General features: G+C 69.4%; 54 protein-coding genes and 1 pseudogene (1 of these 55 only partly in view). 25 read left to right on the plus strand and 30 right to left on the minus strand.

Going from position 1 to position 55515, the window contains the following annotated elements:
• Positions 1-240: DNA-directed RNA polymerase subunit beta (locus ITP53_RS13330; RefSeq protein ID WP_195895680.1), on the plus strand; the 240-nt coding region annotated here is incomplete at its 5' end.
• A 103-nt stretch (positions 241-343) separates the two neighbouring features.
• Here the strand turns inward: ITP53_RS13330 and ITP53_RS57340 are convergent.
• Together ITP53_RS57340 and ITP53_RS13340 are read right to left on the minus strand one after the other, a co-directional pair.
• Positions 344-1900, minus strand: a complete 1557-nt coding sequence (locus ITP53_RS57340) for a PQQ-dependent sugar dehydrogenase (protein ID WP_195895681.1) — start codon at positions 1898-1900, stop codon at positions 344-346.
• A gap of 427 nt (positions 1901-2327) precedes the next feature.
• Entirely contained in the window at positions 2328-2516 is a 189-nt protein-coding gene (locus ITP53_RS13340) for a hypothetical protein (RefSeq protein WP_195895682.1), read from the minus strand.
• Between the two features lie 29 nt (positions 2517-2545).
• Between ITP53_RS13340 and ITP53_RS13345 the strand changes: the two genes are divergently transcribed.
• Genes ITP53_RS13345 through ITP53_RS13355 form a run of 3 tightly spaced genes read left to right on the plus strand, consistent with a single transcriptional unit; the run spans position 2546 to position 5271 of the window.
• Entirely contained in the window at positions 2546-3769 is a 1224-nt protein-coding gene (locus ITP53_RS13345; protein ID WP_195895683.1) for a sensor histidine kinase, read from the plus strand.
• Positions 3766-4461 carry a response regulator gene (locus ITP53_RS13350; protein WP_195895684.1) on the plus strand — a complete coding sequence of 232 codons (696 nt, stop codon included), beginning with the start codon at positions 3766-3768 and terminating at the stop codon, positions 4459-4461. The genes ITP53_RS13345 and ITP53_RS13350 overlap by 4 nt, the downstream gene beginning before the upstream one ends.
• Before the next feature lie 42 nt (positions 4462-4503).
• Positions 4504-5271 carry an FkbM family methyltransferase gene (locus tag ITP53_RS13355; RefSeq protein ID WP_195895685.1) on the plus strand — a complete coding sequence of 256 codons (768 nt, stop codon included), beginning with the start codon at positions 4504-4506 and terminating at the stop codon, positions 5269-5271.
• A 254-nt stretch (positions 5272-5525) separates the two neighbouring features.
• Here ITP53_RS13355 and ITP53_RS13360 read toward each other — a convergent pair whose 3' ends face one another.
• The gene (locus ITP53_RS13360) at positions 5526-7052 is read right to left on the minus strand and encodes a purple acid phosphatase family protein (protein ID WP_195895686.1); all 1527 of its coding nucleotides are present in this window, start codon (positions 7050-7052) and stop codon (positions 5526-5528) included.
• A gap of 141 nt (positions 7053-7193) precedes the next feature.
• Here ITP53_RS13360 and ITP53_RS57345 point away from each other — a divergent pair.
• A pseudogene (locus tag ITP53_RS57345) lies at positions 7194-7451 on the plus strand (MmyB family transcriptional regulator); the annotation flags it as partial.
• An 89-nt stretch (positions 7452-7540) separates the two neighbouring features.
• On the opposite strand, the gene ITP53_RS13370 reads toward ITP53_RS57345, so the two are convergent.
• From ITP53_RS13370 to ITP53_RS13390, 5 genes are read right to left on the minus strand one after another with little or no spacing between them, the layout of a single operon-like run.
• Entirely contained in the window at positions 7541-8707 is a 1167-nt protein-coding gene (locus tag ITP53_RS13370) for a lipid-transfer protein (RefSeq protein WP_195895687.1), read from the minus strand.
• On the minus strand, positions 8707-9129 hold the full coding sequence (locus ITP53_RS13375) for a MaoC/PaaZ C-terminal domain-containing protein (protein WP_195895688.1): 423 nt from the start codon (positions 9127-9129) through the stop codon (positions 8707-8709). The genes ITP53_RS13370 and ITP53_RS13375 overlap by 1 nt, the downstream gene beginning before the upstream one ends.
• Positions 9126-10016 carry a bifunctional MaoC family dehydratase N-terminal/OB-fold nucleic acid binding domain-containing protein gene (locus tag ITP53_RS13380; RefSeq protein ID WP_195895689.1) on the minus strand — a complete coding sequence of 297 codons (891 nt, stop codon included), beginning with the start codon at positions 10014-10016 and terminating at the stop codon, positions 9126-9128. The genes ITP53_RS13375 and ITP53_RS13380 overlap by 4 nt, the downstream gene beginning before the upstream one ends.
• Positions 10013-11167 (minus strand): acyl-CoA dehydrogenase family protein, encoded by a 1155-nt coding sequence (locus tag ITP53_RS13385; protein WP_195895690.1) that lies wholly within the window; start codon positions 11165-11167, stop codon positions 10013-10015. Before ITP53_RS13385 ends, ITP53_RS13380 begins: the two co-directional genes overlap by 4 nt.
• Positions 11167-12177, minus strand: a complete 1011-nt coding sequence (locus ITP53_RS13390) for an acyl-CoA dehydrogenase family protein (protein ID WP_195895691.1) — start codon at positions 12175-12177, stop codon at positions 11167-11169. The genes ITP53_RS13385 and ITP53_RS13390 overlap by 1 nt, the downstream gene beginning before the upstream one ends.
• 213 nt (positions 12178-12390) lie before the next feature.
• Between ITP53_RS13390 and ITP53_RS13395 the strand changes: the two genes are divergently transcribed.
• From ITP53_RS13395 to ITP53_RS13430, 8 genes are all read left to right on the plus strand, one after another.
• On the plus strand, positions 12391-13041 hold the full coding sequence (locus tag ITP53_RS13395; protein WP_195895692.1) for a TetR family transcriptional regulator: 651 nt from the start codon (positions 12391-12393) through the stop codon (positions 13039-13041).
• Positions 13042-13395: 354 nt separating this feature from the next.
• Positions 13396-14391: a sigma-70 family RNA polymerase sigma factor gene (locus tag ITP53_RS13400; RefSeq protein WP_195895693.1), complete on the plus strand. Its 996-nt coding sequence runs from the start codon at positions 13396-13398 to the stop codon at positions 14389-14391.
• A gap of 42 nt (positions 14392-14433) precedes the next feature.
• Positions 14434-15549: a steroid 3-ketoacyl-CoA thiolase gene (locus ITP53_RS13405; RefSeq protein ID WP_195895694.1), complete on the plus strand. Its 1116-nt coding sequence runs from the start codon at positions 14434-14436 to the stop codon at positions 15547-15549.
• 13 nt (positions 15550-15562) lie between these two features.
• The gene (locus ITP53_RS13410; RefSeq protein ID WP_195895695.1) at positions 15563-16597 is read left to right on the plus strand and encodes an MBL fold metallo-hydrolase; all 1035 of its coding nucleotides are present in this window, start codon (positions 15563-15565) and stop codon (positions 16595-16597) included.
• Positions 16598-16622: 25 nt separating this feature from the next.
• Positions 16623-17303: a FadR/GntR family transcriptional regulator gene (locus ITP53_RS13415; protein WP_195895696.1), complete on the plus strand. Its 681-nt coding sequence runs from the start codon at positions 16623-16625 to the stop codon at positions 17301-17303.
• Between the two features lie 79 nt (positions 17304-17382).
• Positions 17383-18411, plus strand: a complete 1029-nt coding sequence (locus ITP53_RS13420) for a LacI family DNA-binding transcriptional regulator (RefSeq protein WP_195895697.1) — start codon at positions 17383-17385, stop codon at positions 18409-18411.
• A gap of 10 nt (positions 18412-18421) precedes the next feature.
• Positions 18422-19369: a DNA polymerase ligase N-terminal domain-containing protein gene (locus ITP53_RS13425; protein ID WP_195895698.1), complete on the plus strand. Its 948-nt coding sequence runs from the start codon at positions 18422-18424 to the stop codon at positions 19367-19369.
• Between the two features lie 205 nt (positions 19370-19574).
• Complete coding sequence (locus ITP53_RS13430) at positions 19575-20780, plus strand: ATP-binding protein (RefSeq protein WP_328814398.1); 1206 nt, start codon at positions 19575-19577, stop codon at positions 20778-20780.
• Positions 20781-20790: 10 nt separating this feature from the next.
• On the opposite strand, the gene ITP53_RS13435 is transcribed toward ITP53_RS13430, so the two are convergent.
• The 7 genes from ITP53_RS13435 to ITP53_RS13465 form a co-directional block, all read right to left on the minus strand.
• Positions 20791-21723 carry an aldo/keto reductase gene (locus tag ITP53_RS13435; RefSeq protein WP_195895699.1) on the minus strand — a complete coding sequence of 311 codons (933 nt, stop codon included), beginning with the start codon at positions 21721-21723 and terminating at the stop codon, positions 20791-20793.
• A 157-nt stretch (positions 21724-21880) separates the two neighbouring features.
• Entirely contained in the window at positions 21881-22861 is a 981-nt protein-coding gene (locus tag ITP53_RS13440; protein WP_195895700.1) for an ABC transporter permease, read from the minus strand.
• Positions 22862-22866: 5 nt separating this feature from the next.
• Positions 22867-24318 carry a sugar ABC transporter ATP-binding protein gene (locus ITP53_RS13445; RefSeq protein WP_328814399.1) on the minus strand — a complete coding sequence of 484 codons (1452 nt, stop codon included), beginning with the start codon at positions 24316-24318 and terminating at the stop codon, positions 22867-22869.
• A gap of 29 nt (positions 24319-24347) precedes the next feature.
• Positions 24348-25367: a sugar ABC transporter substrate-binding protein gene (locus tag ITP53_RS13450; protein ID WP_195895702.1), complete on the minus strand. Its 1020-nt coding sequence runs from the start codon at positions 25365-25367 to the stop codon at positions 24348-24350.
• Between the two features lie 67 nt (positions 25368-25434).
• On the minus strand, positions 25435-26169 hold the full coding sequence (locus ITP53_RS13455) for an SDR family NAD(P)-dependent oxidoreductase (RefSeq protein WP_236050781.1): 735 nt from the start codon (positions 26167-26169) through the stop codon (positions 25435-25437).
• A 43-nt stretch (positions 26170-26212) separates the two neighbouring features.
• Positions 26213-27517, minus strand: coding sequence for an L-fuconate dehydratase (locus tag ITP53_RS13460; RefSeq protein WP_195895704.1), 1305 nt, complete (start codon positions 27515-27517; stop codon positions 26213-26215).
• A 20-nt stretch (positions 27518-27537) separates the two neighbouring features.
• Complete coding sequence (locus ITP53_RS13465) at positions 27538-28383, minus strand: fumarylacetoacetate hydrolase family protein (protein ID WP_195895705.1); 846 nt, start codon at positions 28381-28383, stop codon at positions 27538-27540.
• A 378-nt stretch (positions 28384-28761) separates the two neighbouring features.
• Here ITP53_RS13465 and ITP53_RS13470 point away from each other — a divergent pair, with 378 nt between their 5' ends.
• Positions 28762-29946: a cytochrome P450 gene (locus ITP53_RS13470; RefSeq protein ID WP_195895706.1), complete on the plus strand. Its 1185-nt coding sequence runs from the start codon at positions 28762-28764 to the stop codon at positions 29944-29946.
• Positions 29947-29972: 26 nt separating this feature from the next.
• Here the strand turns inward: ITP53_RS13470 and ITP53_RS13475 are convergent, their stop codons facing one another.
• A complete protein-coding gene (locus tag ITP53_RS13475; RefSeq protein ID WP_195895707.1) occupies positions 29973-30950 on the minus strand; it encodes a DUF559 domain-containing protein in 978 nt (325 codons plus the stop codon).
• Entirely contained in the window at positions 30947-31465 is a 519-nt protein-coding gene (locus ITP53_RS13480; protein ID WP_407941236.1) for a DUF2000 family protein, read from the minus strand. The genes ITP53_RS13475 and ITP53_RS13480 overlap by 4 nt, the downstream gene beginning before the upstream one ends.
• Positions 31466-31583: 118 nt before the next feature.
• Between ITP53_RS13480 and ITP53_RS13485 the strand changes: the two genes are divergently transcribed.
• Complete coding sequence (locus tag ITP53_RS13485; protein WP_195895708.1) at positions 31584-32444, plus strand: AraC family transcriptional regulator; 861 nt, start codon at positions 31584-31586, stop codon at positions 32442-32444.
• Between the two features lie 147 nt (positions 32445-32591).
• Here ITP53_RS13485 and ITP53_RS13490 read toward each other — a convergent pair whose 3' ends face one another.
• Entirely contained in the window at positions 32592-33611 is a 1020-nt protein-coding gene (locus ITP53_RS13490; RefSeq protein ID WP_195895709.1) for a GDP-mannose 4,6-dehydratase, read from the minus strand.
• Positions 33612-33885: 274 nt separating this feature from the next.
• Between ITP53_RS13490 and ITP53_RS13495 the strand changes: the two genes are divergently transcribed.
• The 4 genes from ITP53_RS13495 (at position 33886) to ITP53_RS13510 (ending at position 38061) form a co-directional block, all read left to right on the plus strand.
• Positions 33886-35139: a glycosyltransferase family 4 protein gene (locus tag ITP53_RS13495; RefSeq protein ID WP_195895710.1), complete on the plus strand. Its 1254-nt coding sequence runs from the start codon at positions 33886-33888 to the stop codon at positions 35137-35139.
• Positions 35133-35843: a class I SAM-dependent methyltransferase gene (locus tag ITP53_RS13500; RefSeq protein ID WP_195895711.1), complete on the plus strand. Its 711-nt coding sequence runs from the start codon at positions 35133-35135 to the stop codon at positions 35841-35843. Before ITP53_RS13495 ends, ITP53_RS13500 begins: the two co-directional genes overlap by 7 nt.
• The gene (locus ITP53_RS13505) at positions 35840-36922 is read left to right on the plus strand and encodes a glycoside hydrolase family 15 protein (protein WP_195895712.1); all 1083 of its coding nucleotides are present in this window, start codon (positions 35840-35842) and stop codon (positions 36920-36922) included. Before ITP53_RS13500 ends, ITP53_RS13505 begins: the two co-directional genes overlap by 4 nt.
• A 68-nt stretch (positions 36923-36990) precedes the next feature.
• Positions 36991-38061, plus strand: coding sequence for a DUF1702 family protein (locus ITP53_RS13510; protein ID WP_236050782.1), 1071 nt, complete (start codon positions 36991-36993; stop codon positions 38059-38061).
• Between the two features lie 242 nt (positions 38062-38303).
• On the opposite strand, the gene ITP53_RS13515 is transcribed toward ITP53_RS13510, so the two are convergent.
• Positions 38304-38939 (minus strand): class I SAM-dependent methyltransferase, encoded by a 636-nt coding sequence (locus ITP53_RS13515; RefSeq protein ID WP_407941237.1) that lies wholly within the window; start codon positions 38937-38939, stop codon positions 38304-38306.
• A 79-nt stretch (positions 38940-39018) separates the two neighbouring features.
• On the opposite strand from ITP53_RS13515, the gene ITP53_RS13520 reads away from it, so the two are divergent.
• From ITP53_RS13520 to ITP53_RS13530, 3 genes are read left to right on the plus strand one after another with little or no spacing between them, the layout of a single operon-like run.
• Entirely contained in the window at positions 39019-39471 is a 453-nt protein-coding gene (locus tag ITP53_RS13520; protein WP_195895714.1) for a pyridoxamine 5'-phosphate oxidase family protein, read from the plus strand.
• Entirely contained in the window at positions 39468-39659 is a 192-nt protein-coding gene (locus tag ITP53_RS13525) for a ferredoxin (RefSeq protein ID WP_195895715.1), read from the plus strand. Before ITP53_RS13520 ends, ITP53_RS13525 begins: the two co-directional genes overlap by 4 nt.
• 26 nt (positions 39660-39685) lie before the next feature.
• Positions 39686-40774, plus strand: a complete 1089-nt coding sequence (locus ITP53_RS13530; protein WP_195895716.1) for a Zn-dependent alcohol dehydrogenase — start codon at positions 39686-39688, stop codon at positions 40772-40774.
• 27 nt (positions 40775-40801) lie between these two features.
• Here the strand turns inward: ITP53_RS13530 and ITP53_RS13535 are convergent, their stop codons facing one another.
• From ITP53_RS13535 to ITP53_RS13575, 9 genes are all read right to left on the minus strand, one after another.
• Positions 40802-42100 (minus strand): Fic family protein, encoded by a 1299-nt coding sequence (locus ITP53_RS13535; protein WP_195895717.1) that lies wholly within the window; start codon positions 42098-42100, stop codon positions 40802-40804.
• Between the two features lie 102 nt (positions 42101-42202).
• On the minus strand, positions 42203-43204 hold the full coding sequence (locus tag ITP53_RS13540) for a sugar phosphate isomerase/epimerase family protein (RefSeq protein ID WP_195895718.1): 1002 nt from the start codon (positions 43202-43204) through the stop codon (positions 42203-42205).
• Positions 43205-43207: 3 nt separating this feature from the next.
• Positions 43208-44359 carry a Gfo/Idh/MocA family protein gene (locus tag ITP53_RS13545; RefSeq protein WP_195895719.1) on the minus strand — a complete coding sequence of 384 codons (1152 nt, stop codon included), beginning with the start codon at positions 44357-44359 and terminating at the stop codon, positions 43208-43210.
• 11 nt (positions 44360-44370) lie between these two features.
• Complete coding sequence (locus ITP53_RS13550; RefSeq protein ID WP_195895720.1) at positions 44371-45420, minus strand: ABC transporter substrate-binding protein; 1050 nt, start codon at positions 45418-45420, stop codon at positions 44371-44373.
• Positions 45417-46433, minus strand: coding sequence for an ABC transporter permease (locus ITP53_RS13555; RefSeq protein ID WP_195895721.1), 1017 nt, complete (start codon positions 46431-46433; stop codon positions 45417-45419). The genes ITP53_RS13550 and ITP53_RS13555 overlap by 4 nt, the downstream gene beginning before the upstream one ends.
• Positions 46433-47917, minus strand: coding sequence for a sugar ABC transporter ATP-binding protein (locus ITP53_RS13560; protein WP_207755927.1), 1485 nt, complete (start codon positions 47915-47917; stop codon positions 46433-46435). Before ITP53_RS13560 ends, ITP53_RS13555 begins: the two co-directional genes overlap by 1 nt.
• 13 nt (positions 47918-47930) lie before the next feature.
• Entirely contained in the window at positions 47931-49091 is a 1161-nt protein-coding gene (locus ITP53_RS13565) for an ROK family transcriptional regulator (protein ID WP_195895722.1), read from the minus strand.
• A gap of 206 nt (positions 49092-49297) precedes the next feature.
• Positions 49298-50170 (minus strand): SDR family NAD(P)-dependent oxidoreductase, encoded by an 873-nt coding sequence (locus tag ITP53_RS13570; protein ID WP_195895723.1) that lies wholly within the window; start codon positions 50168-50170, stop codon positions 49298-49300.
• A gap of 71 nt (positions 50171-50241) precedes the next feature.
• Positions 50242-51303 carry an MBL fold metallo-hydrolase gene (locus tag ITP53_RS13575; protein WP_195895724.1) on the minus strand — a complete coding sequence of 354 codons (1062 nt, stop codon included), beginning with the start codon at positions 51301-51303 and terminating at the stop codon, positions 50242-50244.
• A gap of 55 nt (positions 51304-51358) precedes the next feature.
• Between ITP53_RS13575 and ITP53_RS13580 the strand changes: the two genes are divergently transcribed.
• Positions 51359-52204, plus strand: a complete 846-nt coding sequence (locus ITP53_RS13580) for a glutathione S-transferase family protein (RefSeq protein WP_195895725.1) — start codon at positions 51359-51361, stop codon at positions 52202-52204.
• Here ITP53_RS13580 and ITP53_RS13585 read toward each other — a convergent pair.
• Positions 52152-53438 carry an MFS transporter gene (locus tag ITP53_RS13585; RefSeq protein ID WP_195895726.1) on the minus strand — a complete coding sequence of 429 codons (1287 nt, stop codon included), beginning with the start codon at positions 53436-53438 and terminating at the stop codon, positions 52152-52154. The two genes, ITP53_RS13580 and ITP53_RS13585, sit on opposite strands and share 53 nt — an antisense overlap.
• A complete protein-coding gene (locus ITP53_RS13590; RefSeq protein WP_195895727.1) occupies positions 53435-54010 on the minus strand; it encodes a winged helix-turn-helix domain-containing protein in 576 nt (191 codons plus the stop codon). The genes ITP53_RS13585 and ITP53_RS13590 overlap by 4 nt, the downstream gene beginning before the upstream one ends.
• A gap of 82 nt (positions 54011-54092) precedes the next feature.
• Here ITP53_RS13590 and ITP53_RS13595 point away from each other — a divergent pair, with 82 nt between their 5' ends.
• Positions 54093-54737, plus strand: coding sequence for a B3/B4 domain-containing protein (locus tag ITP53_RS13595; protein WP_195895728.1), 645 nt, complete (start codon positions 54093-54095; stop codon positions 54735-54737).
• 204 nt (positions 54738-54941) lie between these two features.
• On the plus strand, positions 54942-55515 hold the beginning of the coding sequence (locus ITP53_RS13600) for a multifunctional oxoglutarate decarboxylase/oxoglutarate dehydrogenase thiamine pyrophosphate-binding subunit/dihydrolipoyllysine-residue succinyltransferase subunit (protein WP_195895729.1). Its footprint extends 3101 nt past the window's final position; only the first 574 of its 3675 coding nucleotides appear in the window; it begins with the start codon at positions 54942-54944; its stop codon lies off the right edge, out of view.

The raw sequence follows: 55515 nt of genomic DNA on the forward strand, positions 1-55515 counted from the left end.
GGACGTGTGAAGGTCTACGAGGCCATCGTCAAGGGCGAGAACATCCCCGAGCCGGGAATTCCCGAATCCTTCAAGGTGCTCATCAAGGAGATGCAGTCGCTGTGCCTCAACGTCGAGGTGCTGTCCACCGACGGCATGTCGATCGAGATGCGCGACACCGACGAGGACGTCTTCCGCGCCGCGGAGGAGCTCGGTATCGACCTGTCCCGGCGTGAGCCGAGCAGCGTCGACGAGGTCTGAGCGCCTTACGGCCTCTGATCCACGCCGCCGTCCCGGCCGGTACACGACCGGCGGGACGGCGGCGTGGCGACGTACGTGCCCGCGTTGCTCGGCAGAGGGCCGGTCACCCGCCGACGGCGCAGGTGTCTCCGTTGAGTGAGAACCGGCTCGGCAGGGACGCGTCACCCGTGTGGCTGGCCAGATAGCCCATGGTGACGCTGCGGCCGGGGGCGATGGAGCCGTTGTGCGTGGCGTTGACCGCGTTGACGATGTCCCCGCTCTGGGTGAGGTCGGTGTTCCAGTCCGAGATGATGGTCTGGCCCCTGGACAGGGGGAAGCTCAGTGTCCAGCCGTTGATCGGTGCGGTGCCGGTGTTGGTGATGGTGAGGTCGACGGTCATGCCGACGCCCCAGGTCTGGGTAGTGTGCTTGATCCGGCAGGTCGGCTCGGCCCGCTCGAACGACACGCGGTGCAGACCGCCGGGAAGGTCGTTGACGACGTAGAGCTCGCCCTCCACGGTGCTGCCGAACGCGGTGACCTGTGTGGGCATTTCGCCGATCTCGGCCTGGGAGTAGCCGCCGTCGCCGTCCTCGCGCAGCGCCCACACGGTGTTGGAGCAGTAGTCGGTGGCGATGTAGGTGCCCCCGACCAGGTCGGCGAACTCCTCACCGCGGTACACCTGTCCGCCGATGACCGCGCAGCCGCCGGTGTGCGGTGAGTAGGTGAAGATCGGCTTGGTGTACTGGGCGTCGGACCGGCACTGGGTCTGGTCGAACACCTCCAGCCCCTCGTAGCAGGACCAGCCGAGATTCGCGCCCGCCTGCCGTCCGGCCTTGATGTGGTTGATCTCCTCCCACCTGCCCTGGCCGACGTCGCCGATCCACATCGAGCCGTCCGCGTGGTCGATGGAGAAACGCCAGGGGTTACGCCCGCCGAACATCCATATTTCTTCCCGCGCCCCCTCCACCCCGACGAACGGATTGTCCTCGGGAACGCAGTAAGCCAGGTCCCCGCAGCTCCGGTTCACGTCGACGCGCAGGATCTTGCCCAGCAGGGTGTCCACGCGCTGCCCTGAGTCGAAGGGGTCCCCGGAGCCGCCGCCGTCGCCGATGCTCCAGTACAGGTAGCCGTCGGTGCCGAAGGCGAGCTGGCCGCCGTTGTGGTTGCTGTTCTCGGAGTGCTCCTGGGAGAGCAGCGGCTCGAGGCTCGCGTCGTCCAGTCTGTATCGGGCCAGGGTCACCGCGCCGTCCGGCAGTGCGGTGTACGCCAGGTACAGGTCCTGGCTCTCGGCGAAGTCGGGCGCGAGGGCCATGCCGAGCAGGCCCCGCTCGTTGCCGGATTCGTCCACCGAGGCCACGATGTCGATGATCGGGGTCTGTTCGAGACCGGTGTCCGGGTGGTAGACGCGCACGGTGCCGCGCTTCTCGGTGATGAACAGCCTGTTCGTCCCGTCATCGGGTGCGGCGATGGCGGTGGGGCGTCGTAACCCGAAGGCGACCTGGGTGGCGGTCGCGTTGATCTCTTCCAGCGGCACCGTGGCGGGCACGCCGGTGTCCGCGACGAACGAAGGCGCGGATGAGGATGTCGCCGCGGCGGCCGGTGGGGTTAGTACGCTCACGGGGGCGAGCAGTGGCAGGGACAAGGCGAGCAGCACGGAGGCTGCCCGGCGTTTTCCTGGCATGTCGGACTCCAGAGGCGAGGTCTTCGGCGGGGTCCTGAGGACGCGGGTGCCCCGGGACCGGAGCGCGTCCGGGCTCGCAACACGCCCGGCCCGGTCGCATCCCGCCCCGAAGCAAGCGGACTTACGACGCCGACCGGACAGGTTCCGTGCTCTGACGTGCCCGACCGGACGGTATCCGCTCGCCGCCCGTCACAACCAGGCCCGCACGTCCTGGGAGGCGACACCAGGCCACTGTGGCCACTCTCTTCCCCTCTGACCAGGGGCGATACGAGAGCCCTCCGGCGAGGCCGCCACTGGACTCATGAAACGTACATCGCCACGGACCCGGCCGGCTCAGCAGCTCTGGGACCCAGGTCAGCCGAGTGCAGCGGTCGCGGCCCTCAGCTCGTCCAGCTCCTGATGTGCGAGGTCGGGGAAATCGACCGCTTCATCGGCTCTGGCGCGGAAGGGCCGATCCGATCGAAGTGGTCGGGTACGTCTTGAGCGAGATGGCATTGGCCGCTTCCCGAACCGGCTTCATGATCTTCTCCATGACCATGGCCTTGCCCGGCATGTAGGGGGTCATGCGCATCATCGCCAGTTGCAGCCACGCCCGCAGTCGGGTGGCGAGGACCATCTGCTTGACCGACTCGTAGGGTGGGCGTCATGGGCGTTGTTCGGGATTTGTACGACGTGCGGATGCCTACCTCCCCCGGCACGGACCGTCCCATGTTCCGGCGCCGCCCCCTCGCCGTCCTGGCCGGGATCCTGCTCGTCGGCAACACGACGCTCTTCGCGGCGGCCGGAAACTTCGGGGTGCTCGCCGTGCCGGCGGCCGTGCTGGCGTCCGGCCCGGTGCTCCTGGCGTGGTACCGGCCCGTGGCCGCGTGGGTGGTCATAGCGGTGGCCGGGCCCCTCATCACCTACGTCGGGGTGGCGCTGGCCAGCCCGATGACGCCCCTGCCGTGGTATTTCAACGTGCTGTTCACCCAGTTACCGGTCATGTACGTGCTGGCCCTGTCGGCCGCCCGCCGCGTGACGGCGATCGCCTGCGTCGTGACCATCGCGGCGGGGACGGCCGCGGTCGCGCTGTTCCGCGCCGCGGACCCCATGGCCGTGGTCACCGGCGTGGGAAGTTGGAGCCTGGTGCTCCTGGCCGCCATGCTGGTCGGCGACGCCCGCCGGGCGCGGCGGCTCGACACGCTGCGCGCGGCTGAGGAGGTCGGGCGGACACGGATCCTCGAGGAGCGGACCCGCATCGCCAGGGAGCTGCACGACGTGGTGGCCCATCACATGTCGGTGATCGCCGTGCAGGCGGCCAGCGCCCCTTACCGGGTCGAGGGCGGGGTGAGCGGGCCGGCCGCCCGGGAGTTCGCCGCCATCAACGCCGCCGCTCGCGCGTCCCTGCGGGACATGCGCCTCCTGCTCGGCGCCCTGCGCGGCACGGACGGCCCGGCCCGGACCGCGCCGCAGCCCGGCCTGACCGACCTGGACGAGCTCGTGGAGTCCGTACGCCGGGCTGGCGTGCCCGTCCGGCTCGCGGTCGCCGGGGAGCCGTCGGTGTCGCCGGTGGAGTCGGTCACCGTCTACCGGATCGCGCAGGAGGCGCTGAGCAACGTCGTACGCCATGCGCCGGCCGCCGAGACGACCGTCGTGGTCCGGGCCGACGCCGACGGGGTGGCGGTGGAGGTGGACAACGAGCCCCCGCCCCGGACGACCCCAGCGGTGGAGGCGCGGGGCCCTGGTGGTCGTACGGGGCTGGGGCTGGGGCTGGGGCTGATCGGCATGCGCGAACGGGTGGCGGCGCTCGGTGGCGAGGTCACGGCGGGCGCGACGGAAGAGGGTGGCTTCACCGTGCGCGCAAGGCTGCCGAAGGGAGACGATGCATGATCACGGTGCTGGTGGCCGACGACCAGGCGATGATCAGGGCCGGATTCGCGGCGCTGCTCTCCGCACAGCCCGACCTCCAGGTGCTCGGGGAGGCCCGCGACGGCCTGGAGGCGGTGGCGGCGGCCCGGGAGCTGCGGCCCGACGTCGTGCTCATGGACGTACGCATGCCCAACCTCGACGGCCTGGAGGCCACCCGCCGCATCATGGGCACCGGCCGGCAAACCAAGGTGCTGATCCTGACCACCTTCGACGTCGACGACTACGTCTACGCGGCCCTGCGCGGCGGGGCCAGCGGGTTCCTGCTGAAGGACGCGCCGCCGGAGGACCTCATCACCGCCGTCCGCGTCGTCGCCGGCGGCGAGGCGCTGCTGGCGCCCTCGGTCACCCGCAGGCTCATCGAGGAGTTCACCTCCCGCCGGCCCTTGGACGAGGCCGAGTCGCTGCGGCTGAACACGCTGACCGGCCGCGAGCGGGACGTCCTGCGGCTGGTGGCGGCCGGGCTGGCCAACGCCGAGATCGCCGGGGAGCTGACGATCGCCGAGGAGACCGTGAAGTCGCACGTGGGGCGCATCTTCACCAAGCTGAGGCTGCGCGACCGGGCGCAGGCGGTGGTGTTCGCCTACGAGAGCGGCCTGGTGGTGCCGGGCGCTCCCTCTCCGGGGGCACGGCGGAGCCCGCGACTGCGCTCCTGAGGGGGATCCGCCGCCCCGCGTTCCCTTCCTACCGTCGGCCGCATGATCAGATTGACAGCCGCGGCCGCGCTGCTGCGGGCCGGAGCGACGGTCTCCCTCAGCGAACCCGAATTACTCGGCCTGTCCACCTGCGTCCGGCCCGGAGCGGTCTGCTTCGATATCGGTGCCGCGTACGGGATGTACACCTATCCGCTGGCCCAGCTCGTCGGCCCGACCGGGCAGGTGCACAGCTTCGAACCGCTGCCGTTGCCGTACCGGCTGCTGGAGACCGGGGTGCGGGCCTCGGGGGCGCGCAACGTGCGGGTCACCAACGCCGCGCTGGGGGCGTCGCTCGGGTGGCGCACACTGCGGCTGCCGTACCGGTTCGGGCTGCCGATCCACGGCTGGGCGCACCTGGAGGAAGGACTGAAGCACCCGGGGCAGTTCGCCGCCGCCAAGACGCTGGAGGTGCCGGTGTACAGCGTGGACCGCGTGTGCGAGCTGCGGGAGATCGCGCGGGTGGACTTCATGAAGGTGGACGTGGAGGGCTTCGAGGCGGAGGTGCTGGAGGGGGCCAGGTGGACGATCGAGCAGCACCGGCCCGCGCTCCTGATGGAGATCGAGCAGCGCCACGTCGACAAGTACGGCAGGACCTCCGCCGAGGTCGCCGGGTCGCTGATCGAGCGTGGCTACCGGATGCACGTCTGGCACGGGCGCCGCTGGCGGCGTACGGACCGGGTGGCCGCCCCGCGGCGCAACTACCTGTTCATCGCCAACGCTCTCGGGAAGCCGGATGGTGGGCGGCACGTCAGGACCTGGGACGGCGCCTGACCGCCGATCCGTTGATGGGTTCCCCAACCCTCACGATGGGAGCCCGACACCATGCGACGTCTCAGCCCTCTGGGCGCTCTGTGCCTGCTGGCGGCGGCGGTCGCCGTCACGCCGGCCGCCGCCGCTGCGCGGCCGTGGACTGCCGGTCAATCGACGACCCCGTCTACCACCGCGTCGGCCTTCCGGCACGGCGAACCGCCCACCCCGCGGCCTTAGGGCCCTTACGCCGGCCGTTCAGCGGAGGATGCGGATTCTCAGGCTGATGAGTGCCCATGCGAGTCGTGGCCGTGGGAATCACGCGGCTTGTTCGAGGGTCGCAGGCCTGAGAGATCCCGCTCGACGACGATGTTGCGGTCGGAGACGCGGCTGCCGAACGCGAACTGCGGCCAGTAGCCCTGGATCTCCATCCGGCTGCGCTCGCTCCACCGCCGGGCCAGGTCGCTGCGCGTCTTGTAGAAGTTCAGCGCGTACCCGCCGGCGTGGATGCGCAGCAGGGAGAAGCCGCCGGGGTACTCCTTGCCCGCGGCGATCTCCTGGTGGACGACGTCCGGCGCGATCGGGCTGACCGTGCGCTTGTTGCGGTGGGTGTGGCCCGCGTGGTGCAGGAACAGCCCGGGGGCGTTCGCGTAGTCCTGGAGGATCGTCTGGGCCTGGGCGGCGTCGATGGTGTTGCTCGCACTGATGGGGAACGCCGAGTCCTGGACGACGAGCGGATGGTGGCCGAACACCATGGTGGGCCGCTCCCGGTCCTCGGCCAGCTCGGCGCGGAACCAGGCGAGTTGGTCGGCGGACAGGGCGCCCGGGTCGCCGCCGTTGCCTGGCTTGTCGTACGTGTCGATGCCGATGACGCGCAGACCCTGCAGCTCACGGGTGAAGTACGTGGGCTCGGTGCCGTCGAAGAAGTGGTCGTGGAAGCAGTCGTTGCCCTGCCACTGCCCGGCCCGGCAGCTCGCGTAGGGGTCGCCGATGTGCGCCCGGTCGTGGTTGCCGCGGGTGACGAAGACGTCGTCGCGGTACTCGCCGAACCTGCCGAGCAGTTGGCGGGCTTTGCTGAGGTCGACGGGAACCGCCTCGGCCGAGATGTCCCCAGCGGCCAGCAGGTAGTCGGCACCGAGCGTACCGGCGTCGCGCACCAGCGCTTCGAGCATGACCTCCGGGTACGGGGGCAGCCCCGGCTCCTGCGTGATCCCGATGTACTGCGGCTGCCCGCCGACGAGACCGGCCTGGGTCTCTCCCATGTGGAGGTCGTTGCACAGGGCGACGGAGAACAGGTAGCGGCCGGGCGGCGGCTCCGGCGTGGTGAAGCTGAACGGCCCGGTGGAGCCCAGCCCGTAGTCGGAGGTGCCGACCGCGTTGCCGCTGATGAGGGTGAACTGCGTCGGCGGGACGGGCTTGCCGTTCGAGAACGCCTGATAGTAGTAGGTACGGCCAGGGTGCAGGTGGGTGAGTTCCACGTAGTGGTACGGCGTGTCGTCCGACAGGCCGTGGGCAACCCGGTTCAGGTGGTCGGGACGGGTTCCCCAGCGCACCTCGCCTTCGGCCGGAGCGGGCTCCATGCGGCCGAGGCCGTCGTCGCTGCCGGTGTAGCCGGTGTACCAGGTGATGATGGCGCGGTCTTCGGTGAGGGTGACCAGTTCAAGGTTCGCGGGCGACACGTCGTCGCGTCGGGTCGCGGCTTCCGCCACACCGTTGCGGAAGGGAAGGGCCGACACCAAGGGAGCCGCCGCGACCACTGCTGACCAGCGCAGCATGTCGCGCCGGGTGAAATCACATCCAGGCATGCGATGAAACGTATGTGGCCGGTGTTAACGGTCACCGGCGCCAAGAGGGCATGAAGAGATACAAAGGGGAACCGGGTCGTGGAAGGGCGAGGACTACCATCTGAGTTCGCCGGCGTCCTCCTGGAAGGTGCCGGTGGGGCCGTGCGTGCCGCCGAGCAGGCGCTCCATCGGGACTGGGACTGGGAGCTGGTCGCGGCCGGCCTGGTCGCCGGGTTCCGGGCCTCGGTCGGCACCGACACCGACGACCCGCGCTTCATCGAGCTCGTCGGTGAGCTCTCCCTGGCCAGCGACACCTTCCGCAGGCTGTGGGCCCGCCACGACGTGGTGAGACGTCAGGGCACCTCCATGACTCTGAACCACCCCCAGGTCGGCGAACTCGCGCTGTACCGGGAGAAACTCGCGATCAACGGTACCGCCGGGCAGGTCCTCGTCCTCTACCACCCCGAACCCGTATCGTCGCCGCGGGCCGGTCCGGTGACCGGCCCCGGTCAGTCTCTGGAGAGGATCAGGCCGCTGGTGGGTACGCCGGTTCCGGCTGTTACCAGGACGTTCGTGATGCCGGTTAGTTGGTTGGCGGCGGTGCCTCGGATTTGGCGTACCGCTTCGGCGATGCCGTTCATGCCGTGGATGTAGGCCTCCCCGAGTTGGCCGCCGTGCGGGTTGACGGGGAGGTGGCCGTCCAGTTCGATGCCTCCGTCCTTGAGGAAGTCCGGCGCCTCGCCTCGGCCGCAGAAGCCCAGTTCTTCCAGTTGGGCCAGGACGAACGGGGTGAAGTGGTCGTACAGGATGGCGGTTTGGATGTCTTTGGGGGTTAAGCCCGACATTTGCCAGAGTTGGCGGCCGACGACGGATATTTCGGGGAGGCCGGTCATGTCGTCCCGGTAATAGCTCGTCATCATCATCTGGCTCGACGAGGAGCCCTGGGCGGCGGCGGTGATCAGTGCGGGTGAGCGGCGGAGGTCGCGGGCTCGTTCGGCTGAGGTGACGAGCAGGGCCACCGCGCCGTCGCTCTCCTGGCAGCAGTCGAGCAGGTGCAGGGGCTCCACGATCCACCTGGACGCCTGGTGGTCCTCCAGCGTGATCGGGCGGCCGTGGAACCACGCCGCCGGGTTCGTGGCCGCGTGCCTGCGCATGGCCACCGCCACCCGCCCGAAATCCTCCGAGCGGGCGTTGTACACGTGCATGTACCGCCGCGCGAACATCGCCACCCACGCCGCCGGAGTCATCAGCCCGAACGGCACGTGCCAGCTCATCTCCAGCCCCCGCGAACCTGGCTCCCCGGTCAGCCCGGCGTTCGGCTGGCCGAAGCGGCGGCCGGAACGTTCGTTGAACGCCCGGTAGCAGACGACCGCCGAGGCCGCCCCCGTCGCCACGGCCATGGCGGCGTGCGCCACGGTGCCGCAGGCCGCGCCGCCCCCGTACTCGACCCTGGAGAAGAACGTCAGGTCGCCGATTCCGGTCTCCCTGGCGACGGCGATCTCCTGGTTGGCGTCCTGGCTGTAGGTGACCAGGCCGTCCACGTCACCCGGCGCCAGCCCGGCGTCGTCCAGCGCCGCCAGTACGGCCTCGGCCGCCAGCCGCAGCTCGGACCGCCCGGACTGCTTGCTGAACTCGGTGGCCCCGATGCCCGCGATGGCGCTGCGCCCGCTCGACATCAGCTCTCCTCGCGCGCGAAAACAGGCGCGAAACCAGGCGTGAAAAGGGTGACCGTGCCGGTGACGTGGTCGCCCAGGCTCACCCGGCCGCGTACCTCCACCGCGAACCGGCTCCCCTCGCGCGACACGACCGTCCCGCTGAAGCGAAGGCGGTCCCCCGCGTACGCCGGGACGCCCAGCCTGACGTCGATCCGCTGAATGACCGTCTCCAGGCCCGCCCAGTCGGTGACGTAGCGCTCGACGAGGCCCATGGTGGTCAGGATGTTGAGGAAGATGTCCTTCGACCCCTGCGCGCGGGCGATCCCGGGGTCGTGGTGGACCGGGGTGAAGTCCATGGTGGCCAGGGCCGTGGAGACGACCACGGTGGGCGTGAGGTCGATGGCCAGCTCAGGCAGCTCGGCGCCGGTTTCTGGCCGCGTCATGACGGCGCCCACATCGGGAGGACCAGTTGGTCGTCCATCCGGCGATACACCACACGCAACGGCATGCCGATCTCGACCTCCTCGGCCGGGCAGTCCACGACGTTCCCGACGATCCGTACGCCTTCCGGCAGTTCCACCACGCCCACCACGAACGGCGTCTCCCGGCCCGGCACCTGGGGGTGGTGGTGCACGACGTAGCTGTAGAGGACGCCCCGGCCGCTCGCGACCGTGGCGGAGCGGTTCGCGGAGCGGCAGCGAGGGCACAGAGGCCCCGGCGGGTGGCGTAGCTCACCGCAGTCCGTGCAGGTCTGGATGCGCAGCTCGCCCTGCCGCACGCCCTCCCAGAAGAACGCCGTGTCCTGGTTGACAGCGGGTTGGAGCGGGTACGGCGCCAGCTGCTCGGGGGCGTCCGGTGGGCGAAATTTCAGGATTCGGAAGAGCATCTCCGTCACCGGCTCGTCGTCGGCGTACCAGGTGACGTTCCAGGTGGCGAAGTAGCCCGTCCCCAGGGCCGTCCGCTTCGGCCCGGCGAGGTCCGAGAACCGGGTGGCGGGAGTGAGGCGCTCGCCGACGCGGGCGTACCGGTGGTACGTCTGCTCGCAGTTGGTCGCGACCACGCCCGTGTAGCCGGCGGCGTCCAGGGCGTTGAGCACGTCGTCCACCGGCGAACGGTCCCTGGCCGCGGGCCGCAGGCCGGGCATCGTCCACACCTGCGCCATCGCGGGCGGGGCCACGCCTTTGTCGAGGTACGCCGGGTTCGCGTCCCCCATGGCGTCCAGCCAGCGCCGGATCATGGGGACGTTCACCGGGTCGGGCGCCGGGGTGCCGCGTACCTCGCCCAGCGCCGCCTGCTTGCCCGCCAGCTCGTGCAGCTCCCGCTCGGTCATCGCGGCGGCCTCGGCAGGTTCAGGCCGAGCATGGCGATCAGTTCGCGCTGCACCTCGTTCACCCCGCCGCCGAACGTCAGCACCACCGCGCCCTTCACCCCTCGGTCCATGCGTTCCAGCAGCTCGGCCGTCTCCGGGTCGGACGGGTCGCCGTACCTCGCCAGGATCTCCCCGACCAGCCGTCCCACCTCCTGCATGCGTTCCGATGCGTAGATCTTGGTGGCGGACGCGTCGGGGGCGCCCAGCCAGCCGAGCTCCATGTTCGCCGCGACCTGCCAGTTGAGCAGCTCGTTCGTGCGGTGGGCCGCCCACACCCGCGCCAGCGCCCGGCGCACGTCGGGCTCCGCGACACAGCCTGTGCGGCGGGCCCAGGCGAGGAAGCGGTCGTAGGTCTGGCCGAGGCTGCCGGCGGGGCCGAGGGTGACGCGTTCGTGGTTGAGCTGGTTCACGATCAGGTCCCAGCCCCGGTCCACCTCGCCGACCACCATGTCCACCGGCACGCGCACGTCGGTGTAGTAGGTGGCGTTCGTGTGGTGGCGACCGTCCATGGTCACGATCGGGGTCCAGGAGAAGCCGGGATCGTCCGTGGCGGCGATCATCATGGTGATGCCCTTGTGCTTCTTGGCCGCCGGATTCGTCCGGACCGCGAGCCAGATGTACTGGGCGTAGTGGGCGCCGCTGGTGAAGATCTTCTGGCCGTTGACGACGTAGTGGTCGCCGTCGAGCACCGCCGTGGTCCGCAGCGAGGCCAGGTCGGTGCCCGCCTCGGGCTCGCTGTAGCCGATCGCGAAGTGGCACTCGCCCGCGAGGATGCGCGGCAGGAACAGGTCCTTCTGCGCGGGCGTGCCGTACTGCATGAGTGTGGGCCCGACGGTCTGCACCGTGATGATGGGGTACGGCACGCCCGCCCGTGCTATCTCGTTGGCGAAGATCTGCTGCTCCAGAGAGCCGTAACCGCCGCCGCCGTACTCCTTGGGCCAGCCGATGCCCAGCTTGCCGTCACGGCCGAGGCGACGGCAGTGCTCCATGTACGCCTCCCCGAACGGATCCTCGGCGATCTTCCCGCGCTCCTCGCCGGTGAGACAGCCCTGGAAGTACTCGCGGAGTTCGTCGCGGAGCATGCGTTGCTCGGCAGTGAGGTCGATCAGCATCAGACGAGCGCTCCGATCAGGTCGAGCTGGGCGTCGGCGCCGCCGAGCAGGTGGGACAGGTGCTTGGCCTGCGCGAAGTAGCGGTGCAGCGGATACGTCACGTCCAGCCCGAGCCCGCCGTGCAGGTGCTGGCAGGTGTAGAGCGCCTTGAACGCCTCACTGACGTGGTACGCGGCCAGCGCCACGTCCTGTTCGGCGGCCGGCCCCTCCTCCAGCCGCCAGGCCGCCGACCACATCGCCACGTCGAGCGCCCGGCCGGCGATGTAGACGTCGGCGACCTGCATCGTCACCGCCTGGAACTCCGCCAGCGGCCGTCCGAACTGCTTCCTCGTCCTGACGTATGCGGTGGTCAGCTCCAGCGCCCCGGCCAGCACCCCACTGGCCTGCGCGGCCACGGCCGCCGCGAACAGCCGCCGCACGTCGGCGACCGCCTCAGGCCCCGCCACCCGCTCGGCGAGCGTCCCGTCGAACACCATCGTGGCGGCGGGCTCGCCCGTGGACGTGAACTCGGGCACACCCGGATGCGGTGACTCCACCAGGAAGAGGCCCTCGTCGGCGGTGATCAGTACCGGGGATCCGGGATACGGCACCGACACCTTGCGCCCGGTCAGAGCCCAGCCGTCACCGGCGGGCCGCGCGCTCGTCAGCGGGGGCTCGGCCGGCGCCCGGCCGGGCTCGCGGAGGGCGACGGTGCACCGGCTGACGTGCCGCTGCTGCCCAGGCGTGCCATGGCGGGCCAGGGCCAGCGTGCCCACCAGCACCGGGAGCGCGGCGACCGGCGCCGCCCGCGCCCCCACCTCACGCAGCACCACGGCCATCGCCACCGGCCCGAGCCCGGCGCCGCCGGCCTCCTCGGGCACGCACACGGTCATGACCCCGGCCTGCCACAACCGCTCCCCGGCCGCGTCCTTGGAGTCTCCGCTCCCGTCCTTGGAGTCTCCGTCCTTGGCCAGGATCTCGGCCGTCAGTCGCCGCAGGTCCTGCTGGGTCTCGTCCAGGTGGAAATCCATCAGATCCTCCAAGAGGTGTCGCGTACGAACCCTCCACCAAGCGCTCGGTCGACCGAATGGCAAACTAGAACAGATTCTAATATCTGTCCAGCGGTCGTCCATACTGATAAGTCGTGATATGCGCTTGTAACGCCGTAGACATGGGCCAATACGGCTGGTTTGTGACTCGCAAGTAACAAGCCGCGTTGTCAAGAAATCAGATAACGTGTTCTCATGCGTACCTCGCACGCGACGATCGCCGCGCCCTCCAGCGACACCGAGGGGACCATGGAGAGCCACCCCATCCACGGAGGGCACAGCGTCCGTACGCGCAGCCAGCACCAACGCCGCAAGCGCATCGTCCAGGCCGCCGCCGCGCTGGCCTCACGCGGCGGCGTCGAGGCCATGCAGATGCGCACGGTGGCCGAGCGCGCGGGCGTGGCGCTCGGCACGCTCTATCGCTACTTCCCGTCCAAGATGGACCTGGTCGTGGCGGTGGTCGGCGAGGAGATCGACCTCCTGGAAAGCAGCATCGAGCGCCGCCCGCCCGGCGCCGCGACCGCGTCCAGCCGCGCGGTCGACGTGCTGATGCGGGCCACGCGCGGGCTGATGCGCGAGCCGGAACTGGCCGATGCGCTGATCCGGTCGCTGATCATGGCCGAGGTCGACACCCCGTTCGGCGACCGCATGGCGGGGCTGCTGCTGCGCGTCTCGGCCGAGGGCCTGACGCTCGACGCGGCGAGCGAGGAGCAGCGCGACCTGGCGGGATCGCTGGCCAGCGTGTGGGTCCAGGAACTCCTGGAAATGCTCCGCGGCCGCCGCACCTACGACCAGATCCAACGCCGCATCGAAACCGCCGCCGCCAGACTGCTCTCCGACATCTGAGCGCCGCACCAGCAACATCTGAACGCTACGACATCCGAACACCGCCATCGCAACATCTGAACGCCGCACCATCCCACCGCTTTGGGGCGCCGTAGCACGCCACCTCGCCGTCCCGCTTCTGTCCAGACCCCCATCCTTCACGCGCTGCCGTGGCCGGCCACCCACCGTGGCTGGCTCACGTCTGTCCAGGGAAACGCCCGCTGACCGGTCAGTGGCGCGTCACCGTTACGGAGCGCGCAGTGGGCCCACTCCGTGGTGACGAAAGCGGCCGCCGGTAATCGGATTCTTCTGAATTGACCTGGCAGGGGTAAAGAAGTCATCGATCTGTCGGTGGCGGGGTCTATACAGGGATGCATGACCGACAAGCCGACAAACGAGGACTTCCTCCGGCTGGCTGATCCGATGCGCCGGGAGTTGCTGGCGCACTGCTACCGCATGATGGGCTCGGTGCACGACGCCGAGGACCTCGTTCAGGAGACCTACCTGCGCGCGTGGCGGGCGTACGACGGGTTCGAGGGGCGTTCGTCGCTGCGGACGTGGCTGTACCGCATCGCCACGACCACGTGCCTGACCGCACTCGAGGGCCGCAACCGGCGGCCGTTGCCGACCGGGCTGGGCGCGCCGAGCTCGGAGGCGAGCACTCCCCTGGTGCAGGACACGGAGGTGCCGTGGCTGGAGCCGGTGCCCGACGCGCTGGCGGGCGCGAGCACCGGCGGCGCCGACGACCCGGCCTCGATCGTGACCTCGCGCGAGAGCATCAGGCTCGCGCTCATCGCCGCGCTGCAGCACCTGCCGGCCCGGCAGCGCGCGGTGCTGATCCTGCGTGACGTGCTGAGGTGGAAGGCCGCCGAGGTGGCCGAGGCGCTCGGCATCTCGACCGCCGCCGCCAACAGCATCCTGCAGCGCGCCCGCGCCCAGCTCAACCAGGTGTCGCCGAGCCTGGACGACCCGGTGGAGCCGCTGACGCCGGAGCAACGGGACAAGCTGGAGCGCTACGTCGCGGCGTTCGAGAGCTACGACATCGACAGCCTGGTGGACCTGTTCACCAAGGACGCGGTCTGGGAGATGCCGCCTTTCGTCGGCTGGTACCAGGGGCCCGAGGCGATCGTCGAGCTCACCAAGACGCAGTGCCCGGCCAACCAGGCGGGCGATCTCAAGCTGGTGCCGGTCGGGGCCAACGGCCAGCCGGCCTTCGCCGTCTACCATCTGCGGGACGGCGAATACCACCAGTTCGCGATCATGGTGCTGACGTTCGCCGGGGAGCACATCAGCCACGTGGGCATGTTCTTCGAGGAGCAGCTGTTCGAGACGTTCGGTCTGCCGGCGGTCCACCCTTCCCCCGCAAAGTAGAACCAGTTACAGTCGCGCCAGAGCATCATTCTGGAGGCGACTTTGGGCACCCCCGTGATCGTCGAAGCCGTTCGCACCCCCATCGGGAAGCGGGCCGGTGTGCTGGCCGGGCTCAAACCGCAGGAGGTCCTGGCCACCGCGCTGAACGGCCTCGTCGAACGCTCCGGCATCGACCCGGCGATCGTCGGCCAGGTGTTCGCCGGATGCGTGACGCAGGCGGGCGAGCAGGGCGGGCACGTCGGGCGGTACGCGTGGTTGTACGCCGGGCTGCCGTACCAGACGGGCGTCACCACCGTGGACGCGCAGTGCGGGTCGTCGCAGCAGGCGGTGCACCTGGCCGCCACGTTGATCAGCGCGGGCGTGGCCGAGGCAGCCATCGGCTGCGGCGTCGAGGTGATGAGCCGGGCGCCGCTCGGCAGCAACGTGCGGCCCGCACGGCCGCGACCCGATGACTGGAGCATCGACCTGCCCGACCAGTTCACCGCCGCGGAGCGGATCGCGCGGCGGCGCGGGCTGACGCGCGAGCGGCTCGACTGGTTCGGGGCGCGCTCGCAGCGGCTCGCGGCGAAGGCGTGGGCCGACGGGCGGTTCGAGCGGGAGGTCGTGCCGGTCGGCGACGTACGCAGGGACCAGGGCTTACGCGAGACCACGGTCGAGAAGCTGGCCGAGCTCAAGCCCGTGGTGGAGGGCGCCATGCACACCGCGGGCACGTCGTCGCAGATCTCCGACGGCGCCGCCGCCGTCCTGGTGATGAGCGAGTCGGCGGCGCGGCGGCACGGGCTGCGGGTCCGGGCGCGGATCCTGGCGCAGACGCTCGTCGGCGCGGAGCCGTACTACCACCTGGACGGGCCGGTGGACGCGACGGCCAAGGTGCTGGCGGCGAGCGGGATGACGATCGGCGATCTCGACAGGTTCGAGGTGAACGAGGCGTTCGCGTCGGTCGTCCTGTCGTGGGCGAAGGTGTATGAGCCCGGCTTCGACCGCGTCAACGTGAACGGCGGCGCGATCGCGCTCGGCCATCCGGTGGGCGCGACGGGCGCGCGGCTGATCACCACGGCGCTGCACGAGCTGGAGCGGTCGGACTCCACTACCGCGCTCGTCACGATGTGCGCGGGCGGGGCACTGGCGACGGCCACGATTCTGGAGCGGGTCGGCTGAACATGGGAGACGTATGAAGAGCAGGCGCAGGCCGTACGCGGAGCAGCGGCCGCGGGACCTCGGCGGCGGGGTGTGGAGCGTGCCGGTGCCTATCCCGGGCAGCCCGCTCGGCTACACGCTCGTCTACGCCGTCGCCTCGCCCCGAGGGCCCGTGCTGGTCGACGCCGGGTGGAACCACCCGGACGCCTGGGAAGCGCTCAGCGGCGGCCTCGCCTCGCTCGGGCTCGACGTGACCGCGGTGCGCGGCGTGGTCGTCACCCATTTCCATCCCGACCACGCCGGGCTCGCCGGACAGGTCAGGGAGGCGTCCGGCGGCTGGATCGCCATGCACGAGAGCGACGCGGCCCTGGTCAGGCTCATGACCGAGTACGCCGGCGACCGGCACGACGGCTTCCAGTCCGACATGCTGAGACGGGCGGGAGCCGATCCCGGCGAGGTACGGCAGGCGGTCGGCGACCGGCCCGCCCCGCCCGCGCTGCCCGACCGCGAGTTGCGCGACGGCGACCTGGTGGATCTGCCGGGACGCAAGCTGCGGGCCGTGCACACACCCGGCCACACCCCCGGCCACATCTGCCTGCACCTGGAGGACGCCGACCGGCTGTTCACCGGCGACCACGTCCTCCCCGACATCACCCCCCACATCGGGATTTATCCCTATGACAGGGATGATGTCGATCCGTTGGGTGATTTCCTGGAGTCCTTGGACCGGGTCGGCGAGCTGGGTCCCCTGGGCGCTTCCATGACGGCCCTACCAGCACACGAGTGGATATTTCCCGATGTGGCCGCGCGGGCCGCCGAGATCCGCCACCATCACGAGGAGAAGCTCGAACAGCTGCGCGCCCTCCTGGCCCGGCGACCCGAGCCGCAGACCATCTGGGAGGTCGCCGCGATGATGACGTGGAACCGGCCATGGGAGGATTTGTCCCCCATGGTGAGAGGCATGGCGGCCGGCGAGGCCGCAGCCCACCTTCGCTCCCTGGAGGCGAGCGGCCTGGTACGCCGCCTCCCCGGTGTCGATCCCGTCCGCTTCCAGGCCCTAGACTCCTAGACATCCGATGTCTAGGGAGAAAAGCGTGGCGGTCACCGACGCGGCCATCGACAAGATCAAGCAGATGATCCTCTCGGGCGAGCTGGCGCCCGGCGACCGGCTGCCGAAGGAGGCCGACCTCGCCGTGCGGCTCGGCCTGTCACGCAACTCGCTGCGCGAGGCCGTACGCGCGCTGGCCCTGATCAACGTCCTCGACGTACGCCAGGGCGACGGCACCTACGTCACCAGCCTGGAGCCGCACCTGCTGCTCGACACCATGTCGTTCGTGCTGGACCTGCACCGCGACGACACGGTGATCCAGTTCTTCGAGGTGCGGCGCATCCTGGAGCCGGCCGCGACGGCGCTGGCGGCCGAGCAGATGAGCGAGGCGGAGATCGAGGAGCTGCGCGTGATCCTCAAGGCGCTGCCCGACGAGCCCACGGTCGAGGAGCTGGTGGCCAACGACCTCAAGTTCCACCACCGGATCGCGCAGGGGTCGGGCAACAGCGTGTTGTGCTCGTTCATCGAGAGCCTGTCGGGGCCGACCACCCGCGCGCGGATCTGGCGTGGGCTCACCCAGGAGGGCGCGATGGCGAAGACCCGCGAGCAGCACACCGCGATCTACGACGCCATCGCCGCCCGCCAGCCCGACGTCGCCCGCTCGTGGGCGACCGTGCACGTGGCGGGCGTGGAGTCGTGGCTGCGCAAGGCGCTCGAACTGGACTGACCGGTCACCACGGACAGCTGCCGGTGCCGCCTGGGCCGGCCATCTGTTCAACGTTGTAAACCACGTACACTTTCTCATCATGGAGAGAGTTCGCGTCGGCCTCAAGGACGTGGCCCGCCTGGCCGGCGTCTCGGTGAAGACCGTCTCGAACGTCGTCAACGGCTACGTGCACGTCACCCCGGCCACCCGCACCCGGGTCGAGGCGGCCATCAAGGAGCTCGACTACCGTCCCAACCTGTCGGCCAGAAACCTGCGTCAGGGACGCACAGGGATCATCGCGCTGGCCGTGCCCGAGCTGGACATCCCCTACTTCGCGGAGCTCGCCAGGCTCGTGGTGGCGCGGGCGGAGGAGCGGGGGCTGACAGTGCTGATCGACCAGACCGGCGCCTCCAAGGAGCGCGAGCAGCTCGTCGCCGAGGGCTTCCGCGCCCACCTGATCGACGGCCTGATCCTGAGCCCGCTCGCGCTGACGCCCGAGGACCTGGCCGCCCGCATGGACAACACCCCGATGGTGCTGCTGGGCGAGCGCGTCTACGAGGGGCCTGCCGACCACGTCGTGGTGGACAACGTGGCTGCGGCCAGGAAGGCGACCCTGCACCTGGCCGCGCTCGGCCGCCGCCGCATCGCCGCGATCGGCGCCCAGGACGACGCGGCGGCGGAGTCGTCCCGGCTGCGGCTGGCCGGCTATCGGCAGGCCCTGCGCGAGGCGGGGCTGCCGGCGGACGACCGGCTGGTGGTGCCGGTGCGGGACTACCACCGGGCGGACGGGGCCCATGCGATGGCCCGCCTGCTCGACTCCGGTCAGACGCCGGACGCCGTCTTCTGCTTCAACGACCTGCTGGCCCTCGGCGCCCTGCGCACTCTTCTCGAACGCGGTCACTCCGTCCCCGGAGAGGTGGCACTGGTGGGCTTCGACGACATCGAGGACGGCCGCTACGCCACCCCGACGCTCACCACGATCTCCCCCGACAAGCAGGCGATCGCCGGGCTGGCGGTGGACCTGCTGGCCGATCGCATGGCCAAGCGCGTGGTCCAGGGTTCGCGGGTGGAGGCGCGGGAGATCCGGGTTCCGTACCGGCTGGTGATCCGGGAGAGCACCAGCGGGTAGGACCGGTTTCGTGTCCGACAAACTGGAGCGATACCGGAAAAAGCGCGACGCGGAACGTACCCCCGAGCCCGTCCCCGAGGCGACTCCCTCCCCTTCTGACGGCCACGCGTTCGTCATCCAGGAACACCACGCCCGCTCGCTGCACTGGGACCTGCGCCTGGAACGCGACGGCGTCCTGGTCTCCTGGGCCGTGCCCAAGGGCCTGCCCGGCGACCCCGGCACCAACCACCTCGCCGTCCACACCGAGGACCATCCGATGGAGTACCTCACCTTCCACGGCGAGATCCCCCAGGGCGAGTACGGCGGCGGCACCATGACCATCTGGGACACCGGCAGCTACGAGACGGAGAAGTGGTCGGACCGCGAGGTCAAGTTCGTCCTGCACGGCGAGCGGGCTTCTGGCCGGTTCGTCCTGTTCCAGACCCGGGGCAAGAACTGGATGATCCACCGCATGGACCCGCCGGCCCGCGACCCCCTCCCGTCCGTGGAGCCCATGCTCCCCACCGAACGCGCCAAGCCGCCGCGCGACACCTCGGCCTACGCCTTCGAGTTCGCCTTCGGCGGCCGCCGCCTCCTGGTCCCCGTCGAGGGCGGCCGCACCGCGGCCGCGCGCGAGCACCCGTGGTTGCGGGAGCTGGCGGCGTCGTTCGGCAGCCGCACGGCGGTGCTGGACGGCGAGCTGGCCACGCTCGGGGGCGCCGAGATCCTCGTCTTCTACGACCTCCTGTACGACGACGGCCACTCGCTCGTCGCGGAGCCCTACACGACCCGGCGGGCGGCCCTGGAGGCGCTCGGCCTGTCGGGCGGCCACTGGCAGACCGCGCCTTCCTGGCCGGGGGAGGCGGGGCCGGTGCGGCGAGCGGCCCGCGAACAGGGCCTGCCCGGCGTCATCGCCAAACGCCTGACCTCCCCGTACGAGCCTGGCCCGTCCAAATCCTGGCTGCTCATCCCCTCCTGACCCACCGCCAAAGGAGCGACCAAACCACCACTCATCCTGCGACCAGACCACCACGGATCTTGCGACAAAGCAACCACGAACTCTGCGACCAATCCACCACGATCATGGCGACCAGACCACCATACGAGGCGCCGTCTGTGCCATGCTTGGGCTCGTGGTCAGTACTCCTTTGGGCAGGGTGGTGCCACGTCATGCCGAAAAGGCCGTGACGGAGGCGCTGACCGACACCCGTGTCGTCCTGATCAACGGCGCACGGCAAACCGGCAAGAGCACCTTGGTCAAACAGATCGCCAAAGGAAGAGCGGCGGAGTGGCGTGATCTGGACAGAGAGTTCATGCGGCAAGGGGCCATGAACGACCCGGAGGGCTTCGTCGATTTCCCCGAGATGATGGTCATCGACGAGATCCAACGCGTGCCGGAGCTGCTGCTGGCCATCAAAGCCCAGGTCGACGACAACTCCAGACCTGGTCGCTACCTGCTCACGGGCTCGGCTCGCATACTCGGCCTGCGAGCGTTGCCGGACGCCCTTGTGGGCCGGATGGAGACCATCGAGCTTTGGCCCTTCTCTCAAGGAGAGATCGACAGCACGCCCGACGGCTTCGTCGACGCGATCTTCGCTCAGGGCGCCGACCTTCGCCACACCTCCGAGATCTCCCGCGCCGCCTACGCGGAACGCATCGTCCGGGGAGGCTTTCCCGAAGCGGTCAGCCGGGTCAACGCTCGGAGGCGGCAGCGCTTTTTCGACTCTTACCTGGGTGACTTGATCGCCCGCGATGTGAGCGAGCTCTCCGCGATCGAGCGGCTACCCGACATGCACGCACTCACCCGTCTACTGGCCGCGCGGTCCGGTCAGCTCCTTGGCCGTCAGTCCATCGGCAACGAGCTCGGGCTTCCCGCAAGCACCACGAACCGCTACCTCAGCCTCCTTGAAGAGGTCTACCTGATCAAGCGCGTACCCGCCTGGTCGCGCAACCTCAGCAGCCGCGCCGTCAGCACCACCAAGGTGGCCTTCGTCGACTCCGGAATCGCGGCGAACCTGCTCGGCGTCGACGCGCGAGGGCTCATTCGCCCCAACGGGCTGTTCGGCCCGCTACTGGAGGGCTTCGTCCTCATGGAGCTCGCACGACAACTGACCTGGGCGGAAGACCACATCGATCTGTACCACTACCGGACGAAGGACGGAGTCGAGGTGGACGCCGTCCTGGAGAACCGGCGAGGTCAGGTGGTGGCCATCGAGGTGAAGGCCGCCTCCACCGTCCGTGCGGACGATTTCCGCGGCCTGCGACACCTCGCCGATCGACTCGGCGACGACTTCGTCGCCGGGATCGTCCTGCACACCGGCGGGCAGGCGCTCCCCTTCGGCGACCGGATGCTGGCCATGCCCGTCGGCGCGCTGTGGGAGGTCGGCTGAGGATTGCTTCTCAGTCAGGATGAGAGAGCAAGCCCTGCGACGCCAGGTCCTCCCACAGCGCGTCGGGGACCGGGCGGGACCAGAGGGCGGCGTTCGCGGTGACCTCTTCCGGTGCGCGGGCCCCGAGGACGATCGAGGCGATCGCCGGGTGGCGCAGCGGGAAGGCCATGGCCGCCTGGGGCAGGGAGACGCCGTGTCGCTCGCAGACCTCGGCGATCCGCGCGGCCTTCGCCACGAGCGGCGCCGGCGCGGGCCGGTAGTCGAACGTGCCCGACGGCTCGGCGGTGGCGAGGATGCCGCTGTTGAAGACCCCCGCCGCCAGCACCTTGACCCCGCGTTTCACGCACTCCTCCAGGAGCGGCAGGCCCGACTGGTCGAGGAGGGTGTAGCGGCCCGCGAGCATGACGACGTCGATGTCGGTCTCCTGGACGAAGCGCAGCGGCGCCTGCCACTGGTTCATCCCGACGCCGATCGCCTGCACCATGCCCTCGGCCCGCACCTCGGCCAGCGCCGGGTACGCCGCCCCGATCGCCTGGTCCACGTGGTCGTCGGGGTCATGGATGAGCGCGATGTCGATGGCCGGCAGCCCGAGCCTGGCCAGGGACTCCTTCAGTGATCTGCGTACGCCGTCGCGCGAGAAGTCCCACACGCGGTGCAACTCGGCGGGTACGTCATAGCCCTCGTCGTCCCGGGCGCCCTCGGCCGGTGCGGGCACCAGCAGGCGGCCGACCTTCGTGGACGAGGTGTAGCCCGAGCGGCCGGCGAGCGCCGCGCCGAGACGGCGTTCGGACAGGCCGAGCCCGTAGTGGGGCGCGGTGTCGAACAGGCGCACCCCGCTCTCCCACGCGGCGTCGACCGTGGCGCGCGCCTGCTCCTCGGAAACCTCCTGGAACAGGTTGCCGAGCGGCGCGCCACCCATGCCATAACGGGGCAACTCAATCATTCAACGTCTCCCAGCACCAAAACTCCCACTTCCCCACCGACCAACCGGTCTCGCCCGGCCAGCACCTCCGCAGCCAGACCGGCCGGTGCACCTGCTTCCAGGTCCGTCCGGCAGCCGCCTGGTCGGCGCGGCCCGCCGCGGATCACCGGCTCGCGCATCAATCTTGTGCCTTTCCGCCGGCTATTCGGCTGATCATCAGGGCGATGAGGATGATGGCGCCGTAGATCACCGGCTGCCAGAATCCCGAGACGCCGATGAGGGTCAGGATGTTCTGCACCAGGCCGATCACCAGCACGCCCGTGAGCGCGCCCAGAATCGTACCCTTGCCGCCGTCCATGCTGACCCCGCCGATGACGGCGGCCGCGAACACCATGAAGATCCAGCCGACGCCCTGGTTGTTGCCGATCGCCCCGAGACGCCCGGTCTCCAGTACGCCGGCCAGCGCCGCCAGCGTCCCGCCCAGGATGAACACGCCGTACAGCACCCGGCCCACCCGGATGCCGGCGGCGCGGGCGGCGTCGGCGTTGCCGCCGATGGCGTACAGGGAGCGGCCGAGACGGAGGTAGCCGAGCCCGAAGATGCCCGCCACGAACAGCGCCCCGGCGATCCAGATGGCCGCGGGCAGGCCGAGCCACAGGGCGCTGCCCAGGTAGAGGATCGATTCGGGCAGCTCGAACAGCGTCTTGCCCTCCGTCGGCCCCTGCAGGAAGCCGTGCACGATGATCAGCATGGCCAGCGTGACGATGAACGCCGACAGCTGGAACCTGATGATCAGAAAGCCGTTGAAGGCGCCGATGGCCGCGCCGACGAGCAGGGCGAGCGGGATGACCAGGGTGCCGGGCAACCCGAGGCCGAATCCGCCCGCGGACACCGGGATCACCAGCATCACGGCGATGGCCGGCGCGGTGCCGACCGTCGACTCCAGCGACAGGTCGAACTTGCCGGCGATCAGGATCATCGCCTCGGCCAGCACGAGGAGCGAGATCGCCGCCTGCTGCTGGAGCACGTTCGTCAGGTTGCCTGGGGTCAGGAAGGTCGGGTCCAGGAACGCGCCCACGACGAGTAGCAGCACGATCACGGGAACCAGCGTCAGGTCACGGAATCTGGCCAGCCGCAACCGGGGGGCGGGCGCAGTCAAAGTGGTCAATCCTCTATGCCTTCCATCACTGCCACGAGCTCGTGGTCGGTCCACCCACGCGGCACGTCCTTGACGACCCGGCCGTGGAACATCACCAGCACCCTGTCGCAGATGCGCAGGTCGTCGAGCTCGTCGGAGACGAGTACGGCCCCCGCTCCCCGCTCGACCGCGTCCTCGACGGCGCCGAGCAGGGCTTGCTTGGCCTTGACGTCGACGCCGGCGGTCGGGTTGATCACGACGAGCACCGTCGGGTCGTCCACGAGCGCCCGCGCGAACACGACCTTCTGCGCGTTCCCCCCGGACAGGTCGCCGACGGGTTGGTCGGCGCCTTCGGTCTTGATGTCGAGATCCTTGATCAGCTGCTCGGCCTTGGCGCGGCGCCGGGCGGGCGACACCATGCCGTACCGGCCCAGCTTGCGGGCGATCGGGAACGTGGTGTTCTCGCCCACCGACAGCAGCGGCACGAAGCCCTCGTGGTGCCGATCTTCCGGTACGAAGCCGAGCCCGGCCTTGAGCGCCGCGGGCACGTCGCCCGGCCTGACGCGCGTGCCGTTGACCGTGATCGTGCCCGCGTCCGCCTTGCGCAGCCCGACCAGGGTTTCGGCCAGGCCGACCTTGCCGCTGCTCGCCGACCCGCCCAGGCCGACGACCTCGCCCGATTTAACGGAAATATCGATGTTTGTGTAGCGGCCGGTCAGCGAGAGGCCCTCGCCTGACAACACCACCGCGCCGCCCGGTGCGCGGGAGCGGGACTCGTACACCGACGTGGCCTCCCCCGTCATCGCGGCGACCAGTTCGTCGTGCGGCAGGCCGGCGACCGGCCTGGTCGTGACGTGCCTGGCGTCGCGGAAGACCGTCACGCTCTGGCAGATCTCGTAGACCTCGTCGAGGTGGTGGGAGATGTACATCATCGTGACGCCCTGCTCGCGCAGCGAGCGCATCCGGCCGAACAGCCGCTCGATGGCCGGACCGTCGAGCCTGGCGGTCGGCTCGTCGAGGATGATGAACCTGGCCCCGAACGACAGCGCGCGAGCGATCTCCACGAGCTGCCGCTGCTCCACGCTCAGGTCTCCGGCCAGCGCCTGCGCGTCGACGTCCACCTCGTACGTGTCCAGCAGCTCGCGCGCCCTGACCCGCAGCGCCCGCCAGTTGATCGCCCCACGCGTGTCGGTCTGGCGGTTGAGGAAGAGGTTCTCGGCGACCGACAGCGCCGGGATGATCGTGGACTTCTGGTAGACGCAGGCGACGCGCTGCCGCCAGGCGTCGCGGTCGGCCAGCGCGGGCGCCGGCTCCCCCGCGAAGAGCACCTCGCCCGCGTCCGGCCGCTGGAGCCCGGTGAGGATCGACACCAGGGTGGACTTGCCGGCGCCGTTCCTGCCGACGAGCGCGTGGGTCTCGCCCTCGGCGATCGCGATCTCCGCGCCGTTGAGCGCGGTGGTCGGGCCGAAGCGCTTCACGACGTTTCGGGCTTCAACATGATTTTTCATTACTTGACCTGGTTGCCCCAGAGAGTCTGGTCGTCCACATTCTCCTTGGTCACCAGGGGCGCGGGGAGTTGGTCCTCCAGGCCGTTCTGGAGCTGGATGATCGTGCTGCCGTGGTCGGTCGGGCCCGGCTTGAACGTCTTGCCCTCCGCCGCCGCCTTGGCGTAGAAGAGGGCGTACTTCGCGTACAGGTCGGCCGGCTGCGAGACCGTGGCGTCGATGTCGCCCTTGCGGATCGCCTCGAACTCCTGCGGGATCCCGTCATTGGAGATCACGAAGATGTGCTTGGGGTCCTCCGGCGGGACGAGCAGGCCCTTCTGCCTCAGCACCTGCAGCGTCGGGGCCAGGTGAACCCCGCCCGCGTGCATATAGATGCCCTTGATGTCAGGGTTCTGCTCCAGGCGGGTCTGCAGCATGGACGCGGCCTTGCTGCCCTCCCACTCGGTCGGCTCGCTGAACACCGTGATGTCGGGGAACTTCGCCTTCATGCACTCCAGGAACGCCTCCGACCTGTCACGGCCGTTGATCGAGCTGAGCGCGCCCTGGAGTTGCACGACCTTGCCCTTGCCACCGAGTTGCTCACCGAGGAACTCGCACGCCTTGGTCCCGTACGCGCGGTTGTCGGCGCGTACGACCATGTAGACCTTGCCTTTGTCCGGCCGGGTGTCGACGGTCACGACGGGGATCTTCTTGTTCTCGAGCTGCGTCAGCGTGTTGGCGACGGCGCCGGTGTCCTGCGGAGCCATGACGATCACCTTGGCGCCCTGACCGGTCAGCGCCTGCACGTTGTTGACCAGCTTGGCCACGTCGTTCTGCGAGTTCGTGGCGGGCATGAGGTCCGCCTTGAGCTCGCCGGCCATCTGCGGAACGTACTTGATGTAGGAGTTCCAGAAGTCGGAGTCGGCGCGCGGATGATCGATGCCGATCTTGACGCTGCCGCCTCCTTCCGTCGAGGTGCCTGAGCCGCACGCGGTGACGGCCACCATCAGGGCCGCGACCGCGACCGCCGGTCCGAACTTCATTGGGGGGTACCTTCCTTAGCTGGCCTCCGGCCGGCCTTGGCCGGCCTTCTGTGGCCTTCGGTTGGCCTTAGTTGCTTGGCCGGAGCCTGAGCCCCTGCATGCCGCCGTCGACCGCGAGCGCGGTCCCGGTGGTCGCACCGGACTCGGGGCCGGCGAGGTAGGCGATCGCCGCGGCCACCTCCTCCGCGGTGACCAGGCGGCCCATCGGCTGCCTGGCGTTGAGCGCCGCCCGCTCCGCCTCCGGGTCGTCCGCCGAGTCGAGCAGCCTGCCCACCCACGGTGTGTCCGCGGTGCCGGGATTGACGCAGTTGACCCGGATGCCCTCGCGAATGTGGTCGGCGGCCATCGCCAGCGTCAGCGACAGCACCGCGCCCTTGGTCGCGCTGTAGAGCGCCCGCTGCGGCAGCCCGGCCGTGGCCGCGACCGAGCAGGTGTTCACGATGGCGGCGTGCTCCGACCTTCGCAGGTACGGCAGCGCGGCCCTGGCCACCCGCACCATGCCGAGCACGTTGACGTCGAACACCTTGTGCCACTCGCTGTCCGGATTGTCCTCGATGGTGCCCTGCGCCCCGATGCCAGCGTTGTTGACCAGCACGTCGACGCCGCCCAGGCGCTCGGCGGCCTCGGCCACCGCGGCGCGCACGCCGGTGTCGTCGGTCACGTCCGCCTTGATCCCGATGAACGGCTCGCCGGGCGGCTGAAGGTCGAGGCAGGCGACCTTCATACCGCGCGCGGCCAGAGCGCCGGCCGCGGCCAGGCCGATGCCCGAGCCGCCGCCGGTCACGATCGCCTTCAAGCTCATGCGCCCCTCCATACCTTGCCGCAGGTCACGGCCGCTTTCCTGCTCATGCGTCCCTCCAGACCTCGCCATCGGGGAAGGTGTGGGCGGTGATCGACGCCGCGTGCAACTCCCCGCTGAACCCCGGTGCGGACGGGGCGACGTAGCGGCCGTTCCTGATGACGACCGGGTCGACGAAGTGCTCGTGGAGGTGGTCGACGTACTCGATCACGCGGTCGTCCATGGTGCCGGTGACCGCCACGTAGTCGAACATCGACAGGTGCTGCACCAGCTCGCACAGCCCGACCCCGCCCGCGTGCGGGCACACCGGCACCCCGAACTTGGCCGCGAGCAGCAGGATCGCCAGGTTCTCGTTGACCCCGCCGACGCGGGCGGAGTCGATCTGCAGGTAGGAGATGGCGTTCGCCTGCAGCAGCTGCTTGAAGATGATGCGGTTCTGGACGTGCTCGCCGGTGGCCACCGGGATCGGCTCGATGCCCCTGGCGATGGCGGCGTGGCCCAGCACGTCGTCCGGGCTGGTCGGCTCCTCGACCCAGTGCGGCTTGAACTCCCTCAGCGCGTTGATCCACTCGATGCCCGAGCCGACGTCCCAGCGCTGGTTGGCGTCGATCGCGATCGGAAAGTCGGGGCCGCAGATCTCGCGGGCCACCCTGAACCGCCGCCGGTCGTCCTCGAGATCGGCGCCGACCTTGAGCTTGATCTGCCCGAAGCCCTGGTCGAGCGCTTCCTTGCAGAGCCTGCGCAGCTTCTCGTCGTCGTAGCCCAGCCACCCGGGCGATGTCGTGTAAGCGGGATAGCCGACTTCGATCAGCCGGGCGATCCGCTCCGCCTTACCCTGTTCCGCATTCTTCAGGATCTGCAGGGCTTCGTCGCGCGTCAGAGCGTCGCTCAGGTACCGGAAGTCGATGAGGTCGACGATCTGCTCGGGGGACAGTTCGGACAGCAACCGCCACAACGGCTTGCCCGCCCGCTTGGCCTTGAGGTCCCACAGGGCGTTGACCACGGCGGAGATCGCCATGTGCATGACGCCCTTCTCCGGTCCGAGCCATCGCAGCTGCGAGTCGTTGACCATGTCCTTGTAGAGGGCGCCGAGGTCCTCGACGTCCTTACCGATCACGTACGGCTCCAGCGCGCTGATGGCCGTGGTCTGGACGTCGTTCCCGCGCCCGATCGTGAACGCGAACCCGTGCCCCTCGAACCCGTCGTCGGTCTTGAGCACGACGTAGGCCGCGGAGTAGTCGGGATCGGGATTCATCGCATCGGAGCCATCCAGCTGCCGCGAGGTCGGAAACCGCACGTCATGCGTCTCCATCCCGACGATCCGGTACGCCCCCGCTGCCCCGACCGGCATCTGCCCCGCTCCTTGACTCGTCATGCCTGTCCCACCGACTGGCGCTGCCGCCCCAGCCCTTCGATCTCGAGCTCCATCACGTCGCCCGCGCGCAGGTAAGGCTGCCCCGGCATGCCCATCGCGACTCCGGCCGGCGTACCGGTGTTGATCACGTCACCCGGCTCCAGCACCATGAACTGGCTCAGGTAGCGCACGACCTCCGGCACATCGAAGATCATGTTCTTGGTGTCTCCGTCCTGGCGCACCTCGCCGTTCACCCAGAGACGCAGGGGCAGGTTCTGCGGGTCGCCGACCTCGTCGGCGGTCACCAGCCACGGGCCGAGCGGGTTGAACGTCTCGCAGGACTTGCCCTTGTCCCACTGACCGCCGCGTTCGAGCTGGAACTCGCGCTCCGAGACGTCGTTGGAGATCGCGTAGCCGGCGATCACGCCGAGCGCCTCCTCGCGACTGGCCAGGTAGCGGGCCTCCTGACCGATGACGATGGCGAGCTCCACCTCCCAGTCGGTCTTCACGCTGTCCCGCGGGACGAGCACCTCGTCATACGGGCCGATCATGGTGTTGGACGCCTTCATGAACACGACGGGCTCGGCGGGAACCTCCGCGCCCGACTCGGCGGCGTGGTCGCTGTAGTTGAGCCCGATACAGACGATCTTGCCTGGGCGCGCGATCGGGGCTCCGATGCGCAGCCCTTCGGCCTCGACCACGGGCAGGGCGCCGCGTTCGAGCGCGGCGCGCACGCGCGCCACTCCCCCGGAAGCGAGGAAAGCACCGTCGATCTCGGGCTCTCCGATGTCGCGGAGATTACCGGCGCCGTCCAGCACCACCGGTTTTTCCTGGCCAACAGGTCCTACTCGCAGCAGCTTCACACCGCATCCTTCACATATACATCGGATGTCTTGTTTTCTGATGCTCGTGCGGCGGAGTAGAGCATGTCAAGGGCGAAAAGACGGATACCTCCGATCCGTGACCTCGACAGACATCCCGCAGGAACACCCCGGCTCTGTGAATCCAGTTAACCGCCCCGACGGATGCGTTCACCCGGCCGAAATTTCGCGCGCAGAAACATCGGAGGTCGCCCCCAACCTCCTGATCCACCGGCACGCGGACTGGGACACATCCAGAGACCCGCACGCCCGAGTCGGGGCAGGTGGACACATGCCTCTCTCCTTGACGGTCGTACAGCAACGTAATAGAACACGTTCTAACAAAGCTAAACCAAGCGCTTGATCAAGAGGTGACTCCCGGTGCACATCGACCTCGTCGACAGGGATCGTTACGCGTCTTCCGGACCACCGCACGACCAGCTGACCTGGCTTCGCGCGAACTCTCCCGTCCACTGGCACCAGGGCGAGCCCTCCTTCTGGGCCGTCACCCGCTACGAGGACGTCGTCCACGTGTCGCGGCACTCCGACCTCTTCTCCTCCGCGAGGAAGCTCGCCCTGTTCGACGACGCGGGTGAGGAACAGGTCGCCATGCAACGCCTCATGATGCTCAACCAGGACCCGCCCGAGCACACGCGCCGCCGATCGCTGGTCAACCGCGGCTTCACCCCACGCACCATCGGAGCCCTCGAACAGCACATCCGCGACATCTGCGATGACCTCCTCGACAAATGCACGGGCGAGATCGACTTCGTCACCGAAGTCGCCGCACCCCTGCCCCTCTACGTGATCTGCGAGCTGCTCGGCGCGCCTGTGGCCGACCGCGACAAGCTGTTCACCTGGTCGAACCGCATGATCGGCACCCAGGACCCCGACTACGCGTCCAGCCCCCAACAGGGCTCGACCGCCGCCATGGAGGTCTACGCGTACGCCAACCAGCTCGCCGCCCAGCGCAGGGCCAACCCGAGAGACGACATCGTCACCAGGCTGATCCAGCCCGACGAGAACGGCGAGACCCTCGACGAGAACGAGTTCGACCTCTTCGTCCTGCTCCTCGTGGTCGCCGGCAACGAGACCACCCGCAACGCCGCCTCGGGAGGCATGCTCGCCCTCTTCGACCACCCGGACCAGTGGGACCGCCTGGTCGCCGACCCCACCCTCGCCAGGACGGCCGCCGACGAGATCGTCCGCTGGGTCTCCCCGGTGAACCTCTTCCGCCGCACCTCCACCACCAGCCAGGTCCTGGGCGGGCAACCCATCAAGGAGAACGACAAGGTCGTGGTCTTCTACGCCTCCGCAAACCGCGACACCGCCGTCTTCCCCAACGCCGAGGTCTTCGACATCTCCCGCGACCCGAACCCCCACATCGGCTTCGGCGGTGGCGGCGCCCACTTCTGCCTGGGCAACCACCTCGCCAAACTCGAACTACGCGTCCTGTTCGAGCAGCTCGCCCGCCGCCGCCCCCGCCTGCACCAATCGGGCCCGGCCCGCCGCCTGCGCTCCAACTTCATCAACGGCATCAAGGAACTACCGGTAACCGTCGGCTGACCTTCTCCGGGCTGACCAGGCGGGATTCAGCGGGTCAGCCGGAAGCGGGAGCGGCGGCGGGCCGCCCGGATGCGGCGCAGGATGCGGGTGGTGCCCTCCGGGCCGGGTTGCCAGCCGCGTTCGATCAGGGCGTTGGCGACATGGTGGAGGATGTCGGCGATCTGCCCTGGTATGACCTCTCTTCGGACGGCGATCACGCGCCAGCCCCTCTTGCGCAGCGCCTCTCGGCGGTCGATGTCGCGCTGTTGATCGGCGGCCGTGGTGTGGTGCTCCTGGCCGTCGTACTCGACTGCGACCTTGAAATCCTCCCAGCCCAGGTCGAGGTAGACGAACTGGCCGGCGGCCAACTCGACTCCGATCTGGGTGGTGGGCCGGGGCAGGCCGCCTTCCACGAGGATCACCCTGAGCCGGCTCTCCCTGGGTGAGGCGGCGCCCCGGTCGGCGAGGCTGAGGGTGTCGCGCAGGCGCCAGGAGTTGAGCGGGCGGTGCCACAGGGCTTCGAGGTCCACTCCTCGCCTGGCGAACTGGTCGAGGATCGCCACACCCTCCATACGCGGCAGCCAGCGGGCGCAGTCGAGCGCCGTGCGTTCCATGGTGGTGATCCGGACGCCCCTGTGCTCGGTCACGTCCTCGTCGGGAAGCGGGGCCACGTAGGTGACGCACCCAGTGAGCGTCAGGTAGGCGGAGGCGGTCAACTCGATGGGCCAGTCAGCATCCCGGACATCCAGGACGTCCAGGCCCCACAGGTGCGCTGCCGTCTGGCGGCACGCGACCGCCTGCGGAACGGATCGCGTGATGGCGCGGGCGCGCTCGATCAAGGACCGTTGAGTCGTGGTGGTGTCGCCGCTCCCGGGGGTGCGTCGGCGTGCGGGAGTAAGACGCTCCCATCGGAAGGACGGGACCGCCGCGGCGAGCGCGCCGGCCGCGCCGCTCGCCGCGACTCCGATGGAGGCGGCGGGACCGATGGGGGTTGGGGTGAGCGATGTGGGGGGCGGTTGGTTCATGCCGCCAAGCGTGGCCCAGCGGGCGCCGCGTATGTGGGCCGAATCGGATTCTGTGGACGGAGAAGGCTTGTCCACAGGCCCGACTCGACCTCCACGGCCGGGCTCATGGGTGCAGGGCGAGGCCCTTCAGTACCTTGTCCACACCGTTCTTGAGCCCATGGACCGCGATTCCCCACCAGGTTGAGCTCATCGGCGTCCACCGCCAGCACAGCCGCCCGGTTGTCCGCGTCGTGTCCTGTCTTGAACATCTCCTCGATGTAGACGGCCACGTCCATCTCCCGGCCCACCGCCTTCTCCCGGACGGTACGCAACCCCGCCAGGTCAGCCACATACACCAGCACGGGCTGCCGGAACATCGGCAGGTACGCATTGCCCGAACCGTCCTCGTACGGCTCCCCGATGGTCTCGGGCACCCCGCCCGCCACCGCGCTGGACAGAAAGGCGGTGACGTTGAGCTGTTGCCAGGCGGCCAGGTCCGCGCGAACCACGATGCCGATCTTCGTGTCGAAACGCATGCCTTCAGTGTCGCCTCCCAGGCTCCTCCAGGTCTTGAACGCTCGTGCGGACCGGCGAAGGGCGGTCGGTGTGAATCCTCCTGACCTGGTGGTTCCTGGAATCGACGAGAATGGAGGGATGACGCAGGACTGGTCCCGATACTGGCGGGCGTCGGACCGTCCGCTCGAGGCCATGCACGCCCACTTCGAACGGCACGTGTACCACCGCCACAGCCACGAGACGTACTCCTTCGGCGTGACGGAGACCGGCGCGCAGTCGTTCTCCTGCCGCGGCTCGGCGCACACGAGCGCCGCGGGCATGATCATGGCCTTCAACCCGGACGACCCCCACGACGGCCACGCCACGGACGAGCTCGGCTTCACCTACCGGATGGTCCACATAGGCCCCAGCCTGGTGGAGAACGCCCTGTCCGACTCGACGGGCCGCCACACCGGCCTCCCCCTCTTCGCCACCCCCGTGGTGAACGACCAAGCCCTGGCGGCACGGCTACGCGCCCTGCACGCGGCCCTCCTGGACAGCGGCACGACGGCCCTGCGCCGCGACGAACTCCTCACGGCGACGATCGCGGGCCTGGTACGCCGGGCGGCGACCACCCCGCTCACCGAACAACGCCGACCCAGCAGGTCGACGACGATCGCGCGGCAAGCCAGGCAACTACTCCACGACCGCGTGATGGACGACCTCACCATCGACGACCTGGCGAGATCCACAGGCACGAGCCGCTATGCGGTCTACCGCGCCTTCCACGCCAAGTACGGCCTCCCACCCAGCGACTACCAACGCCAGCTGCGGCTGAGAGCGGCCCGCACCCTGATCGCCGACGGCACCCCGATAGCGGAAGCGGCCACCGCGACAGGCTTCGCCGACCAAAGCCACCTGACCCGCTGGTTCACCCGCTATTTCGGCCTGACCCCAGGCACCTACCGCCAGGCAACAACCCCGGACACCGCCCTGCCGACACGCGCCAGAGCGCGATGACCATGGAGTAGGTGAACGTTTCGCACCGTAACGGCGGCGCGCCACCGACCGGTCAGAGGCCGTTCCCCTGGACAGACGCAAGCCAGAGACGGCGTTTGGCAGACTTGGCCGGCGTAAAAGATGATCAGAACCAGCCCTCATAAGGGATCATGACCAGCTGCCGTCATCAGGATCATGACCGGTGGAGAGAAGACGCAGGTCGGCGTCGACCATCATGGCGACGAGCTCGTCGAAAGAGACATGCGGCTCCCACCCCAGCTGGGCGCGCGCCTTCTTGGGGTCGGCGCAGAGCAGGTCGACCTCGGCCGGCCGGTGCAGCGCCTGGTCCGTGACCACGTACCGCTCCCAGTCCAGCCCCGCGGCCGCGAAGGCGGCCTCCACCAGCTCCCGGACCGACTTCATCCGCCCCGTGCCGATCACGTAGTCCTCGGGTCTGCCGGACTGCACCATGAGGTGCATGGCCTTCACGTAGTCCCCGGCGAACCCCCAGTCCCGCCGCGCCTCCAGGTTGCCCAGGCGCAGCTCCGTGGCCAGCCCCAGCTTGATCCGCGCCGCCCCGAGCGACACCTTCCTGGTGACGAACTCGGCCCCCCTGCGCGGCGACTCGTGGTTGAAAAGGATCCCGGACACGGCGAACATCCCGTACGACTCGCGGTAGTTCTGGGTGAGGAAGTGCCCGTACGCCTTCGCCACCCCGTACGGGGAGCGCGGGTGGAAGGCGGTGCGTTCGGTCTGGGGTGTCTCGCTCACCTGACCGAACATCTCGGACGACGAAGCCTGATAAAAGCGGATCTGTCCGGAGGAGCTGCCACCCCGCGACACGCCCGAGCACACGCGAATCGCCTCAAGCATCCGCAAGACGCCCATCCCGGTCACCTCGGCCGTGAGCTCGGCCTGCTCCCAGGACATGGGCACGAACGAGATCGCCCCCAAGTTGTACACCTCATCGGGCTGAACCCGTTCTACCGCCGAGATCAGCGACCCCTGGTCCAGCAGATCCCCCCGCACCACCTGTACGTCGGACAGCAGCTTGCGCATCCTGGACACGCGCGGGTTCGCCTGCCCTCTGGCCAGCCCCCAGACCTCGTACCCCAGCCCGAGCAGGTGCTCCGCCAAGTAGGAACCGTCCTGGCCGGTGATGCCGGTGATCAGAGCGCGCCTGGCCAAGAGGTCCTCCAACTATCACGCCGCGGGACGCGCCTTACCGTACGTTCGCGTCCCTTTGGGACGGGAATGTACAGCCAAGCGCCCAGATAGGGCATCCAGCCACCTAGAACGTGTTCCACCGAACCACGCTCGGTTACGCCAACGTCGCAGTTCGCACGGCCTGTGGCGGCCGTTGTGAACAATTCCAGCCGACCTACCGAATGGTAGCCTTCTCGGACTAAGGTCATCTTTCACGGTACATGCCCGGATCTGGGCCTTACCGGCGGAGAAAGGGGTGTCCGTGCAGGATCGAACGCTGCGGATCGCGCTGCTGTCCTACCGCAGCAAGCCGACCTGCGGCGGCCAGGGCGTCTACCTCCGGCACCTGAGCCGCGAACTGGTCGCCCTCGGGCACCACGTCGAGGTGTTCTCCGGCCAGCCGTACCCCGAACTCGACGAGGGCGTCATCCTGCGCGAGGTGCCCAGCCTCGACCTCTACCGCGACGAGGACCCGTTCAGGACGCCCAAGCTGCACGAATACCGCGACTGGATCGACTGGCTGGAAGTCAGCACGATGTGGACGGCCGGTTTCCCCGAGCCGCTGACGTTCACGCTGCGGGCCCACCGCGAGCTGAAGAAGCGGGCCGGCGACTTCGACGTCGTACAGGACAACCAGACACTGGGCTACGGCCTGCTGGGCATCCAGAAGCTGTTCCCCGTGGTGGGCACCATCCACCACCCGATCAGCGTCGACCGCCGCATCGAGCTCGAGGCCGCCGAGGGCGCGAAGAAGCTGACCATGCGCCGCTGGTACGGGTTCGTGAAGATGCAGTCCCGCGTCGCCCCCCGGCTCAGCCCGATCCTGACCGTCAGCGAATCGTCGCTGGCCGACATCCACCGCGACTTCAACGTCCCCCAGGCGAACATGCGGCTCATCCCGCTCGGCGTCGACACCCGCTACTTCCACCCGCGCCCTGACAAGCCCAGGCGCAAGGGCTCGATCGTGGCGGTGGCCAGCGCGGACTCCCCCATGAAGGGCGTCGCGACGCTGCTGCGCGCCGTCGCGAAGCTCGCCACGGAACGCGACGTGCACCTCACCGTCGTCAGCAAGCCCACCCCCGGCGGCCCCACCGAGCAGCTCGTCCAGGAGCTGTCACTCCAGGACCGGGTACGTTTCGTGCACGGCATCTCCGACGACGAGCTGGGCGAGCTGATCTCCACCTCGGAGATCTCCGTCGTGCCGTCACTCTACGAGGGCTTCTCACTGCCCGCCGTCGAGCACATGGCCTGCGCCACCCCCCTGGTCGCCAGCCGTACGGGCGCGTTGCCCGAGGTCGTCGGGGACGCGGCCGTGCAGGTGCCGCCCGGCGACGCCGAGGAGCTGGCCACGGTGCTGCGCCGCCTGCACGACTCCCCCGAGGAGCGCGAACGGGTCGGCCGGGCGGGATACGACCGGGTCATGGAGCGCTACACCTGGCGCGTCGTCGCGAAGAAGACCGTGGAGGCCTACCGCGAGGCCATAGCCGAACGCAAGGAGAAACAGTGCTGACCGTCGACTTCGCCAGGCTCCACGTAGGCCCCGGCGTACGCGTGCTCGACCTGGGCTGCGGCGGCGGCAGGCACGCCTTCGAGGTGCTGCGCCGGGGGGCGGACGTGACCGCGTTCGACATGGACCAGTCGGAGCTGGACAGCGTGGCGGCCATGTTCGCGGCGATGGACAAGGCGGGCGAGGTGCCCCCGGGGGCAACCGCCGAGACCGTTCAGGGCACGGCGCTCGACATGCCGTTCGATGACGGCACCTTCGACCGGATCATCGCGGCCGAGGTCCTGGAGCACATCCCCGACGACATGGCGGCCATGCGCGAGATCTTCCGCGTGCTCAAACCCGGCGGAACGACCGCCGTGACCGTGCCGAGCTTCCTGCCCGAGCGGATCTGCTGGGCGCTGGACGAGGACTACCACACGGCCCCCGGGGGACATGTCCGGATTTATACGTTGGCTGAGTTGTCCGCCAAGCTGAAGTCCACCGGGTTCGAGATCGGCCCCCACCACCACGCCCACGGGCTGCACGCGCCGTACTGGTGGCTCAAGTGCGCGGTCGGCGTCAACAACGACGAGCACCCGCTCGCGAAGGCATACCACGAGTTGCTGGTCTGGGACATCATGAAGCGCCCTGCGGCGACCAGGATCGCCGAGACCGTGCTCAATCCGATCATCGGCAAGAGCCTGGTCCTCTACGTCAGAAAGCCATGATCTCCCATGCCGAGGTCGTGCGAACGGCCGAGAGCATCGCGGCGATTCAGCAGGACGACGGCGGCGTGCCGTGGCCGGAGGGCCACGTCGACGCGTGGAACCACGTCGAGTGCCTGATGGCGATGTCCGTCGCGGGCCTGGCGGAGCCCGTACGGCGCGGATACGCGTGGCTGGCCGGGCACCAGCGCGCGGACGGCTCCTGGCCGATGAAGCTGGTCGACGGCGTGCCCACCGAGCTGAACGGCGAGACCAACCACGCCGCCTACGTCGCCGCCGGCGTCTGGCACCACCACCTCGTCACCGGCGACCTGGCCTTCACCGAGCGCAGCTGGCCCATGGTCAAGGCCGCGCTCGACTACGTGGCGGGCCTCCAGACCGAGCGCGGCGAGATCGTCTGGGAACGCGACGCCCAGGGCAGGGCGGCGGCGTACGCGCTGCTGACCGGGTGCTCGTCCATCCACCAGGGGCTGCGCTGCGGGGTGCTGCTCGCCGACCACCTGGGTGACCCGCAGCCGCACTGGGAGCTGGCCGCCGACCGGCTGGCGCACGTGCTGGCGGCGCATCCCGAGGCGTTCGCGGACAAGAGCCGCTTCTCCATGGACTGGTACTACCCGGTGCTCGGCGGCGCGGTACGCGGGCGGCAGGCGTACGAGCTGCTGGAGCGCGAGTGGGCCACGTTCGTGGTGCCGGGGCTGGGCATCAGGTGCGTGTCGGACCAGCCGTGGGTGACCGCGGCGGAGACCTGCGAGCTGGTGCTGGCGCTCGACGCCGTGGGCGACCGGGGGCGGGCGGTCACGCTGTTCTCCGACATCCAGCATCTGCGGCACGAGGACGGTTCGTACTGGACGGGTTGGCAGTTCGCCAACCGCAAGCACTTCCCCCACGAACGCTCCGGCTACACGGCCGCCGCCGTCGTCCTGGCGGCCGACGCGCTGCTGGAGCTGTCGCCGGGGTCTGGCCTGTTCCGCGACGTCGACGGGATGTCGGTGTTCGATCCCGACGTCTGCGGCTGCGGCGCGGGCACGGGACCGTGGGTGCCGCCGCAGGCCGCGGAAGGGCTGCAGGGCGAAGGAGCCTGACCACCCGGAGCCCCAACCTCACAAGGGCTTTTGCGGGTTCTTTGCCGATGAAATCCGGTGCGCCGCCGATGAACGGCGCATTGGGGTTACTAGCTTCGGGAGTGGCCGTACGAGGCGTCTTCGGGGGAAGCGTGGGCGACACGGGCACAACATCGTTCTTGGACCAGGCTGGGACCGAGCCGACACCGGGACCGACACTGAGCGCGGCCAAGAGGCTGCGGAGGTTTCTGGTCAAGGATCCGCTGGAGTCCGATCTGAGTCGGCGGAGGTTCCGGCTGAGGAATGGAGCTTCTCGGGCAGTATTCACCGATGCCGAAAAATCGTATGTTTTCGGCTTCAACGCAGTGATGTCGCGGGAAGTCGAGAAAATCGAGGAAATTTCGCCTGGGCAGCGGCCTTTCGGTTACGAGGGCGCCGCGGCGGCCTGCACCGTACTCGATCTTCTTACGCTGACCCGGGGCCGGCGCCTTCACGAGCTACTTGCCGGCCCCGCCCAGCATCACCGGCACGCCGCCTACCTGGGCGCCGGCCGCGGATACGCGCTGCTGTGCCTGCGGCCCGCACGCGGCGCGCGACGCGCTCACCCGCTGCTGCGGTGGCTGGCCATGGACGGGTTCGGCTTCCAGTGGAGCCTGGCCAGGGCCGACCGGATGGTGGGCGAGCGGACGATGCCCCGCCTGCTCAGCCGGGCCCACTGCGCGATCTTCGACCAGGGGCTCGGCCGGCTGCTCTGGTACCACGACTCCGCCTCGCCCGACGACGTCGGCGCCAGGGTCGGGGCCTACCCGGCGGGGCGGCGGGCCGACCTGTGGAGCGGGGTCGGGTTCGCGGCCACGTACACGGGTGGGGCCGAGTCCGACGAGCTCTGGCGGCTGACCGAGCACGCGGCGTCCGACGGGTTCCGTGCCCACCTGGCGCAGGGGTGCGCGTTCGCCGTGGCCGCCCGGCTGCGGTCGGGTGCGCTGCCCGGCCACACGGCGCAGGCCGTGCCGCTCCTGGCCGACGCTGCCCCGGAGGAGGCGGCCTCGTGGACCGACCGGGCGCTCATCGCGCTCGGGCACGAGGCGCACACGCACGACGACTTCCGGCGCTGGCAGGCCCACACCCGCCGCTCATGGAACCGCCGCCACCACCACTGAACCACCGCCTCCCCCCCGGCCCGCACCGCCGCCGGACCCGCAGCACCCGCCCAGGGGCCGGCGCCTCTGTCAGCCCGGGGCGTTCGTCCGGGATTCCAGGACCGCGACGAGCTGGTTGAGCCCGTCGACGATCTGCTCGCGCCGCTCCCCGGTCATGCCGACCGCGCCCTCGTCGGGTACGTCGGCATGCTGGCCGCCCTGCTGCTCTCCCGCCCCTGGCGAGGCCGGGGAGAGGCGGGCGGCTAGATCCCCTGGCCGACGCGTTCGAGGACGCGCAGCGAGCCCTTCACCGCCACCTCGCCGAACGCGCCGGACTCCAGCGCCCGCCGATAGACCCGGTACGGCGCCTGCCCGCCGTCGGCGGGATCGGGGAAGACGTCATGCAGGACCAACGCCCCGCCCGGCACGACGTGCGGCGCCCAGCCCTCGTAGTCGCGGGTCACCGGCTCCTCGGAGTGCCCGCCGTCGATGAACAGCATCCCCAGCGGCGTGTTCCACAGCTGGGCGACCTGCTCCGACCGTCCGACGATCGCGATGACCTCCTCCTCCAGCCCCGCCGCCAAGATCGTGGTCCGGAACGTCGGCAGCGAGTCCATCTTGCCGAACCGGGGGTCGACCAGCGTCGGATCGTGGTGCGCCCACCCCGGCTGGATCTCCTCGGACCCGCGGTGATGGTCCACCGTGACCACCACGGACCCGACCTCCCTCGCCGCCGCACCGAGATAGATCGCGGACTTGCCGCAGTAGGTGCCGATCTCGCAGATGGGACCGAGCCCGCCGTACCGGCAGGCCGCCTCGAACAGGGCCAGACCCTCCTCCGGCGGCATGAATCCCTTGGCGTGCTTGGCTGCGTAGAGCAGGCGTGACGGCATCGTCATAGAGATGAACCCTAGTCCAACCGAATAACATTCCAGGGAACACTTGCCGGGCTGATCTGCAACCTGTTCTACTTGCAACGTGAAGCAGCGCGCTCGCATCGCGATGTCCGACGACGACGTCACGGCGTTCCTGGAGGGCTCACGCAAGCTCCAGCTCGCGACGATCAACCCGGACGGCACGCCGCACCTGGTCACGATGTTCTACGGCCTGGACTCGGGCCACATCGCGTTCTGGACCTACGCCAAGGCGCAGAAGGCCCGCAACCTGGCCCGCGACCCCCGCGTGAGCTGCCTGGTCGAGGTCGGCGAGAGCTACGACGAACTGCGCGGCGTCCTGCTGTACGGCGAGGCGAAGCAGGTCCACGACCGCGCGCACGTCATGGCCGTCGGCATGCTGGTCGCCCGCCGCACGAACCCCGGCGTCCCGGACGACCTGCTGCGTCCTTACGTGGAGACGACCGGGCTCAAGCGGGTCGCGTACGTCGTGGAGCGCACCAAAGTGGTCTCATGGGACCACAGGAGGCTCACATGAGAGTCAAAGTGGACGAACTGGTCTGCGAGGCCAACGCCGTGTGCATGGGACTCGCGCCGGAGGTGTTCGAGGTCGACGACGACGACCACCTTCACATCCTCCTCCCCGAACCACCCCCCGAGAGGCTGGACCAGGTCCGCCACGCGGTCAGGTCCTGCCCCAAAGCCGCCCTTTCCCTCGAGGAATGACCCCAAGCGCCCAGGAGGAACCTCACATGCGCGCCGCGATCCTGCACGCCGTAGGCAACGACAAGCTCGACATCCGCGACGACGTCACCCTGGCTCCGGTGGGGCCGGCGGAGGTACGCGTACGGATCAGGGCGACCGGCGTCTGCCACTCGGACCTGTCGGCCATGTCCGGCGTGCTGCCCCAGCCCGTGCCGCTGATCCCCGGCCATGAGGGCGCGGGCGAGGTGGTCGAGGTGGGCGAGCACGTCACCTCGGTCAAGCCGGGCGACCACGTGGTGATCAGCTGGCGTCCGGCCTGCCAGGAGTGCGACCTGTGCGTGGGCGGGCAGCCGTACCTGTGCGCGAAGTACATGATCGAGTCCTTCAGAAAGGGCGCCTTCAGGTTCGGCGGCGACGGGGCCATGGCGTTCGGGATGGCGGGGTGCGGCACCTGGGCCGAGGAGATCATCGTGCCGTGGCAGGGCGCGATCAGGATCGACGACGACGTGCCCTGGGAGGCGGCGGCGCTGATCGGCTGCGGCATCACCACCGGGGTGGGCGCCGCGATCAACACCGCTAAGGTGCGCCCCGGCTCCACGGTCGCGGTGATCGGCTGCGGCGGCGTCGGCCTCTCCGTCATCCAGGGCGCGCGCCTGTCCGGCGCGCGCACGATCCTCGCGATCGATCCGCTGGAGTCCAAGCACGCGCTGGCCAAGAAGGTCGGGGCGACGCACGCGGTGACACCCGAGGAGGTCCCCGGCGCACTGACCGAGCTCACCGGCGGCGCCGGCTTCGACTACGGCTTCGAGGTGGTCGGCAAGTCGGCCACGATCCAGAGCGCCTGGCAGGTCACGCGGGCGGGCGGCGACGTGGTCGTGGTCGGCGCGGGCGCGCTGGACGACATGGTGTCGATCTCGGCGTTCAGCCTGCTGTTCGAGGGCAAGAACCTGCTGTCCAGCCTGTACGGCGAGGCGGACGTACGCCACGACTTCCCCTACTTCGCCAAGCTCCACAAGTCCGGCCAGCTCGACCTGGAGTCGCTGATCAGCGCCCGCATCCGCCTCGGCGACCTGAACGACGCGGTCGCGGCCCTGCGCGCCGGCGAGGTCCTCCGCCAGATCGTCCTCATGGACTGACCCCCGGCGCACGTGCTCGTCCCGTCCTCACCTCTGCGGGCGGGCGGGTACGATCCGGCCTGGGGATGACTCGCGGGTGTCCCAGCGAGTGCTGGCCAGGCGGCGCTCGGTCAGCGTGAGGAGATCGAAGATGTCGCGAGCGAGATAGCCCGTGGTGTTCCGCTCGACCTGCTTCGGGTGCAGGATGCCCGCCCCGGCGAGTTCTTCCAGGGCCTGCCGCGCGGCCGGATGCGTGACGGAGAGCAGGGATTGCACGGTACGAGCGGTCACGAGAGGTGCCGAGGGCAGCAGGTTCAGCAGGCGCGCCACCGCCGAATCGGCCCGGGGCACCGCCCGCAGCCCCTGCGACTCCCGGAACCGGCGGTGCCTTTCTGACCACTCGTCGTGCATCTCGTCGAGTTCGTCGGCGAACCTTTCCGCCTGCTCGACGGCGGTGGCGGTGGCCGCGAGGAACACCCGCAGCCAGGCGTTGACTCCCTGTCGCGCCTCCGCCGACCGGGGGTCTCCCGCGTACCTGTACGCGGTCAGACCTTCGATGTAGGCATCCGATCGCGTGAGAAGAACCAGGCTGATCGGGAGGATCGCATGCGGAGTGAGACCGCGCCGGGTGAGCACGGTGTGAACCAGCGCCCGGCCGACCCTGCCGTTGCCGTCGGTGAACGGGTGAATCGTCTCGAACTGCGCATGCGTCAGCGCGGCCTGAACCAGCGGAGCGTGTTCCGCGGTGTTGATGTACGACACGAGATCGTCCATCAACGGCCGGACATGCTCAGGCGGCGGCGGAACGAACTCGGCATCCAGCGGATGCCAGTTACCCCCGCCCACCCAGTTCTGTACCTCACGTAGCCCGTTGTGCTTCTCCCCGGGAAGCAGCACCCTCTGCAAGGCGACGATGTCCGCGGTCGTGACCGCCTCGACGGCGACGAGTTCGGTGACCGCCTGCCGGAGCGCCGTCACATTGTTCGCCACCAGAGCCGCCGTCGCGGTGAATCCCTTCGACACGCCGATCTCGTGCCGCGCCGCCAGTTCGGCGAGTGCGACCTGCTGCGGGGATGTCTGGAGCCCTTCGATGCGCGAGGAGGCGATCGCCTCCGACCGAAGGAGAAAGCGGGCCAGGCCGTCCACGCTGTGGCCGGCGGAATGCGCGGTGAGCCGTCGCACCACATGTTCGGCTCTGGCGGCTTCCTGGGCGACGTCCGGCGACACGACGAGACTCCCGCCCGTCACCCGATCGGGCACGTACGGGCGGTAAACGCCACCGCGCCTGTCCCGTCGGCTCGGGGCATCCCATGCCGCGGGCCACGTCGCCTCAAGGTATGCCGCCATGGCGGTTATCCTTTCACGACCCCAGCCGCGATGAAAGGATAAGCCGTATCCTTTCATCGCGGCGGCCTTGGTGAAAGGAAAACATCACCCGGCCGGAGGTGGTTACGTGGTGGAGAAGGCGGCGTCGAAGGCCGTGGACGGGGGGGTGATGGAGTTGAGGGTGCGGATGTAGGACAGCGCCTCCCGAGCCCCGTCCAGCCGGTCCATCCCCGCGTCCTCCCACTCGATCGAGATCGGCCCTTCGTAACCGATCGAGTTCAGCGCGCGGAAGCAGTCCTCCCAGGGCACGTCGCCCCGGCCGGTCGAGACGAAGTCCCAGCCCCTGCGCATGTCGGCCCACGGCAGGTGCGAGGACAGCCGGCCCTTGCGGCCGTCGCCGACGCGCATGCGGGTGTCCTTGCAGTCCACGTGGTAGATCCGGTCCTTGAAGTCCAGGATGAACGCCACCGGGTCCAGGTCCTGCCACACCATGTGCGACGGGTCCCAGTTGAGGCCGAACGCCGGCCGGTGACCGATGGCCTCCAGGGTCCGTACGGTCGTGTAGTAGTCGTACGCGATCTCGCTCGGGTGGATCTCGTGGGCGAAGCGCACCCCCACCTCGTCGAAGACGTCGAGGATCGGGTGCCAGCGGTCGGCGAAGTCCTGGTAGCCGGCCTCGACCATGGAGGCCGGCACCGGCGGGAACATCGCCACCGTGTGCCAGATCGACGAGCCGGTGAAGCCCACCACCGTGTCCACGCCGAGCAGCGACGCGGCGCGGGCCGTGTTCTTCATGTCCTCGGCCGCCGCCTGGCGTACGGACTCCGGGTCGCCCGAACCCCAGATGCGGGCGGGCAGGATGGCCTTGTGGCGCTCGTCGATGAGGTCGCAGACGGCCTGGCCGACGAGGTGGTTGGAGATCGTCCAGACCTTGAGCCCGTGCTTGTCGAGTTGGGCGCGCTTCTGCTCCACGTACGACGGGTCCGCCACGGCCTGGGCCACGTCGAAGTGGTCGCCCGAGCACGCGATCTCGAGCCCGTCGTAGCCCCATTCGGCCGCCAGCCTGCACACCTCCTCGAACGGCAGGTCGGCCCACTGTCCCGTGAACAGCGTGACTGGTCGCATACGTCAGTCCTCCACGTTCGTGTAGCGGCTGCCGTCAGCCGCGCTCTGCTCGACCGCCGCCAGCACCCGCTGCACCCGCAGCCCGTCGGCGAACGAGGGCGTGGGGTCGGCTCCGGTGGCGATCGCCTCCAGGAAGTCCTTGATCTCGTGAGTGAAGGTGTGCTCGTAACCGAGACCGTGGCCGGGCGGCCACCAGGCGTCCATGTACGGATGCTCGGGCTCGGTGACCAGGATCCGCTCGAAACCGCCGCCGCCCGCGCTGAACCACAACTCGTTCATGGCCTCGAAGTCGAAGGACAGGCTGCCGAGCGAGCCGTTGATCTCGATGCGCATCGCGTTCTTGCGCCCGTAGGCGAACCTGGTCGCCTCGAACGAGGCCAGCGCCCCGCCGGAGAGCCTGCCGATGAACAGCGCCGCGTCGTCCACGGTGACCGTGCCCGTCGCCGACGTGCCGGTGGCCCCGAGCCCGGCCGACTCGGCGGCCAGCGGGCGTTCCTTGATGAACGTCTCCGTCAGCGCGGAGACCCCCACCACGTGCTGCCCGGTGATGAACTCGGCCGCGTCCACGATGTGCGACCCGATGTCGCCGAGCGCGCCCGCCCCGGCCTTGTCCTTCTGCAGCCGCCACACCAGCGGGAACTCCGGGTCGACGATCCAGTCCTGCAGGTACTGTGCCCGCACGTGCCTGATCTCGCCGATCCGGCCCTCCTCGACGTACCGGCGGGCGAGCGCGACCGCGGGCACCCGCCGGTAGTTGAAGGCCACCATGCTCTTGCCCGGCGCGGAGGCCGCGGCCCGCACCATGGCCTCGGCCTCGGCGACGGTGTTGGCCAGCGGTTTCTCACAGATGACGTGTTTGCCGGCGGCCAGCGCCGCGATGGCGATCTCGGCGTGCGAGTCGCCCGGCGTGCAGATGTCGACGATCTGTACGTCGTCGCGGTTGACCAGCTCTCTCCAGTCCGTCTCGGCGGCGGCCCAGCCGAGCTGCGCCGCCGCCGCCTCGGTGCGTTCCTTCGACCGGCCCGCCAGCACCGCCATGCGCGGTGCCAGCGGCAGGTCGAAGAAGGCCCCCACGCTGCGCCAGGCCTGGGAATGGACACGGCCCATGAAGGCGTAGCCCACCATGCCCACGCCGATGGCGGTTCTGTCTGACATGCAACCCCCGATCAGGATTCGAAGCCGAGCGCCCGATAATTCGCGACGTTCTCCGCCGTTATGGTCTCCGAAGCGAGCGTGATTGACTGCGGAACCTGGTTCTCCACGAGGTCACTCATGCCCTTACCCTGTGCTATCAGACGCGCGAGCTTGATCGCCGAGGAGGCCATGGTGGGGCTGTAGGTGACCGTGGCCTTCAGCACCGACGTGCCGGCTTCGATCTCGCGCATCGCGTTGGCCGAGCCGGCGCCGCCGACCATGATGAACTCGTTCCTGCCCGCCTCCTTGATGGCGGCCAGCACGCCCACGCCCTGGTCGTCGTCGTGGTTCCAGAGCGCGTCGATCTTCGAATGCGCCTGGAGCAGCGACGTGGCGACCTCGTTGCCGGTTTCGACGGTGAAAGCGGCGTCCTGCTTGGCCGTGACGCTGAACCCGTACGTCTTCAGCGCGTCGGCGAAGCCCTTGGTGCGGTCCTGCGTCAGCGGCAGCGTGGCGACGCCCTGGATCTCCACGATGACGGGGTTCGAGACGCCCTTGTCCTGGAGCTGCTTGCCGATGTAGTGGCCTGCCGAGACGCCCATTCCGTAGTTGTCGCCGCCGACCCACGTCCGATAGGCCAATTTGTCGGGGAAAATCCGGTCGAGGTTGACGACCGGGATGCCCGCCTCGGTGGCCTGCAGCGCGACCTGGTTCAGCTGCTGACCGTCGTTCGGCAGGACGACCAGCACGTTCACCTTGGCCGCGATCAGCGACTCGACGGCGGAGATCTGCTGGTTGATGTCGTTCGTCGGCTCGACGGGCCGGAACTCGATGTCGGAATACTGCTTGGCGGTGGCCTCGGCGTTCTTGGCGATGGCCGCGATCCAGCCGTGGTCGGCCGCGGGCGCCGAGAAGCCGATCACGACCTTGGTGCCCGGCTGGTCGTTGCCGCTCGCCGCGGGGGCGGGCTGCGGCGCCCCCGTGGTGGGCGCGGCCGCGGGCTCGTTGCTGGTGCAGCCGGCCGTTAAGAGTACGGCTCCTCCGCCGAAGAGGAATCCTCTACGCGCGACGTTCTCGCTCATGGTGCTCTCTCCTTCAGGTTCCGTCGCTGGAGAAGAACGGCGACGACGATGATCAGGCCCTTCGCGATCAGCTGGTCGCTGGTGTTGAGCCCGTTGAGAATGAACAGGTTCGTGATGAGGGTGAAGATCAGCAGGCCGAGGATCGATCCGATGATCGTGCCGCGGCCGCCGGTGAGCAGGGTGCCGCCGATGATGACGGCGGCGATGGCGTCGAGTTCGTACAGGTCGCCGTGGGTGGACGAGCCCGTCGTCGTACGCGCCATGATGAGGATGGCGGCGATGCCGCAGCAGAGCCCGGACAGGGCGTAGAGCAGCATCGTGTGCCTACGCACGTCGATCCCGGCGAGCCTGGCCGCCTCGGGGTTGCCCCCGACCGCGTACGTGCGCCGCCCGAACGTCGTGCGGTTGAGCAGGATCCACCCGAGAACCACGACCAGCGCGAAGATGTAGACCATCAGCGGGATGCCGAGCACCCGCGTGGTCGCCAGTTCCACGATGGCGGAGTTCTCCGACTGGATGATCTGCGTCCTGCGGTCGGACATGCGCTGCGCGAGCCCGCGGGCGGCGACGAGCATGGCCAGCGTGGCGATGAACGGCACCAGCCGCCCGTAGGCGATCAGCCACCCGCTCACCAGCCCCGCGCCCGTGCCGACGAGCATCGCGCAGATCGACATGACCACCGGCCCGTACGACTGTGTGGCGAGCGTCGTCGCCCAGACCGAGGCCAGCGCCATGACCGAGCCGACCGACAGGTCGATGCCGCCGCCGATGATCACGAACGTGGCGCCGACCGTGATCACGCCGATCGTGGCGGCCAGCGACAGGATGCTGACCACGTTGGAGGTGGTGGCGAAGTTGTCCGGCCTGGTGAGCAGGCCGACGACCACTAACAGGAGGAGGGCTCCGAGCAGGCCGAGATGCCGCATCTCCCCCAGCCCGCGCATCGACGACAGAACCGACTGAGCCGGTGGAGCCGCCTTGGCCGTGGGCCGGTCCGTCGCAGGCTCGCTCATCAAGCCGCCCTCCCATTCATGATCATGTCCAGTACGCGGTGCTCGTCCAGCTCCGCCGCGTCGCCCTGGTGGATGACCGCCCCCTCTCTCAGCACGAGCACCCGGTCGGCCAGACCGAGCACCTCCGGCACCTCGCTGGAGACCAGCAGCACGCCGATCCCCTGCTCGGCCAGGCCGCGGATCACCGCGTACAGTTCGGCCCTGGCGCCGACGTCCACACCTCTGGTGGGCTCGTCGAGCAGGAGCAGCTTGGTGCCGCCGAGCAGCCAGCGGGCGAGCACGGCCTTCTGCTGGTTGCCGCCGGACAGCGTCCTGATCGGGCGTTCGGGGTCGGGTGGCCGGATGTCGAGCATTTCCGACAGGCGCTTGGCCTCGCTCATCTCCCGCTTGCGATCTATCCAGCCGAACCTGGCGAACCCCGGCAGGGTGCCGAGCGTGATGTTCGCGGTGACGCTCTGGTCGAGGAGGAGCGCCTGGGCCTTGCGTTCCTCGGGGGCCAGGCCCATGCCGCGCTTGACGGTGCCGACGACGCCGCGGCGTACGCGCTTTCCCGCGAGCAGCACGCGGCCCGAGGAGGGGCGGGCGCCGTACACGGCCTCCAGGATCTCCGAGCGTCCCGAGCCGACGAGCCCGGCCAGCCCGACGATCTCGCCGGCCCGCACGGAGAAGGACACGTCGGCGAAGACGCCCGGCGCGGTCATGTGCTCGACGGTGAGCACCTCCTCGCCCGGTTCGCGCCCGGCCCTGGGCGGGAAGACGTACTCGACGTTCCTGCCCGTCATGAGGGAGACGATCTGCGTGGTGGCGGTGTCCCTGGCGGACAGGCCGACCGCGACCGTGCGGCCGTCCTTCAGCACGGTGACCCGGTCGCCGATCTCGCGGATCTCCTCCAGCCGGTGGGAGATGTAGACCACGGCCACGCCCTGGGCGGTGAGTTCGCGGATGATGCGGAACAGGTTGGCCACCTCGTCGTGCGCGAGGGCGGCGGACGGCTCGTCCATGATGATCAGCTGGGCGTCGTGTGAGAGCGCCCTGGCCATCGAGACGACCTGTTTGGCGGCGGGTGAGAGCCGCCCGACCTCCGCTGCCGGCCGGATCTCACCGTGGCCCAGCCGTTCCAGCACCTCGCGGGCCGCGCGTCTGGCGGCAGCCCGGTTCATGAAGCCGAAGCGGGCGTGCTCGTGGCCGAGGAAGATGTTCTCGGCCACGCTGAGCCCGTCGACCAGGTCGAGTTCCTGATAAATGGTGGCGAAGCCTAGCTTGATGGCGTCTATGGGGCTGCTCGGTCGTACTTCCTTGTCGTTGAAGACGATCGTGCCCTCGTCCGGCTGGTGAACGCCGGCCAGGACCTTGATCAGAGTGGATTTGCCGGCGCCGTTCTGGCCGAGCAGGCAGTGCACCTCGCCCGCGCGTACGTCCAGGTCGACCCCGTCGAGCGCGCGTACTCCGGGGAACTGCTTGACGATGCCTTTCATGACCAGCATCGGGGAGATCCTTCTATGAGGCGTTGACGATGCGGTTGATGTTGTCGGGTGACAGGTAGTGCTCGATGGCGAGGATTCCGGCGCCGAGCGCGGCGGCGTTGATGCCCGTACGGCTCGGCGTGATCGACAGGTGGTGTGTGGCCAGGGGAAGCGACCTGCGGTAGACCGTCTCCCTGATCCCGGCCAGGAGGTGCTCGTGCACCCGCGACAACGCGCCGCCGATGACGATGACCTCCGGGTTGAAGAAGTTGACCAGACCGGCCAGCACCTCGCCGATGTGCCGCCCCGCCTCCCTGACCAGCCGCAGCGCCTGCGTGTTGCCCGCCTGTACGAGCGCCACGACGTCCGCCCCTGACTCGGCCGCGAGGCCCAGTTCGGTCAGCCGCCGTGCGATCGCGGCCCCACCGGCCACGGCCTCCAGGCAGGCGCTGTTGCCGCAGCGGCACCCGGCGTCGTCGTGACCGCTGACCCGGATGTGGCCGATGTCGCCCGCCGAGCCCTGCGCGCCCCTGTGCAGCTTGCCGTCGGCCACGATGCCGCAGCCGATGCCGGTGCCGACCTTGACGAACAGCAGGTGCCCCGCGCCGGCGAAGGCGTTGCGGTGCTCGCCGAGCGCCATCACGTTGACGTCGTTGTCGACCAGCACCTCCACGCCGGCGAAGTACTCGGGGACGGGGTAGTCGTTCCAGCCGGGCATGATCGGCGGGTTGTTCGGCCGTCCCGTGGCGAACTCCACCGGTCCTGGCACCCCGATCCCGACCGCGCGCAGCATCGCGCGCGGCCGCCCCGCCTCGTCGAGCAGGCGGTCGAGCCGCTTGTCCACGTGCGCGAGCACGACCTCGGGACCTTCGCCGATCAGCAGCTTGTCCTCGCACTCGGCGAGCACGTTGCCCGAGATGTCCAGCAGCGCCACCCGGCAGTGCGTGGCGCCCAGGTCGACGCCGGCGAAGGCGTGGTCCTCGGTGTGCAGGCGCAACTGGCGCGGCGGACGGCCGCCGGTGGACTCGCCGCTCTCGGTCTCCTCGACCAGGCCACGCTCGATCAGCGCGTCGACGCGCTGGGAGATCGTGGACCTGGCCAGCCCGGTGAGCCTGGCGAGGTCGGAACGGGTCGTCGCCGAGCCAGCACTGATCAGCGTCAGCACGTCTCCGGCCGAACCCGACTGGGGGGTCATGCCGAGACAATAAGATCACCGATGCAGCAAATCAAGAGTGAGAATCGACCAAACTCCCCCAACTTCCGCCGAAGATCGAACAAAGCTGGGTTATTGGCCAAATAATCCGACATTTCGGCGGCTTCCCGGCATGGCCCGGACAACAAAGATCCCCGCCGCCGGGTGGGCGACGGGGATCCGGGAGGAGTCAGAGCCTCAGAGGAGTCTCACAGCATGGCCTTCATCGAGTCGGCCGCCGTGAGGACGTACGGCTGCTCGGCCATGACCGCGTCCCAGTTGCCGGCGATCGCCTCCGGCGTGAGGTCGTCGCTCTTCCAGCCCGGCCCCTCGGCCACGAACACCCGCGCCACCCGGCCGCCCCCGACGCTGAACACCTCGCCGCTCGCCTCGCACGATTCGTGCACGAGGTACGCCACCAGCGCGCTCACCCGCTCCGGCGTGAACTTCGCCTCGAACTCGGCGGGCAGCAGCGCCTCGGTCATCCGAGTCCAGGCGATGGGCGCGATGGCGTTGGCCTTGATGCCGTTGCGCGCGCCCTCGATGCCGATCGTCCTGGTCAGCCCGACGAGGCCCATCTTGGCCGTGGAGTAGTTGGCCTGCCCGAAGTTGCCGAACAGCCCGGCGGGGCTGGAGGTGTTGACGACGCGCCCGTAGCCCGCCGCCTTCATCAGCGGGTACGCGGCCTGGCTGACCAGGTAGGACCCGCGTACGTGCACGGCCAGCACCGCGTCGAAGTCCTCGACCGGCATCTTCCCGAACGACTTGTCGCGCAGGATCCCCGCGTTGTTGACGACGATGTCCACCTTGCCGTACGCGTCCACGGCGGCCTGCACGATGGCCCTGGCGCCCTCGGGCGTGGCGACGTCGTCGGTGCTGGCGACGGCCTGCCCGCCGTTCTTCGTGATGAGGTCCGCCACCTCGGCGGCGGGACCTGCGGAGGCCCCCGTGCCGTCGAGCGCGCCCCCGAGGTCGTTGACGACGACCTTGGCGCCCCGCTCGGCCAGCAGGAGCGCGTGCGACCTGCCGAGACCGTGCCCGGCCCCCGTGACGATCGCGACCCTGTCATCGAACCGCAACATCGAACCTCCAGCCAGGAGAACAACGTTCTAGTACGAAATACGATAACCCGGACCTACCCACCCACGACCTCTCAGTCAGTGGGGAACCACAGATCCGGCTCCCCCGCCACGCGGCGCAACCGCCCCTTGGCCTCCAGCCAGGCCAGGTGCGCCAGGGTCTCGTTGTTGGCCGAGCGCCGCATGAACGGCGGGATCGTCTCCCACGGCCGCGACCACGTCAGCCGGGTGGCCACGTCCCAGCAGGCCACGCCGTCGCCCGCGCCGACCACCGTCTCGATCTCGGCGAGCCGCTCGTCGTGGTGCGCCATGACCCGATCGACCCGCTCGGCCAGCTCAAGGAACCGGTACTCGTGCGCCGGCAGCACCTCGTCGACCTCCAGCTTGCGTACGGCGGCCAGCGAGTCGAGGTAGTCGGCCAGCGGGTTCGGCCCCGACTGGGGATGGACGGCGACGATGGGCGTGATCCTGGCCAGCACATGGTCGCCGGAGAACAGCACCCGGCGCGCGGGCGACACGAAACACAGGTGGCCGGGCGAGTGCCCCGGCGTCCAGACGGCACGCAGGTCCCAGCCGGGCAGCCCGAGGTCCTCGCCGTCCTCCACGAGACGGTCGGGCCTGGCCATCGACACCATGTGCCTGATCATCATCGAGGCCCCGGCCAGCTCGTCCAGGGTCAGGGGCGGCACGCCGCAGCGTACGAGCAGGGCGCGCTCCCGGTCGACGAGGGTGTCGATGGCGTCGTCGTCATAACGCTCGCGCACCAGCCTGGCGTCGGCGGGGTGCAGCGCGATCCAGGCGCCCGACATCTCCCTGACGCGCCCGGCCAGGCCGTAGTGGTCGGGGTGGATGTGGGTGACCAGAACGCCCTTGACGTCGGTGATCGCGTATCCGGCCACGCCCAGGCCGGCGACGAGCGCGTCGTACGCCTCGTCGGTGTTCCAGCCGGCGTCGATGATCACCACGCCGCCGGGCAGTTCGAGTACGTACACGAGGACGTACCGCAGGGGGTTGATCGGGATGGGCACGGGAACGGACCACAGACCCGGGCGGACCCGCTCGACTCCGGGGATCGTCCCGCCGATCCACGCCTCCCGCTGCGCCTCGTTGGCAGGGGTCACCACGAATTTAGCCATGGGCTAGATTCTGCCCGAACGATGTTCTGGCACCGAATCGTGTTCTACTAGTGGCATGAGGCCGAGCCGCGAGATCTCAGACGATGGCCGCTTCGTCCGGCGCCAGAACCGGTTCACCGAACGGCTCGGCCCGCCCGAGCCAGGCCGCTACCGGGTCTACGCCTCCTATGCCTGCCCGTGGGCGCAGCGCGTGCTGATCGTACGCGCGCTCCTCGGTCTGGAGGACCTGCTGGACGTCACGATCGTCGACCCCATCCGCGACGAGAAGGGCTGGCGGATCCCCGGCGGCGACCCGGAGTACCTCTCCGAGCTCTACCACGCCACCGACCCCGGCTACACGGGCCGCTACACCGTCCCGTGCGTCTGGGACACCAGGGACAAGAGGATCGTCACCAACGACTTCCCCCAGATCACCCTCGATCTGGAGATGTCGTGGGGCAGCGCACCCAACCTCTATCCGGAACGCCTGCGCCCCGACGTCGACATCATGAACGACCGCCTCTACCACGGGCTCAACAACGCGGTCTACGAGGCCGGCTTCTCCAGGAGCCAGCAGTCGTACGAGGAGGCGGTGGCGCGCGTCTTCACCACGCTCGACTTCCTGGAGGTGCGCCTGGCCGAGTCGGAGTTCCTCTTCGACACGCTCACCGAGAGCGACGTGCGCCTCTACACGACCCTGGCCAGGTTCGACAGCGTCTACTACGCGCACTTCAAGTGCTCGGTCCGGCGGCTGATCGACTACCCGGCGCTGTGGGCGTACGCGCGCAGGCTCTACGCGATCCCGGCCTTCCGCGACACCACGGACTTCGACCACATCAAGCGCCACTACTACGCCACCCAGACCAACATCAACCCGAGCCGGATCGTGCCTGTGGGACCCGAGCTCGACTGGAGTCTGTGACGGGCGCCGGCATCCGGACGAACAGCAGGACCGAGGCGAGCATCACCGCAGCGGCGACGGCCCAGGCGGCGGCGACACCCGTCGCGGCGGCCAGGACGCCGAGCGTCAGGTTGGCCGCGATCCCGCCGGACTGCAGGGAGAGCGAGCTGGTCGAGGTGACGGTGGTGCGCTGGGCGGCGCTGACCGCCTTGTGGGTGAGCTCCAGGCACAGCAGACCCGTCACGGAACCGCCGACGAACAGCAGGACGTAGGCCAGCCCCGCGCTCACCAGCCCCGGCACGCCGCCGAGCCCTGCCGTCGCGGCCAGCGCCCCGACGGACAGCGCCGTCAGCGCCGTCCCCGCGATCGCGCCCTTGGCCGAGCCGCCGGCCAGGCGCGCCACGCGCGGCGAGAGCGCGCTGCCCGCCGCGCTGCCCGCGAACCCCAGCGCCGCGACGACGGCGTAGGCCAGGCTGCCGCGCTCCGCCGTGCCGACCAGGTCGGCCAGCCGTCCGGGTGTGAGCAGCTCGATGCTCATCAGCACCACGCCGGAGCTCGCCGCCGCCAGCATCAGGCGCCGCAACACCGCGCCTCCGGTCGCCAGCCGCACACCCGCGACGACCGTCGCCGGCACCTCGCGCAGCACGCTCGCCAGAGACCTGCGGGCGTGCGCCGGCTCGGGCAGCGCGAACACCACCACGACCAGCAGCACCGCCGCAGCCATCGCACCCAGCAGGGGCGGCGCGGCCAGCGGGAACATCAGCGAGGGCGGCACCAGGAGCGGCGCACCCCCGCCCGCGAGCACCCCGGCGCACAGGGCCAGGGACTCCATCGCGCCGCCCCTGGCCAACCCCGGCTTGAGGTCCGCGTCGGGGCCCTCGATCCCGTGCAGCGTGTCGACGTACCAGGAGGTGGCCGGGCCGCTGGACAGCGCCCTGGCCACGCCCTTCAGCACCCCGCTCACCATGAACATCCAGAACGTCGTGGACAGGCCCAGCATCGCGAGCCCCGCCACGGTGAACGCGGCCGAGGCGGCCAGCACCATGCGCCGCCCCACGACGTCGGCCAGCCCGCCCGTGGGCAGCTCCAGGCTGACGGTGACGATCGAGAACACGGTCACCGACAGCCCGATCTGGGCCAGGCTGAGCCCTCGCTCGGTCATCAGCAGCACCATGGCGGGCATCATGAGCCCGGGGGGCAGCCAGGTCAGGAAGTTGACGAGCATGTAGCGCCGTAACGCGGACCGGGCGGTCATCGGCCTTCCTCCTCTTCCTGTCGTGAGCGCGGAACGGCGCCATACCAGACGCTCACCAGGCTTGCGGCGGGGTCACCGGCGTATCTGGCGGCGATGCGGGTCAGCAGTTCCTCGGCCTCGCGCTTGAACTCGTGCACAGCGGCGGCGGGCAGCGTGAGCATGTAGTCGCTCATCCCGGCCACGTCCACCCACTCCCCGGGCCACTCCCCGAGGTCGAACTCCTCCATCACCCGCCCGACCATCTCGGCCTGCCGCAGGTGCATGATCTTGACGGCCTCACGCCCCTCGTCCGTACCGGACATCTCGACGGCGTCCCAGGAGGTGTAGCGGTGGCGGGCCCGCCACCGGCGTTCGCGGCCGTCGCGCTGCTCGGAGTCCTCCTCGATGAAGCCGTACTTGAACAGCTCGCGCAGGTGATAGCTGGTCGATCCGGAGCTCTCGCCCACCTTGCGGCCGAGCTCGCTGGCGGTGGCCGGCCCCTCGGACCGCAACAGGCCCAGCAGCCGCACCCGCAGCGGGTGAGCGACCACCTTCAGCACCTGGGGGTCGCTGATCTTGTACTGATGCTCCATGGACCTCACAGTAGACCGCAAAGGCAATTTTGCAAAGAAAATTTGGTGGTCCCGCGCAAAGCCCCCCTCGTAAACTGGTTTGATGCTTGACTACATCTGGGTGGACGACGCCGTCTTCGATCTACGTCCGGACTTCGCGGTGCTGGTCATGACCGCGCACGGCCTGCGCAACGGGCCCACCGACGAGCGCTCCCGCGCCTGGCTCGCGGCGACCTCCCGGCTGGAGGCGCAGCCGGACAAGATCGACGCGTGGAAGGACGCCTACCGGGCGTTCGGGGCCAAGCCGCAGCGGACCAGGCCGTCGGTCGACGCGCTCACCCGCAGACTGCCGCTGCCGGAGATCAACCAGGCCGTGGACGCGTACAACTCGATCAGCGTCAAGCACGCGCTGCCGATCGGCGGCGAGGACCTCGACCACTACTCAGGGCCCGCCAGGCTCGTCAGGGCGACCGGCGACGAGGCGTCGGAGGAGGCGCTCGGGCAGCCGGAGCCCGGCGAGGTGATCTGGCGTGACGACACCGGCGTCACCTGCCGCAGGTGGAACTGGCGCCAGGTGGCGCGCACCCGGCTCACCGAGGAGACCACCAACGCGATCTTCCTGCTGGAGCGCCTGGAGCCGATGTCGCTGGACGAGCTCAAGATCGCGGGAGAGGAACTCGCCGACCTGCTGTCCGAGTTGTCCCCTCAGGTGCGGATCGCCAGCAGATTGGTGTCGAGCGGGAAATAAACCTCCTGAAGCGGCGTTGATACCAAAGAGTAATAATTACGGCACCACCTGGATTGACTAGGGGGGCGTGACCTCTTTGCGCTGTCCTGAGAGGATCGTTCAAGGCGGCACGCCGTCATCGGCGCACGCTGCCAGTCCGGGCGAGTAGCCTTGGACAGGTTCTCTAACATCAACGCCGATCTGCGGAAGAGGGCGATTTCCGCCGTGTCGTCTGAGTCGTCGCGGACAAACCCGCTGGCAAGCTTTGGTCAGAACGAGTGGCTTGTCGACGAGCTGTATCAGAAGTACCTCCAGGACCCCGAGTCTGTCGACAAGGCCTGGTGGAACTTCTTCGCTGACTACAACCCTGACTACGGACCGGGCCGCACCCCGGCCAAGGAGGCGGGGAACGGCACTGTCACCGCCCCCGCTCCTCCCAAGGCGCCGCCGAAGGCGCCACCGACCGCACCGGCAGCACCGGCAGCACCGGCAGCACCGGCAGCCGAGAAGCCGAAGCAGCCTGCCGCTCCGGTGCCCAAGGGCGCCGAGGAGGTCAAGCTGCGCGGTGCGGCGGCACGCACGGCAGCCAACATGGACCTGTCACTGTCGGTGCCGACGGCGACCAGCGTCCGGGCCATCCCGGCCAAGCTGCTCATCGACAACCGCATTGTGATCAACAATCACCTCAAGCGGGGTCGCGGCGGCAAGGTCTCCTTCACGCACCTGATCGGCTTCGCGATCGTCAAGGCGCTGAAGGCCATGCCGGAGATGAACCACTCCTTCACGGAGGTCGACGGCA

Source organism: Nonomuraea cypriaca (genome assembly GCF_015645445.1).
GTDB classification, from domain to species: Bacteria; Actinomycetota; Actinomycetes; order Streptosporangiales; family Streptosporangiaceae; genus Nonomuraea; species Nonomuraea cypriaca.

What these genes read in the sequence shown, in the direction of transcription:
- ITP53_RS57340 (WP_195895681.1), bottom strand. Translation starts at nt 1,900, where the DNA reads ATGCCAGGAAAACGCCGGGCAGCCTCCGTGCTGCTCGCCTTGTCCCTG.
- ITP53_RS13340 (WP_195895682.1), bottom strand. Translation starts at nt 2,516, where the DNA reads ATGGTCCTCGCCACCCGACTGCGGGCGTGGCTGCAACTGGCGATGATG.
- ITP53_RS13345 (WP_195895683.1), top strand. Translation starts at nt 2,546, where the DNA reads ATGGGCGTTGTTCGGGATTTGTACGACGTGCGGATGCCTACCTCCCCC.
- ITP53_RS13350 (WP_195895684.1), top strand. Translation starts at nt 3,766, where the DNA reads ATGATCACGGTGCTGGTGGCCGACGACCAGGCGATGATCAGGGCCGGA.
- ITP53_RS13355 (WP_195895685.1), top strand. Translation starts at nt 4,504, where the DNA reads ATGATCAGATTGACAGCCGCGGCCGCGCTGCTGCGGGCCGGAGCGACG.
- ITP53_RS13360 (WP_195895686.1), bottom strand. Translation starts at nt 7,052, where the DNA reads ATGCCTGGATGTGATTTCACCCGGCGCGACATGCTGCGCTGGTCAGCA.
- ITP53_RS13370 (WP_195895687.1), bottom strand. Translation starts at nt 8,707, where the DNA reads ATGTCGAGCGGGCGCAGCGCCATCGCGGGCATCGGGGCCACCGAGTTC.
- ITP53_RS13375 (WP_195895688.1), bottom strand. Translation starts at nt 9,129, where the DNA reads ATGACGCGGCCAGAAACCGGCGCCGAGCTGCCTGAGCTGGCCATCGAC.
- ITP53_RS13380 (WP_195895689.1), bottom strand. Translation starts at nt 10,016, where the DNA reads ATGACCGAGCGGGAGCTGCACGAGCTGGCGGGCAAGCAGGCGGCGCTG.
- ITP53_RS13385 (WP_195895690.1), bottom strand. Translation starts at nt 11,167, where the DNA reads ATGCTGATCGACCTCACTGCCGAGCAACGCATGCTCCGCGACGAACTC.
- ITP53_RS13390 (WP_195895691.1), bottom strand. Translation starts at nt 12,177, where the DNA reads ATGGATTTCCACCTGGACGAGACCCAGCAGGACCTGCGGCGACTGACG.
- ITP53_RS13395 (WP_195895692.1), top strand. Translation starts at nt 12,391, where the DNA reads ATGCGTACCTCGCACGCGACGATCGCCGCGCCCTCCAGCGACACCGAG.
- ITP53_RS13400 (WP_195895693.1), top strand. Translation starts at nt 13,396, where the DNA reads ATGACCGACAAGCCGACAAACGAGGACTTCCTCCGGCTGGCTGATCCG.
- ITP53_RS13410 (WP_195895695.1), top strand. Translation starts at nt 15,563, where the DNA reads ATGAAGAGCAGGCGCAGGCCGTACGCGGAGCAGCGGCCGCGGGACCTC.
- ITP53_RS13420 (WP_195895697.1), top strand. Translation starts at nt 17,383, where the DNA reads ATGGAGAGAGTTCGCGTCGGCCTCAAGGACGTGGCCCGCCTGGCCGGC.
- ITP53_RS13435 (WP_195895699.1), bottom strand. Translation starts at nt 21,723, where the DNA reads ATGATTGAGTTGCCCCGTTATGGCATGGGTGGCGCGCCGCTCGGCAAC.
- ITP53_RS13450 (WP_195895702.1), bottom strand. Translation starts at nt 25,367, where the DNA reads ATGAAGTTCGGACCGGCGGTCGCGGTCGCGGCCCTGATGGTGGCCGTC.
- ITP53_RS13455 (WP_236050781.1), bottom strand. Translation starts at nt 26,169, where the DNA reads ATGAGCTTGAAGGCGATCGTGACCGGCGGCGGCTCGGGCATCGGCCTG.
- ITP53_RS13460 (WP_195895704.1), bottom strand. Translation starts at nt 27,517, where the DNA reads ATGCCGGTCGGGGCAGCGGGGGCGTACCGGATCGTCGGGATGGAGACG.
- ITP53_RS13475 (WP_195895707.1), bottom strand. Translation starts at nt 30,950, where the DNA reads ATGAACCAACCGCCCCCCACATCGCTCACCCCAACCCCCATCGGTCCC.
- ITP53_RS13480 (WP_407941236.1), bottom strand. Translation starts at nt 31,465, where the DNA reads ATGCGTTTCGACACGAAGATCGGCATCGTGGTTCGCGCGGACCTGGCC.
- ITP53_RS13485 (WP_195895708.1), top strand. Translation starts at nt 31,584, where the DNA reads ATGACGCAGGACTGGTCCCGATACTGGCGGGCGTCGGACCGTCCGCTC.
- ITP53_RS13505 (WP_195895712.1), top strand. Translation starts at nt 35,840, where the DNA reads ATGATCTCCCATGCCGAGGTCGTGCGAACGGCCGAGAGCATCGCGGCG.
- ITP53_RS13510 (WP_236050782.1), top strand. Translation starts at nt 36,991, where the DNA reads ATGAACGGCGCATTGGGGTTACTAGCTTCGGGAGTGGCCGTACGAGGC.
- ITP53_RS13515 (WP_407941237.1), bottom strand. Translation starts at nt 38,939, where the DNA reads ATGACGATGCCGTCACGCCTGCTCTACGCAGCCAAGCACGCCAAGGGA.
- ITP53_RS13525 (WP_195895715.1), top strand. Translation starts at nt 39,468, where the DNA reads ATGAGAGTCAAAGTGGACGAACTGGTCTGCGAGGCCAACGCCGTGTGC.
- ITP53_RS13530 (WP_195895716.1), top strand. Translation starts at nt 39,686, where the DNA reads ATGCGCGCCGCGATCCTGCACGCCGTAGGCAACGACAAGCTCGACATC.
- ITP53_RS13535 (WP_195895717.1), bottom strand. Translation starts at nt 42,100, where the DNA reads ATGGCGGCATACCTTGAGGCGACGTGGCCCGCGGCATGGGATGCCCCG.
- ITP53_RS13540 (WP_195895718.1), bottom strand. Translation starts at nt 43,204, where the DNA reads ATGCGACCAGTCACGCTGTTCACGGGACAGTGGGCCGACCTGCCGTTC.
- ITP53_RS13545 (WP_195895719.1), bottom strand. Translation starts at nt 44,359, where the DNA reads ATGTCAGACAGAACCGCCATCGGCGTGGGCATGGTGGGCTACGCCTTC.
- ITP53_RS13550 (WP_195895720.1), bottom strand. Translation starts at nt 45,420, where the DNA reads ATGAGCGAGAACGTCGCGCGTAGAGGATTCCTCTTCGGCGGAGGAGCC.
- ITP53_RS13555 (WP_195895721.1), bottom strand. Translation starts at nt 46,433, where the DNA reads ATGAGCGAGCCTGCGACGGACCGGCCCACGGCCAAGGCGGCTCCACCG.
- ITP53_RS13560 (WP_207755927.1), bottom strand. Translation starts at nt 47,917, where the DNA reads ATGCTGGTCATGAAAGGCATCGTCAAGCAGTTCCCCGGAGTACGCGCG.
- ITP53_RS13565 (WP_195895722.1), bottom strand. Translation starts at nt 49,091, where the DNA reads ATGACCCCCCAGTCGGGTTCGGCCGGAGACGTGCTGACGCTGATCAGT.
- ITP53_RS13570 (WP_195895723.1), bottom strand. Translation starts at nt 50,170, where the DNA reads ATGTTGCGGTTCGATGACAGGGTCGCGATCGTCACGGGGGCCGGGCAC.
- ITP53_RS13575 (WP_195895724.1), bottom strand. Translation starts at nt 51,303, where the DNA reads ATGGCTAAATTCGTGGTGACCCCTGCCAACGAGGCGCAGCGGGAGGCG.
- ITP53_RS13580 (WP_195895725.1), top strand. Translation starts at nt 51,359, where the DNA reads ATGAGGCCGAGCCGCGAGATCTCAGACGATGGCCGCTTCGTCCGGCGC.
- ITP53_RS13585 (WP_195895726.1), bottom strand. Translation starts at nt 53,438, where the DNA reads ATGACCGCCCGGTCCGCGTTACGGCGCTACATGCTCGTCAACTTCCTG.
- ITP53_RS13590 (WP_195895727.1), bottom strand. Translation starts at nt 54,010, where the DNA reads ATGGAGCATCAGTACAAGATCAGCGACCCCCAGGTGCTGAAGGTGGTC.
- ITP53_RS13595 (WP_195895728.1), top strand. Translation starts at nt 54,093, where the DNA reads ATGCTTGACTACATCTGGGTGGACGACGCCGTCTTCGATCTACGTCCG.